Genomic DNA, 55,778 nt, shown 5'->3' with positions numbered 1-55,778 from the left:
GGCGCCGTCGGCGAAGCGTTCACGCATGGCCTGGCGAAACTCGTCGGTGAGCTTGATATCGCCGCCGGCCCAGTCGGGCTCGTTGATATGCAGATAGGCCAGACCGCGCTTGTTGAGCTGTTCGGCCATGTAGAAGGCCATCGCCTTGGGCTCGTCGTCGGTGAGCCCGAAGATTTCGATGAACGGCGATAGGCGAATGCCCACGCGATCCGCGCCCATCACTTCGACGACGGCATCGACGACTTCGAGCGGCAGACGGGCCCGGTTTTCGATCGAGCCACCGTAAGCGTCGGTACGCTTGTTGGAGCCGGTGGCCATGAACTGCTGGAGCAGATAGGCGTTGGCGGCATGCACTTCGACCATGTCGAAGCCGGCCCGCTTGGCCCGGATGGCGGCCTGGCGATATTCCTCGACCACTTCGGGGATTTCCTTGGTTTCCAGCGCGCGCGGCGTGGAGGAATTCTGCAGGCCTTCGCTGCCGTCCTCGAACTGGACGTAGGACTGGGCGCCTTCGCCGCGAATGGCGCTCGGCGCGACCGGCTTGCGCCCGTCCGGATGCACCATTTCATGGCCCACGCGCCCGACATGCCACAGCTGCAGGCACATGCGACCGCCAGCGTCATGCACGGCGTCCACCACGCCTTTCCAGCCGGCTTCCTGTTCGTCGGTGAAGATGCTCGGCGTGAATACATAGCCGCGCGCGGACTCCGAGATGTTGGTCGCCTCGGAGATGATCATGCCCGCACCGGCGCGCTGGGAATAATAGGTGCGCTGCATTTCGCCCGGCACCTGATCGCGACAGCGCGCACGTGTCAGCGGCGCCATGATCACGCGGTTGGGCAACTGGAGGGCGCCGAAATCGATCGGCGAGAGAAGTTTGTCGACAGCCATTGGATTTCCTTGATCGAAAGATCGTGTGATAGCCAAGGAGTTGGTGGTCGCGAATGGCAAATCAAGTCGGTCGTGCACAACGCTTTCTTGCGCCGAACGCAAAGCCGGGCACAAAAAAGGCCCTGCCGCAGCGCGACAGGGCCTGAACTCGCCTGGCTGCGCTTATTCGGCCTTGACCGTCAGCGTGCCCTTCATGCCGGCCTGGAAGTGGCCCGGGAAGGTGCAGATATAGGTGTAGTCGCCCGGCTCTTCCGGCGCGGTGAACGTCACCGTATCGGATTCGCCGCCGCCGACGAGGCCGGTATGGGCGACGATCTGGTCGCTCATTTCTTCCGGCACATAATCGTTGGCCTTGGCGCTCATCGCGGCTTCGTCGACCTTGGCCGCATCGGCATCCGCCTTGAGCAGAATCCAGTTATGCGCCATCGCCGCAGCCGGCAGCTTGCTGTTGTTGACCAGCTTGACCGTGACTTCTTCACCCGGCTTGACGGTGATCGATTCCTGGCTGAACCGCAGGCTGTTGGTGCCTTCGATCTCGACCGTCTTGGCCTGGGCAGCAACCGCCAGGGTAGACAGCGCAGCGAACAGCGTGAACAGGATCGTCTTCTTCAACATGTCGTTTATCTCCATTGATTTTGTTTATGCACAATGCAAGCAATACCGGCGATACGCAAGCTGTGACGGGTTCGCCACGGCATCAGCAAAGGCCACCCTATCGCCGCCCCAATCGCAACAAAGTCTAGTGAAGGCGGCTGAATCGGGGCTGACGCATCGCCATTGACCGCGGCTAGAACACGATCACTTGGCGGATGGCCTCGCCGGCCGCCAGCCGTTCGAAGCCGGTATTGATTTCGTCGAGCGTGAGCCGGTGCGTAAGCAGCCGATCCACCGGCAGACGCCCGGCCTGGTAGAGCGCGATGTATTCGGGGATATCGAGCTTGGGCACATGGCCACCCAGATACGAGCCCATGAGGGTGCGCTCCTGGGCCACGAGCTGCGTCGGGGACACCGGCAGGCGCACGTCCGGATGCGGCAGGCCGGCGGTGACCGTCTTGCCGCCCTTGCCGGTGGCCGCGAAGGCGAACTCCAGGGCTGGCTGTACGCCAGCGAATTCCGCGGCCACGTCCACGCCGCCGTTCGTCCATTCCTTGATCTTGTCGAGGGCGTCCTCGTCCTTGGTATTGACGGTGGCGGTGGCGCCCAGCTCGCGCGCACGCTCGAGCTTGTCATCGTCGATATCGGCGGCGATCACCTGCGACGCGCCGCCGGCAATCGCACCCAGTACGGCCGACAGGCCCACGCCGCCGAGGCCGACTACGAGTACGGTCTGGCCCAGACGTAGATTGGCGGTATGCACCATCGCGCCCACGCCGGTGAGCACGGCACAGCCGAAGATGGCGGCGATCTCGAAATCCAGGTTCTTGTCGATCTTGACCAGGGATTCGGTGCGTACCACCGCGTATTCGGCAAAGCCGGACACACCCAGATGGTGATACACGTCGTTGCCCTGCTCCTTGATACGAATGCCGTCATCGAGCAGGGTGCCGGCATTGTTGGCCTGTGCACCCGGCGTGCACAGCGCGGCGCGGCCGTCGGCACAGTAGTCGCAGTGGCCGCAGCTGGGCACGAAGGAACACACGATATGATCGCCGACCTCGAAGCCCTTGACGTTCGGGCCTACTTCGATGATTTCGCCGGCCGCTTCATGGCCCAGCACCATGGGCGTGGGCCGGGGACGGTTGCCGTCGATGGTGGACAGATCGGAATGACACAGCCCGGCCGCATGAACCTTGATGAGCACTTCGCCCGCCTGCGGCGCATCGAGCTCGAAGGTCTCGATCTTGAGCGGCTGGGAATCACTGTAGGGGCGTTGCGCGGACATTTCGCGCAATACGGCAGCTCGGGTCTGCATAAGAACTCCTGGTCCTGGGAATAAGACGGCGCCGGCGGCAGCCTGTGCCCAAATCTATCATTTGAAATGACGTTTCGGGGGTATGGATTTTACCGACGGGCTTCGAGTGCGGGCCGCAGTCGTGCAAGACTATGCGCATCACGACATCACCCGACGATCGCTGCGCTTTGCGTGTGCAGCGTTTCGCAAAGGCTTTGACATGACCCCCAGCACCGAAACCTACCCCATTGATATTGCCGGCCTGCACCGCGAACTGCCCCTGTTCGAAGTGGCCGCGGGTACCCGTATCGCGGTGCTCAACGTACTCGGCGATACCGAGCTTGTAGAAACCGCCAGCCGGGCGCTGGCGGCAAAGCTCGAAGCCGTGGACTACAGCGTGCTGGTCACCGCCGAGGCGAAGTCGATCCCGCTGGTGCATGCGCTGTCGGTCGCCACGGGCAAGCCCTATATCGTGCTGCGCAAGAATTACAAACCCTATATGGGCGACGCGCTCAAGGCCGAGACGCTGTCGATCACCACCGGACAGCCGCAGACGCTGTTCCTCGACGCCAAGGATCGCGCGCTGGTCGACAGTGCCAATATCGTGCTGCTCGACGACGTGATCAGCTCGGGCTCCACCCTCCAGGCCATGCGCGCGATCATGGATCGCGCGGGCGCGCACGTGGCCGCCGAAACCGCGATCCTCACCGAAGGCGAGCGCGAAAACTGGCACCACATCATTTCGCTGGGCCATTTGCCGGTTTTCACCGACGAGACAGCCCGCTAGGCTGCGAACACGGCGGTCGCGATGCCAAAACCGTAGAGCACGATCAACGCCGCACTTTCGAAACCGATATTCCCCACCCCGTTCTTCTCGCGCCGGATCAACCCCAGCAGCAGAACGCCCGTCATCAGAATCGACAGGCCCATCCAGAGCAGGGTCTGCTCGGGAATCGCGTGGTAGATCGAGCCATCCCGATAGGCCAGATCGGCGGCGCCGGCAAACAGGCAGTCGAAGGCATTGCCGCCGATGATGCCGCCCACGGCGAGCTGCAGCGCGCCGCGGCGTACGGCCGCGACCGAGGTCACCAGCTCCGGCAACGAGGTGCAGATGGCGGTGAGTATCACCCCCACCGCGGTCGCTCCGAGCCCGGTTTGGGCGCCGATACGGCTGGCCACGATCTCCAGCACGAAACCACTCACACCGAGCAGCGCCGCGAGTGCCAGAAAGCTCAGCCAGAGCGAGGCCAGCGGGCGCGCCAGCGCTTCGTCGTCGGGTTCGTCTTCGCGGGTTTCGCCGGTTTCGCGCGGGGCCCACATGCGCAGCTGCTGGGCGTCGTTGACCACGCGCAGACCAAAGCCATAGCCGGCAAACAACACCAGCGTAGCCGGGTGAATGCCGGCCACGGTATAGGCCGGCGTATAGGGCGCGACCAGCAGCAGGGCCAGCAGGCAGATCAGCAGCGCGCTCTGGGCCAGATTGGCGGTCGAGGCCGCCGCATGTTCGAGATTGGCGCGCTGGTAGACGGCATCGGCGATGGCCAGGAACACCGTCTGTACCGCGATACCGCCCAGCGCATTGCTCATCGCCAGCTCGGGCTCGCCCTTGAGCGCCGCGGTGACCGATACGACGATGCCGGATAACGACGTGGCCGCCCCCAGCAGGACCGCGCCGGCGATCGCTTCGCCCAGGCCCGTGCGATCGGCCAGATCATCGGCAATATGGGTCAGGCGGGTGCCGACCACGGCGATCACCGCCGCGATCAGCGCAAAAACCCCCAGGCTGGCTTCGAGGCCCAGCGTCGACAGCCAGCTCACTTGCTCACGCTTCGCCGTTTGAAGGGTTTGTCACTGTCCTTGCCGTTACGCATCACGCTGATGCGTTGGTTGGCACGGCCGATCAGCCGGCGTTGCCAGCGCCGCTCGGCGGCGGTGACCGACGACTCGCTGGCATCCCAGGATTCCTGCAGCAAGAACTTGCTCGCCGCGACCGCATCGGGCGAATAGGCGCTCATCTCCAGCGCGATGTCGCGCGCGGCCTCGGCGGGGTTGTCGTCGAGATGGGTGACCAGGCCGAGTTCGTGCGCTTCGCGCGCGCTGATGATCTTGGCGCTCATGACCAGTTGCTTGGCTACGTCGATACGCACCAGCTCGCGAAGCAGGGCCACGCCGCCCATATCCGGTACCAGGCCCCATTTGGTCTCCATGACCGACAGGCGCGCGTCGGGCGCGGCCACGCGCACATCCGCCCCCAGCGCCAGCTGTATGCCCGCACCAAAGCAGTTGCCGTGAATGGCGGCCACCACCGGCACGCCGATATCGCGCCAGGCCAGGCTCCAGCGCTGAAAGCGATTGGCATAGGGCAGCCACAGCTGAGCCATCAGGGGCGCGACCGCCAACGGCCCGTTCATCACCGAGCCGAAATCCAGCCCGGCACAGAAAGACGGCCCGTTGCCCTGGATGACGATCGCGCGCAGGTCGCGATCCTTGGCCAGCGTGCTCGCGGTGTCGTTGACCGCATCCAGCATGGCCATGTTCATGCCGTTGTGCTTGCGCGGGCGATTCAGACAGACCCGTGCCAGCCTGCCCTCGTGTTCGACGACAACGGTTTCGTCCGATTCGCTCATGCGCATTCTCCGGCGTAAAAGCACACACTCTGCAGGGTTTTACCGCAATCGACCAGCGCGCGCCGGCCCCACGACGTGCCTGTTTCGTCAACCGGACAAGGAAAACGGCAAGCGCAACAAAAAGGCGGCCCCTGAAGAGGCCGCCCTGGGCGCCGTTCAAGCGGGGCCGTTCAAGCCAGGCCGTTCAGCCTTTCAGATGCTTTTCGAAAAAGGCCATGCTGCGCTCCCAGGCCTTTTTGCTCGCTTCGGGATCGTAGTAATCCCAGTCTTCGTTGCCGAAAGCATGCGGCGCATCGTAGCGATAGGCCTCATACGCAACGTTCGCCGCCTTGAGCTTCTGTTCGAACGCGTCGGCCTGGTCGATCGGGAAGAACGTGTCCTGCTCGGCGAAATGACACTGCAGCGGGATGGCGATCGAGCTTGGGTCCCCGGCCTCTTCCGGCGGAATGCCATACCAGGACACGGCCGCGTCGGTTTCGTCGTTGTGCATGGCCGAAAGCACGGCCAGAACGCCGCCCATGCAAAAACCAATCACGCCGACCTTGTCGCTATCGGCCTTGAGATACTGCAACGCCCCGCGAATATCCTGGGTGGCCGCATCGCCGAAGTCGAGCTCGTTCATCTTGTGCTCGGCTTCCTTTTCATCCAGCGCCTTGTCGCCGTGATACAGGTCCGGCACCAGCACGCGATAGCCGGCTTCGGTCCACTGCTGGCCCACACGCTTGATCTGGTCGTTGAGGCCCCACCATTCCTGGATGACGACGATGCCGGGCGCGTTCGCGGTGGCCGGTTCGGCATAAAAGCCGCTGGCCGTACCGCCGTCGGGGCGCTTGTATTCGATCTGTTGAGACATGAGTACGTTACTCGATGAGGATACGTACCCGCATGCTACCGCGCCCGACCGCCGTTTTTAAACGCGGCCATGCCGGGCACGGGCCGCGGAGCGCGCGATCATCGCGCTGCCTGTTGACGAACGCCGGTGAGCGCCGCGAACTGGCTATTGTTGAGCATGGCATCCAGCGGCAGCCAGGCCTGGCTGTCCGGGCGGCGGGCACGCAGCGCGGGGTCGGCCAGCGACACTTTCTCGCCGGTTTTTTCTTCGATCATGCGTTCGATGGTCGCGGCATCCATCTCGCCGTTTTTGAGCTTGACCAGTTCCGCCTCGTCCAGATCCAGCGTGGTGTTGCTGGCACTGCCCGGCAGGTAGATGGCACCCGTCGCGAAATCCACCGCAAAGGCAATCACGCCCGGCACGATGAAAAACAGCAGGCCGATACCATCGAGCACCGCCACGGCCGGATCGATACGGCCATCGACCTGGCCCTTGCGTTCGGGGTAGAGGATCACGCCGCAAGCGGTCGTGCCAACGAGCGTGACTGCCATCGCGGCGGCGATACCGAGACGGCGGGCATTTCTAAGATCGGCCATAGCATGTTCTCCTCAGTGGACCGGGTGGGCTCGACCTCCAAGGTCGTCCACGATTTCGCAATTACTAACCCAGTATAAAAATACACAATTTTTTGGGCTGATAACGCGTTTATGCGAATGCCCGCACGCCCCGCGGCCGTGAAGCCATTGGAGCAAACGACGGCCAGGCGCCGGCGTTTCAGTCGATGGCATTGAAAACAGCTGACACGGGCAGCCGTCTTGTTGCTGGATCAATAATAAATAACCCTACCCCTACTCAGGATTGCCGCCCGCGGCCGATGCAGTAGAAACCGGCCCGCGAGTCGACCTACCCAAGATCATGGCAGTATTCCCCCAGGCGGCAACACCGTGCACCGACGCGTTCACCCGCCCGCCGCGGGCCCGTCAAACAGATAGCGGTTTCACCCTGGTCGAGCTGATGATCGTGGTCGCGATCATCGGCGTTCTGGCCGCGATCGCGATTCCCGTCTATATCGATTACGTTGCCCGCGCACGGGTCAGTGAAGGACTGGCATTGGCAGCGCCGGTGAAAACGGCCGTCGGCGAGTACTACAGCGTCAACGGCGAGCTACCCACGGTGGCCAACAACAACTGGACCGACGTGCTCGCCGCGCTGAACCTGCCCAACAGCTCCGATACCGGCGCGGCGTCGGGCAACAACGTCAAACGCATCTGGTGGCATAACAGCGCCGACGATCCGTCGATCCGGATCCGCTACAGCGGCTTGCCGATCGAAGACGACCTGCTCTATCTGGAAGCGGATTTCAACAACGGCTCGATCAGCTGGAACTGTGTGGCGCCCGCTAGCGGCGGCGTGCCCGATCGTTATCTGCCGGCAAGCTGTCGCTGAGCCGAGCACGCGGCATGCTTCATTCGCCCTGCTTGAAGCGCCGTAGCTCGCGACGCTGTTTCTTGTCCGGCCTGAGCGACGGTCGCGGCATGGTCATGCGCGCGGCGCGGCGTTCGCCGGCCTGGGCCTCACGATGCTCGCGACTGGCCGGCGTTTCCTCATACAGCTGCACGGCCTGGGCGGCCGGGCCGCGCTGCTCGGACAGCGCGCGCACATCCACCTCGAACGCCGTCTCGCCCTTGGTGATTTCCAGGCGATCGTCGATCTTGACCCCGGTGCTGGCCTTGGCCCGATTGCCGTTGACATGCACCTTGCCGCCCTTGACCGCCTTGGCGGCCATGGAACGGGTCTTGAAGAACCGGGCCGCCCAGAGCCATTTATCGACCCGGACGGGGTTATTGTGCGCGGATTGCGTCATCCGCAGACTGTGACATCAAATTCACGGCTGGCAAACCATCGCGTGTTCGACCGATTTCGTCTGATCTACCGGCTTCGCGCCACGACCGAGGGCGTCGAGGTCGTAGCCGGCCGTGTGCCACCACGCTTTCTTGCCGCGGTCCGCGATGTGGTGCGCCTGCACGGCATCGACCGGGGAGAAATCGAATGCAAGGGTGCCGGGCGCAAGGCACGCCTGCGCTTTTCCAGCGATTTTCCGAGCAAGGGGCGCCAGGCCATACGCAACGTATGGTCGCCGCCGACCACGCCTGGCCCCGGCGGCGGTCGTCGCGCAAGCGGCTAGAACCGTCTCGCGCTTTAGACCAAGGTCTGACACGCCGATACCGAATGCCGTATGTTTACGCCCGGTGTCTTTTCGGCAGGAACAATCGCATGATCACGGTTCACCATCTCGAGGACTCGCGCTCGCAGCGCGTGCTCTGGCTACTCGAAGAGCTGGAACTGCCCTACGAGGTTCGACACTACAAGCGCGATCCCAGGACCATGCTGGCACCGGCCGAACTCAGGAAAGTGCACCCACTAGGCAAATCGCCGCTGATCACCGACGACGACCGCACCGTGGCCGAAACCGGCCTGATTATCGATTACATCGTCGAAACCCACGGCAACGGCCGGCTGGCCCCGCCGCGCGGCAGCGATCAACGCATGAATTATGACTACTGGCTGCATTACGCCGAAGGATCGGCCATGCCGCCACTATTGTTACATCTGGTGTTCGATACCGTCGAAAAGCGGGCGCCGTTTCTCATAAGGCCCATCGCCAAGGCGATTTCGACGAACGTAAAGAAACAGTTCATCTGGCCACAGCTCAACCTGCATATGGACTATATCGAGCACAAGCTACGCCAGAAGGAATGGTTCGTGGACCACCATTTCACGGCCGCCGACATCATGATGAGCTTTCCCCTCGAGGCCGCCTGCGCACGCGTGGATCTCCAGGCCCGCTGTCCGAATATCACCGCCTTCCTCAAACGCATTCACGAGCGCCCGGCCTATCAGCGAGCGCTCGAAGCCGGCGGGCCCTACGCCTACGCCTGATGCGACAAGGCCCGCGCGTCGGCGGGCCTTGTCGATCTCCTTGGGCGTTGCCGTATCAGCTACCGCCGTCGGTCGTAGCCGTACTGGCGTCGACCGTAACCTGGTCGCGAATACGATCGACCGTCGCGCTGCCGATGCCGCTGACACGGGTCAGATCGTCCACGGATTCGAAGTCGCCGTGGGCTTCACGTTCTTCGATGATCGCAGCCGATTTGGCTTCCCCGATGTAAGGCAGTTCGCTCAGCGCCTCGGCATCGGCGGTATTGACGTTGACGGCCGCCATCGCGAGGGCGCTCATCGTAAGGGCCGACATGGCAACCAGCATCAGTAACAGATTCTTCATTTTAAAAACCCCAATTTTTAAATGAAATTTAAACCTAGCGGGGCTTTATCGAATATTCAAATTGAATTTTTATGACACGCGAAAGAGCGTTTCATCAGTCGAACGATCAATTATTTATCGCTATTTTCAATTAAATATAGAAACAGCGTTCCAACTACATGACTTGCCACCGACTCCGCTGGCGATCCATGCCGCCCGGCACCGGCAGGCGCAAAAGCCCCATCAATGACCTGCCCGCGTCGCGGCATACCAGCGAGCTGCGCCGCAGCCAAGTGGTCGGCGTTGCGACGTTCGTTTCGAACGTGAATTCGCTACGCCTTGGTCACACTATTCATGCGCGTTGCGCCGCTCTGGCGCATCAATCATCGAATGGCGCGACTGGCATGGACGGCTCAGAAACATGCACCACCGCGTGCATGCCTTAGCCCGCGTCTTGCCGGATCGGGAACAGGCGCGTTATGCCCGCTGTGGCGCGAGCAAACTCGGCGAGGCCCGGCGATTGCGGTGAGCCGCATCGGCCCATCAGGGTCGATCCCTGCGGCATGCCCAGCGTGGCGATTAGCGTTCGCCGGCCTCGCACAGGGCCTGGATATGTACCGCCGAGCTGGCCGCGAGTGCGTCGAGTGCATAACCGCCTTCCAGCGTGGACACCACCCGTCCGTCACACAGGCGATCGGCGGCTTCGGCAATACGTTCGGTCACCCATTGGTAATCCTCGGCCTCGAGCATGAGGTCGGCGAGCGGGTCCGAGCGATGGGCATCGAAGCCGGCCGAAACGAAGATCATCTCCGGCGCGAATGCATCCAGGGCCGGCAGCCAGTCACGCTCGACCGCCTGGCGGAACACGCTGCCCGGGGTGCCGGCCTTGAGCGGCGTCTTGACCAGCGTGTCGTGGCCGTTGTCATCCGAGGTGAAGGGAAAAAGCGGGCTCTGATAACTGGAACAGAACAGCGCGCGGGGTTCGTTGCCGAGCACGTCTTCGGTGCCGTTGCCGTGGTGCACGTCGAAGTCGAGAATCGCCACGCGCCGCAGCCCGTGGGCATGCAATGCGTGCGCCGCGCCCACCGCGACGTTGTCGAAGAAACAAAAGCCCATCGCCCGGTCGCGCTCGGCATGGTGGCCGGGCGGGCGCACGGCACAGAAGGCGTTGGCGGCCTCGCCTGCCAGCACGGCATCCGTGGCGGCAACCACCGCACCGGCTGAATGCAGCGCGGCGGTGAGGCTATGGCCATTCATGTAGGTGTCGTCATCCAGACGTACGCGGCCTCGCGTGGGCGCGAAAGTCACGAGTTCGTCGACGTAGGCGGGACTGTGCACCCGTTTGATGGCGTCCAGGGGTGCCTGCGGCGCATCCCGACGGGCCACACGGCGGTCTGCCCCGACCACGCTCATACCTTTTTCGATAGCGACCAGTCGTGCCGGCGCCTCGGGGTGGCCACGCCCCATATCGTGCAGCGGGCAACTCGAATGGCTGAAATAGGCAGTGGTCATAGAGGGATCGTCCGAATACCGACAGGTAGTACGGCGCCAGACTTCGGCGCCGAGATATTCTGCGCATCGAACAACACCGCACGGCGCAATGCAAGTCAGCCGAAAGTCGGTACGGGCCTGGGCAAAATCCGCCGGCCCTGCTCCGGCCATAAAAAAACGCCGCACAAGGCGGCGTTTTTCGGCTGACGCTTACCGGGCTCGCGCGTTCGCGGCCGGCGTTGGCGTCACGGTCTAACGCATGGCCACGATACGATCGACCACGTTGCTCTCAGCCGCTACGTCAGGGCCATACAGCGTGCTGTAGTTGCTCTGCATCCACTGGCCGAAGGCGTCCGGGTTTTCTTCGTGCAGCAGGGCCGCGAGCGCATCGAGATTCTCGCCTTCACCCGTGGCTGCTTCACGGCGCAGGGCCACCGACTGCGTATCGGCGAAATCCTGGGCCTGGGCGAAATCGTCGTCGATATTCTTGCCCACGATATAGGCCGTGGTACCCGCGGTGCTGGCGGTGGTGATCAAATCATCGCGATCACGGGCGGAACTGCTGGTGGCAAGGCCGAGGCCTATCGCGGCCACGCCGCAAAGGGCAAGACCACGCGTCCAGCTGCTGGTTTTTTTATTCATTCGTTACTCCCACTAGGCTTTTGGCGATTACGCAGGCGAGGCTAGGCACCTGCGCATGAACTATTACTGAATCGGCCAGCATCGACTCACTTGTACAGCGCGTTGCCGCCGTCGCGAAATTCTTCGGCCTTTTCCGCCAGGCCGGCATCGATCGCATCCTGCGGGGTTTCGATACCGCGCTCGGCCGCGAATTCGCGTACTTCCTGCGAGATACGCATGGAACAGAACTTAGGCCCGCACATGGAACAGAAATGCGCCACCTTGGCGCTGTCCTTGGGCAGGGTTTCGTCGTGGAACTGACGCGCCTTCATCGGGTCGAGCCCGAGATTGAACTGATCCTCCCAGCGGAATTCGAAGCGTGCCTTGGACAGCGCGTTGTCGCGAATCTGCGCCCCCGGATGCCCCTTGGCCAGATCCGCGGCGTGGGCGGCGATCTTGTAGGTGATGATGCCTTCACGGACATCGTCCTTGTCGGGCAGCCCCAGATGCTCCTTGGGCGTGACGTAACAAAGCATCGCGGTGCCATACCAGCCGATCTGGGCCGCACCAATCGCCGAGGTAATGTGATCGTAGCCGGGGCCGATATCGGTGGTCAGCGGGCCGAGCGTATAGAACGGCGCTTCGTGGCAGTCGGCCAGCTCGGCGTCCATGTTCTCCTTGATGCGCTGCATGGGCACATGGCCGGGGCCTTCGATCATCACCTGCACGTCGTGCTTCCAGGCGATCTGGGTCAGCTCGCCGAGCGTACGCAGTTCGGCCATCTGGGCTTCGTCGTTGGCGTCGGCAATCGCGCCCGGGCGCAGGCCGTCGCCCAACGAGAAGGCAACGTCATAGGCCTTCATGATTTCGCAGATCTCTTCGAAATGCGTATAGAGAAACGACTCGGTGTGATGGGCCAGACACCATTTGGCCATGATCGAGCCACCGCGGGAGACGATGCCGGTCACCCGATTGGCGGTCATCGGCACGAACGGCAAGCGCACGCCGGCATGGATGGTGAAGTAATCGACGCCCTGCTCGGCCTGTTCGATGAGCGTGTCGCGATACATCTCCCAGGTCAGTTCTTCGGCCTTGCCGTCGACCTTTTCCAGCGCCTGGTAGATGGGCACCGTACCCACCGGCACCGGCGCGTTGCGGATGATCCATTCGCGAGTTTCGTGGATGTGCTTGCCGGTGGACAGATCCATGATCGTGTCGCCGCCCCAGCGCGCGGCCCAGACCATCTTCTCCACTTCCTCGGCAATCGAACTTGTCACCGCCGAGGTGCCCATATTGGCGTTGATCTTCACCCGAAAATTGCGGCCGATAATCATCGGCTCGGATTCCGGGTGGTTGATGTTGTTGGGAATGATGGCCCGCCCGGCGGCGATCTCGTCGCGCACGAATTCGGGCGTGACATGTTCCGGCAGATTGGCGCCAAAGCCCTCACCCGGATGACGACGCAGCAGGCGCGAGTCCTTGATCGCGTCGATCTTCGCGTTTTCGCGAATCGCCACGAACTCCATTTCCGGGGTGACGATCCCCTGACGCGCATAGTGCATCTGCGAGACGTTGGCGCCGGCTTTGGCCTTGCGCGGCACCCGCACATCGGGAAAACGCAGATGCCCGGTCGAGCTATCCTCGGCGCGGGCGCGGCCGAACTGCGACGACAGGCCCTCGAGTAGCTCGGTATCCCCCCGCTCTTCGATCCAGGCTGCACGCAGGGCGGGCAGACCGCGGGTGAGATCGATCTGGGCGTCCGGGTCGGTATAAGGCCCGGAACAGTCGTAGATGGTAATCGGCGGGTTCTTTTCCACGCCGAACGTCGCCGGCGTGTTCGACTGGCTGACCTCGCGCATGGGCACACGAATATCCGGCCGCGAGCCGGTTTCGTGAATCTTGCGGGAATTGGGAAACGGCTCGCGCATTTCGTCGGCCAGACGCGCGGACACCGCCAGATCTTTGGGAACAGCGCTCATATCGGTTTGCCGTCGGGGGAGTAGTCTTTCAATCTACCAACCTGCAATGTGCAATAAAAGCCGCGCACAAACGTGTGGGCGCCGCCGTCGAGGTGATTAGCCGGCGCGCGACAGGCTCGCACTGTCCACGATTGCCGCCCCGGCGGCCTGCATGGCCTCGATCGCGGCGTCGCAATCGCCGGGCTGCATATCCACGCCGCGTACGCCATCGCGCACCAGCGTCACGCCGAATCCTTCGGCCAGCGCATCCAGCACGGTGAATTTCACACACACATCGGTGGCCAGCCCAAGTACCACCACATGATCGATTTGCGCGTTGCGCAGATGCGCCGTCAGCCCGGTGGCCTGGCGGTGGTGGTTGTCGTAGAAGGCAGAGTAACTGTCGATCCGCGGGTCCGTGCCCTTGCGCACCACGTGATCGATACCGGCCACATCCAGCGCTGCTGCAAAGCCGGCCCCGGGCGTGCCCTGCACACAGTGCTCGGGCCACAAAATCTGCTCGTAGCCGTCCAGCTGCGTGACCTGAAACGGCTCGTAGCCGGCATGCTCGGCTGCGAACGACAGATGGTGCGGCGGATGCCAATCCTGGCTCGCCACCACGTGGTCGAAACGCGGCATCAGGGCATTGGCCACCGGTACCACCGTATCGCCTTCGGCGACCGCGAGCGCGCCGCCGGGCAGGAAATCGTTCTGGATATCGACGAGTAGCAGCGCCTGTTTCATATCGGATTCACTCCGCAATCTTGCCGGAACGCGAGGCCGGCGGATTGTCTCTGTGTGCCAGCCAGTCACGCAGCGCGTCGGTGGATTCTTCCAGATAACGATCGATCAATGCCGGGTAGTCGCTACGCTCGGCGAAGTAGGCAAACTGTTCTGCCGCGTGGGCACGTACATCGGCCAGAGCCGGCGCGCTGCCGGTACGCTGGCCGTTACGCACCACGCCGGTGAGCAGGTCGATATGTGGCGCCTGCGGGTCGAACTGGTGGCAGCTCTCGCCCGAGGTGCCGGCCCAGGCGGTTTTCGGCGCGGCCTCGTCGAACAGCAGATCGGCGAACGGCGCGCCCTCGTCGGTAAAGCGGCGTACCTGATGCACACCGGGACGGGTGAGCTTGCCGGGCGTGTCCGAGAGCTTCATCCGATACGACCAGGTGCCGCGATCGCTGCGAATCGCGGCCAGCTTGTAGACGCCATCGAGGGCAGCATCGGGCTGGGCGGTGGTCAGACGCGTGCCGACCCCCCAGAGCACGATCGGCGCGCCTTCGCGCTTGAGCTCGGCGACGACGTTCTCGTCCAGGCTCGAACTGGCCGCGATGCGTACGTTCTCGAAGCCGGCCGCATCGAGCATGCGCCGCGCGGTTTTCGACAGCTCGGCCAGATCGCCCGAATCCAGGCGGATTCCGGCCATTTCGTGGCCGCTTTCGCGCAGCTTCAGGCCGGCGCGAATCGCGTTTTTGATGCCGTCGATGGTGTTATAGGTATCCACCAGAAAGACGCAGTTTTCCGGCAGCGCGGCCGCATAGGCATCGAAGGCGTCGATTTCGTCGTCGAAGGCCATGACCCAGCCGTGGGCATGAGTGCCCGAGACCGGAATCCCGAAAAGCTGTCCGGCCAGCACGTTCGAAGTACCCGCACAGCCGCCGATATAGGCCGCCCGCGCCGCCGATACGCCCCCGTCGATGCCCTGGGCCTTGCGCAGCCCGAAATCGAGCACCGGATCGTCGCCGGCGGCATGCGCAATACGCGCGGCCTTGGTCGCGACCAGGGTCGGGAAATTCATCATGTTCAACAGCGCGCTTTCGAGCAGCTGCGCCTGCAGGATGGGCGCACGCACGCGCAGCATCGGCTGATGCGCGAATACCGCCGTGCCCTCGGGCACGGCGTCGATATCTCCGGTAAAACGCAGATTGCGCAGATAGTCCAGAAATGCCGGGTCGAACAGCGCGCCGCCAGCGTTGTCCTCAAGCGTTGCCAGATAGGCGATATCGGCCTCGGAAAACGACATCTGGGTCACGTATTCGACCGCCGTTTCCAGCCCGCAGGCGATCGCAAACCCGTTGTCGAACGGTGCTTCGCGAAAGAACAGATGAAACACGGCTTCACGTTCGCTCGAGCCGTTATGCCAGTGGGCATAGGCCATGGTGAGCTGATACAGGTCGGTCAGCAGCGCGGGCGCACGACCATAGAGTTGCCCCAGCAAGGACATAGGCGAAACATTCCGGGATGGTCCGATTAGAATGCGAACGTTTGCCGGGACTTTCAACTCGCCATCCGGCACACGAACTTGCACGGGCTACGCTCGAGCCGCAAGCTCGCTGCGATGGAGAAAAACAAACGCAGCCCGGCCGCGATCGATCGACCGCAATCGCCGCCTCGAAAGGCGCGTAAGCGGCGCCCCCCGACGCGGTGGCAACGCCTGACCCGAGCAGCGGCGCAATGGGGCATGGCCGGCTATATCTGGCTGCTGCGTCTGAGTTGTCGCATCGAGATCGTGGCCGGCGGGGAGTACCTGGAAAAAGTGCTCGCCGATGGGCGGCCGGTGGTGCCCTGTGCCTGGCATCAGCGCCTGGTCCCCAGCGGCCTGTTTCTGCGCTCGCTGGTGGATCGAGGCATGAATATCGGCTTTCTGATCAGTCCATCGCGAGAAGGCGAATTCATGTCGCGCGTCGCCCACAACCATCGCGTGACCCCGATCCGAGGCTCCTCCAGCCGAAGCGGCCGTGAAGCCATGCAGGCACTCACCGCTGCCGTGGCCGAGGGCATATCGCCCATGATGTACGGCGACGGCCCACGCGGTCCGGCCCGCGTGTTCAAGACCGGTGCCGTGATCCTGGCCAGTCGAACCGGCTCACCGCTGTTGCTCGTGGGCGCTGCCAGCAGCCGTTTCTGGCAGGTGAACTCCTGGGACAGTTTTCAGGTGCCCTTGCCGTTCTGTCGGTTTAAAATCGCCCTGGGCGAGCCGTGGCCCATTGGCCCGCTGCACGACAAGCACGAGGCCGAGGTCATTGCAGAACAACTCGGCCGGCGCCTCGATGCGCTGTGCGAAACCGCCCGGAATGCACCCCCGTAGGATCGGTTATCGATGAATCAAGACAGTGAGCGCCAGGCCGGCGTCGCCCGCCGGCTTGGCCTGGGTATCGGCGTATCCCTGCTCAGACCCTCCGCGCGTGCCCTGCTGGCGAGCTGGCGTATCCAGCATGTCAGCGGCGACGCGCGGCTTTCGCAGGCGATCGATAGCGGGCGGCCGCTGCTGGCGTGCTGCTGGCACCAGCGTTTGAGCGCGAGCGTGGGTTATCTGCTGCAGGCACGGGCACGCGGACTACGGCCCGGATTTCTGGTATCGCCCTCACGCGATGGTGAAATCACGGCGCGCGTGGTCGAGGGCATGGGCGCACATATCATCCGCGGCTCGGCCACGCGCACCGGCGCCCGCGCTATGCGCGATCTCTACGGCGTAATGAAAACCGGCGTGTCGCCGATCATCCATCCGGACGGCCCGCACGGGCCGGGCTTCGTTGCCAAGCCGGGCACGCTCATGCTCGCCCAGATGACGCAGGCCACCCTGTTGCCGCTATCGTTTTCGGCCGACCGCTACTGGCAGCTCGACTCATGGGATCGATTGATCATTCCCAAGCCCTTCGCGCGGGTGACGATCACCATCGGCGAGCCGTTCAGCATTGCCCGCGGCGACAACATCGAGGCCGCCGCCGAGTCCCTGGGCTCGCAATTGGACGCGCTGACCCGCGAGGCCGATCGTTTGGCCGGAACGACGCCGCGGCCGCCGAAGAAACTGGGCAAGCCGCGCAGCTCCACCGCAGGCGCCGAAACCACCCGCAACGACTAGGGCGTGAACGCGGACGAAATCGCCGCGCCGCGGCCCGCTTTCGTGCAAGACACTGCGCGGTGAGCGGGCTGTCGCTCTGCGACATGAGCGAGCCGCAATGCCGGATGGCGCGCCTTGAATAACGACGCGGGGGCCGCGTGCCGACGGCGTGCGTCCGAAAAATCCACGACGCAGCGTTGCGCGTCGTTCGTTTGGCGCACCCAACATCTGGCCTCTCGCCTTGCCCGGCGAATGTCTGCAGGGCAAGCCGACGATTGGCGCTCGCGTTAACCGGCCCTACGCCGTGGCGGTATCGGCCTGCAGGTAGGCTGCCAGGGCGTTGATGGTCGGATAATCGAACAGATCGGTCATCTCCAGCCGGTTCGGCCAGCGCGTTTCGATGCCTTCGTGAATCTGGGCGAGCTCCAGCGAGGACAGGCCGATTTCGAACAGATCGTCTTCGAAACCGATGTCCCGGCCGGGCACGACTTCGTCGCAAATCGCCTTGAGCTCGACGGCAAGATCGGTGCTCTCGGCCGCCGTGTCGCCGCCGTCTTCGCAATCAAGCAAGGCATCGAGTTGCTCCGCGATCTGGTCGAATTCGCCCTCGGCATACTGGCGTGCGAGCAGCGAACGCTGCAGTTTGCCGCTGGTGGTCTTGGGCATGCGCGCAATCGGCAGCACCTGCGATGCCACGAGGCCCGCGCGCTGGTTGAGCGCGCCCCGCAACCCCCGGGCGATGTCGGCGAAATCCTCCAGATGACCGCGAAACACCACGAACAGCACCAGCGCCTGCTCGGTGGTGCTCGGCGCCTGTACGCCAGCCGCCGCAAGCTTGTTGAGCTCTGCGCCGGGCAGATCCTGCAGCAACGCCTCGATATCCTGCGGATAGTGGTTCTGGCCGTTGACGAAGATGATTTCCTTCGCCCGGCCGGTGATCACGAGTTCGCCCTCGTGACGAAAGCCCAGATCGCCGGTATCCAGCCAGCCGTCGCCCATCAGCGCCTCGGCGTTCGCCTGCGGATTGTCGTGATAGCCGCCGGTGACGTTGGCACCGCGAATGAGTACCCGGCCGACCACGCCGTCGGCGACGGCCTGGCCCTGGGCATCGGCGAGCGCCAGCTCGGTCGATTTCACCGGCGTGCCCAGGCATACGAGTTCCAGCGCATGCGCACCGTCGTCGTAGCGCACCGTATCGCCCACGCCCAGTTCACCACGGGCCACGGATACGCTGCTCAGGCCGCGCCCCGGGTTCGGGAATGTGGCTGCGAGACTCGCTTCGGCCAGGCCGTAGACGGCGAACATGGTCGTCGCCTTCAGGCCGGTGGGCGCCAGCGTATCGAGAAATTCGCGCACCAGCGCCGGCGCGATCGGCTCGGCGCCGTTGTAGATCAGGCGCACGCTGGATAGATCCAGTTCGGGTCGGCCCTTGGCCGAAATCGCCCGCAGCGTGTGGCGATACCCGAAGTTGGGCGAGCACAGCAGCGTGGCCCGCGTTTCGGCCGCCTTTTCGAGCCATAGCAACGGCCGTCGCGCGAACAGATCCGGCGTCATCAAATAGTGGGCAAAGCCGTTGCAGACCAGGGTGAGATGAAAACCGATCAGCCCCATATCGTGGGTAAGCGGCATCCACGACAACGCCACCTCGTCGGCGCCGAACCGGGAACCGCTGCTGATCGCCTCGATATTGGCCAGCACGTTGGCATGGGTGAGCACGACGCCTTTCGGATCGCCGGTGGAACCCGAGGAAAACTGGATGAACGCCGTATGCTCGGGAGTCAGCGTAGCCCGCCGGGCCGGGACGTCCACGGCCGGTGGCTCATCGGAGAGTGCGCGCTCGCCCAGGCGCTCGCTCGCGGCCTGCTCGCCGCGCTGTTCGAGCAGCTCACGCAGGCGCTCGATATGTTTTGGCGCGGCCACCAGCCGCGGTTCGTCGAGATGCCGCCAGACGCGCAGCAGCTTGTCCATCTGCGCCGCGGTCGCGCCGGCCGCGATCGGTACCGGCACGATGCCGCCATAGATCGCGCCCCAGAAGAACTGCAGGAAACGCAGGTTGTCTTCCACGAACAGAATCAGCGGCTCGCCGGTCGTCATGCCCAGCTGCTGCAGCACGGCCAGACGGTCCTCGGCTGACCGGGTCAGCATGCGGTAGTTGAGACCGCGCTCTTCGTCGGCGCCGTCGATGAAGACAATGCCGTGCGGCGAGTCGTTATGCGTATCCAGTGCGTCGGCGAGCGTATTGAAAACGGGCATGAGAAACCTCTAGGACAATTCCTGTCTGACGCGCCAGCGAATTGGCACGCCGTCGCCGGGCCGCAGATTGATCCGCGATTCCAGCATGGGTGGATGTTCGCCGGCATAAACCGGCGTAAAACGGCGCAGCATCGTGACCAGATGCGCCCGCATTTCGGTCATGGCCATATGTTCGCCCACGCAGTGGCGTGGGCCGGCGGCAAACGGCATATAGGCAAAGCGTTGTGAAGGCACGCCCTGTTGTAGAAAACGCGCCGGCGAAAAGCAATCCGGCATGCTCCAGTAGGTCGGATCGCGATGCAGAACATAGGGGCTGATCAGAATCTGATCGCCTGCCGCGATCTCGTAATCACCGAATGCGTCGGCTTCGACGGCGCGGCGCGACAGCAGCCAGCCCGGCGGATACAGCCGCAGCGTCTCATGGATCACGGCATCGATGAAGCGCAGCCGATCACTGGCGTGGTCGACCAGACCGGGGATGTCCTGCTCGTCCAGCGCGTCGACCTCTGCCTGAGCCCGCGCGCAGACCTCGGGGTGGCGCGCGATTTCGTACCAGGCCCAGGCCAGAGCGCTGGCCGTGGTTTCATGGCCGGCCACGATCAGCGTCATCACCTCATCGACCAACGCACGCCGGCTCATGGCCTCGCCATCCCGGTCGCGGGCAGCCAGCAGATGCCCCAGAAAATCGAAGGGCCGCTCGTCGCTGTCTTCGCGCGTATCGATAATCGATTCCACGACCCGGCCGAGCCGATGAAAGCGGGCGGCGAAACGCAGATCCCGGGTCGCCTCTTCGCTGAGCAGCGAAAAGGGGTTGCTCGCGCCCTCGACCAGCCGGGAGTAGTCGGCGCCGAAGATGGATTTGAGCACGATCACCAGCGTCAGTTCACTGATATGCGCAGCGACATCGACCGCTGTGTCGTCGCATGCCGCTGCACGCCATCGCTCGGCCAGGGCAAGGTTCTCGTGCCCGATCATGGCGTTGAAGTCGGCCAGCCGACGCGGCTTGAACGCAGGCTGGATGAGCCGACGCTGGCGCGTCCAGAACGCGCCCTCACTGACCATGATGCCTTCGCCGAGCAACAGCCGAACGCGATCCAGACCCAGGCCCTTGCCATAGCGTGCGGCGCGCCGAACCATGATGTGCTGCACGAAGGCCGGGTCATGCACGACCCAGCGGCGCGCGCCGCCCTGCGGCGCGGGGATGCGATACACCGGCCCGTATACGTGCTGCCAACGCACGAGCATGCGCCGCGTTGCATCATCCGGCGCGACATCGAACGGCGCGCACGGGCCGGCCTTATCGGCGGCAGAGACAATATCGGATAGGCTGCTGGACATCTGGGTACGACCCGGTCGATACGCGGCCCCTGTCTCCTGGGCAAACGGCTGCGCGGCTTGGACTCAAATCGGTTGTTTTTATGTTACGTGTATTTTACACCTTCCTGGGTACACGCGATCAAGTACTGCTGGCCGAACGGCGACCGTACGACCCGCCGGCCTACCGAGAACGCATCGATCGCATGGCAGACGACGGCGCACGCAGCCGCACGCGGGCCGGGCTTTGGTTACTGGATCAGCTGCTGACTGCGGCCGGCCATGCCGAGAACACGCTAGAACACATCGGTTTCAGCGCCAGTGGCCAGCCGCGCATTCACGGCGTCCCGTCATTCAGCATTTCCCACAGCGAGCGGCTCGTCGCCTGTGCGCTGAGCGACGAGGCAAGCATTGGTCTGGACGTGGAATACCGGCGCCTGCGCGACATGCAGCGCATGGCGCGACTGCTCGACACGGCTGAACGCACCCACGTCGAACATACGCCGCTGGCGTTCTTCGACTACTGGTGTGCCCGCGAGGCCACGGTCAAGGCCAGTGGCCGGGTCGGCCTCAAGCGCATTCGGGCATTGAAGCTGGCCGGTGAGACGGCCAGGCTCGACGAACGGGACTGGCACCTGCAGGCGCTGGATCTGGATGCCGGCTATGCGGCCTGTCTGGCCAGCGACCGCCCGATCGGACCGGTCGATCTACGTGAGCTCAGTCTTCCCGGCCGAGAAAATACAGGCCCGCATAAATCTTCGGATCAATGATCTTGCCCTGGGCCTCGCGTTCGACCAGCCAGGCCTCCACGTCGCCCAGCGGTATCGCATGCGGAATGATGTCTTCGCTGTCATCGCCGCCGCCGGCATCGACCCGCGTGACCCGACCGGCCCGATAGAAGCTCAGTGTTTCGCTGGACAACCCGGCGCTGGGCGGGCCTTCGGCAAGAAACGTCATGCCCTGCGCGCGATAGCCGGTTTCCTCTTCCAGCTCGCGTATCGCGGCCAGCTCCATGGCTTCGTCTTCGGCACCCGCGATGTCGCCGACCAGACCGGCTGGCAGCTCGATTACATCGGCCTGAAGCGGCAGCCGCGGCTGCTCGACGAGCAGCAGTTCATCGTCATCGGTCACGGCCACGATCACGACCACGCCACGGGCGTTGACGCGTTCCACATATTCCCAGTGGTCGCGCCGTTTAAGACGCAGGAATTCGCCTTCGTAAAGGGTGCGATCGGCAGACATATCGGTGTTGGGGCTCGTGAACAACACCGCCAGTTTAACCGCAGCCGCCGCCGCGTTGGTGCTGCTACAGCGTGCCGTGGGTGGTCAGGCCACGCGCAACGGGTGGACGTTGCTGGGCTTGATCGTGTCCTTGATATCGTTCCAGTAGACGATTTCCATACGCCCGTCGAAGTGCTCGACCAGCGCGCTGGCCGATTCCACCCAGTCGCCGGAGTTGTAATAGCTCACGCCTTCGATGGTCTTCATCTCGGCATGGTGAATATGCCCACAGACCACGCCGTCGAAGCCGCGACGCCGACACTCGTGGGCCACCGCCTTTTCGAACTCGCTGATGAAGTTCACTGCCGATTTGACCTGGTGCTTGGCATAGGCCGACAGAGAGAAATAGGGATAGCCCAGCCGTGCCCGCGCATTGTTGAAGTAGCGATTGACGCGCAGCAGCGTCACATAGGCCACGTCGCCGATACGGGCCACCCAGCGGTGGTAGCGGGTCACCACGTCGAACAGATCGCCATGGATGATGAACAGCTTGCGGTCGTCGGCGGTCACGTGGACGGCATCGTTGACGATCTGGATATTGCCCATCTTCAGTTCGTAGTCGACGAACTTGCGCAGGAAATCGTCGTGGTTGCCGGTCACATAGTAGACCTGCGTACCGCGTCGCGACTTGGTCAGGATACGGCGGATGACGTTGGTATGCTCCTGCGGCCAGAAGAACGTCGAGCGCAGCCGCCAGCCGTCGATGATATCGCCGACCAGATACAGCTTCTCGCACTCGCAGTGCTTGAGAAACGACGACAGCGCCTCGGCCTGGCTGCCGGCCGTGCCCAGATGTGCGTCCGAAATGAATACGCTGCGATAACGTAGCGGCGGGCGTTGCGTGTTGTCTTTTGGCATGGCCTGTTCCGGTAACGGATTCGGTTGCAGCCTAGAACGCACAAATCACGGTTCGGTGACGCTTTAATGGCGTTTTCATGACAGGCCGGTACGAACTCTTTCAGAAACGCTTTTGCTAAGCTTCGCCGCAGGCGCCCCTCGGGCCGCACCGCGGCAGCATTTCTTTCTCGACGACAAGACAACAGATGACAGCGAAACGACACCGGGTTCTTATCGTGGGTAACGGCGGGCGCGAACATGCGCTGGCAACCAAGATCGCGGCCTCGCCGCGGGTCGACCAGCTGTATGTGGCACCCGGCAATGCCGGCACGGCCCGTATGCCCGGCGTCGAGAATATTGCGCTTGCCGCCACCGATATCGATGCGCTGCGCGATTTCGCCCTAGACAACGCCATATCCCTGACCGTAGTCGGCCCCGAAGCGCCGCTGGCCGCGGGCATCGTGGACTGCTTCGAGCAGGCTGGCCTGGCTTGTTTCGGCCCGGGCCGCGACGCGGCGCGCCTGGAAGCCAGCAAGGCGTTCTCGAAGGATTTCCTGGCCCGCCACGCGATTCCGACCGCCGACTATGCGGTCTTCAGCGAATACGATCAGGCGGCCGCCTATATTCGCGACGTGGGCGCGCCCATCGTGGTCAAGGCCGACGGCTTGGCCGCCGGCAAGGGCGTTTTCCTCGCCGATAGCGAACAGACAGCCCTCGCCGCGGCGCGCGACATGCTCGAAGACAACGCCTTTGGCGACTCCGGCGCCCGTATCGTGGTCGAACGCTTCCTCACCGGCGAAGAAGCCAGCTTCATTGCCCTGGTCGACGGCAAGAACATCCTGCCGCTGGCCAGCTCCCAGGATCACAAGGCCGCCTACGATGGCGATACCGGCCCCAATACCGGCGGCATGGGCGCCTATTCTCCGGCCCCGGTCATGACCGACGCCATTTTCGAGCGCGTGATGGCCGACGTCATCGAACCGACCGTGGCCGGCATGGCGGCCGACGGCAACGCCTTTACCGGCTTTCTCTATGCCGGCCTGATGATCGACGAGGCCGGCGACGCCCGCGTGCTCGAATTCAACGTTCGTCTGGGCGACCCCGAAACCCAGCCCATCCTCATGCGCCTGCAAAGCGATCTGGTGGACCTTATCGAAGCGGCACTGGATGCCCGGCTCGACCAGGTCGAGGCCGAATGGGATACGCGCGCCGCGCTGGGCGTGGTGATGGCGGCCGGCGGCTACCCCGGCAGCTATGACAAGGGTGACGAAATCACCGGCCTGGAGGCCGCCGAGGCGGCCGGCGCACAGGTATTTCATGCCGGCACCCGACTGGCCGATAACGATAGGGTGGTGACCGACGGCGGACGCGTACTATGTGTCTGCGCCCTCGGCGATGACGTTGCCCAGGCCCAGTCACGCGCCTATGCTGGGGTCGAAAAAATAAGCTGGCGCAAGGCGATGTGTCGTCGTGATATCGGTCATCGGGCGATATCGCGCGATGACTCGTCGGCGCCACAATGAACGATAATCAACAAGACCTGCCTTTTCGCGATCAGACTGTTCCAAGGAATCCAGTGATGAAATCGACTCGTTTCGTGAGCCGTATGTGCCTCTTGTGTGTTCTGCTGGTTATGGCAGCAGCCAGCCAGGCAGCCACCGAAAAGACGGTCTATGGCTGGGTGGAGAAGGCGCAGCTCGTGCCCTGGGGCGTGACCCTCAAGGCCAAGCTCGATACCGGCGCGCTCACTTCGTCGCTACACGCCACGAATATCGAAAAGTTCGAAAAGGACGACGACACCTGGGTGCGATTCACGACGCGCGTGGAAGATCAGCGCACCAAGGAAATGGTGGAAAAGAAGTTCGAGCGCCCGCTCTATCGCGAACTCGAGGTCACCGGCGCCGGCGGTAGCGACGAGCGCCCGGTCGTGCTGCTCGATGTCTGCATGAACAACACGATCTACGAAGAACAGTTTTCTCTGCGCGATCGCGGCGACATGATCTACCCGCTGCTGCTGGGCCGGCGCACCATCCGCCATCTCGGGCTGATCGACGTCAGCAAGAGCTTTCTCAACGAGCCCGAATGCGACCACGACTCCAAGGTCGTCGAACACAAGAAAGATTCCGATTCCGACGACTGAACGGCCCGACATTTAAGTGAAAGACCTTCATCTCAAGACGCTCGCGCTGTTTCTCAGCGTCGTTGCCATCGCGCTGTGCTTCTACAAGACGGAGCGTCTCGGCGTGCCGCTGACGCCGCAGTCCAGCGCCCAGGTGTGGACCGCCGAAGCCACGGTTCGATTCGATGGCCAGGATCGATCCGCCAAGATCAATCTGGCGGTGCCCAAGGCGCCACCGGGTTTCTCGGTACTCGACGAGAACTTCATCTCGGCCGGCTACGGCCTGGCCACCAACGACCTCGGCGCCAATCGGGTGGTTCAATGGGCCGCACGTAACCTCAGCGGCCAGCAGACACTCTACTACCGCGTCGTGCTCACCGAAGACAGCGACGCGCATCGCGATCGAACCGAGCCTACGCCGACCTATCCCGACATTCCCGAGTATTCGGACCCGGAACGGGCAGCGGTGTTCACCCTGCTCGACAGCGTGCGCTCGCGCTCGGCGGATACGGCCTCCTTCGCCCACGAGCTGCTGCGCCGCTTCAACGATCCCACCCCGGAAGCCGAGGTGAAGGTTCTACGCGATGAGTCCTCGGATGCGACCGCCCAGGTCAAGCAGATCCAGCATATCCTTGCCGGTGCCCGCATCCCCTCGCGTATTGCCCATGTGCTGCCGCTGGCCGGCAGTCTGCGCCACGGCAGCCTGACGCCCTGGCTCGAGGTCTACAACGGCGAACGCTGGCTGGCCTTCAACCCGCGCACCGGCGCCGCCGGTTTTCCGGCCGATGCGCTGGTGTGGTATTCCGGTGACATGCCGCTGGTGGATATCGAAGGCGCCGACAACGCCAGCGTACAATTCTCCGCCCTGCGCACGTCCCGCGATGTGATGGGCCTGGCACAGCAGCGTGCCCGGCTGATCAACTCCGACGTGCTCGAATACTCGCTGCTGTCACTGCCGATCGCGACCCAGAACACCTACAAGATTCTGCTCACCGTGCCGCTGGGCGCGCTGGTGGTGGTACTGCTGCGCAACTTCATCGGCCTGCGCACCTTCGGTACGTTCATGCCGGTACTGATCGCGCTGGCCTTTCGCGAGACCGAACTGCTCTGGGGCTGCATCCTGTTCACGGTGCTCGTCGCCCTGGGCCTGATCGTGCGCTTCTATCTCGAGCGGCTGAAACTGCTGCTCGTGCCCAGACTGGCCTCGATGCTCACGATCGTGATTCTGCTCATGGCCGGCGTGTCGGTCATCAGCCACAAGCTCGGCATGGAGCACGGGCTCTCGATCGCGTTGTTCCCGATGGTGATCCTGGCGATGACCATCGAACGCATGTCGATCGTCTGGGACGAAAACGGGCCGAAGGATGCCCTGCTGTCCGGCTTCGGCAGCCTGGCGGTCGCAGCCGTCGGTTTCGTGGTGATGACCCACCCGCTGGCAGAATATCTGGCCTTCGTCTTCCCCGAGCTGCTGCTGCTGGTACTGGCGTTCACCCTGCTGGCCGGGCGCTATACCGGCTATCGTGTCTCCGAGCTGTGGCGCTTCCGCGCCTCGGCCCGGGCGATCACGAACAAGCAATGAGCGGCCTGGGACGCGGTTGGCGCAGCCGGCTGCGGCTGCTGCGGCGCAACCCGCCGCTGCGCATGCCGTCGACGCTCAGGGAGCTGGGCATCCTCGGCATGAACGAGCGCAACGGCGACTACATCAGCATCTACAACAAGCGCAAGTACTATCCGCTGGTCGACGACAAGCTCAAGACCAAACAGCTGGCCCTGGAAGCCGGCATCGCCACGCCGCAGCTGTATGGCGTAATCGAGATCGAACATCAGGTGCGCGAGCTCGACACGATTCTGGGCGATCACCAGGACTTCGTGATCAAGCCGGCCCAGGGCTCGGGCGGCAGCGGCATCATGGTTATCGGCGGCCGACGCGGCAATCAGTTCCTGCGCTCTTCGGGCGTGAGCGTATCCCGCAGCGAGCTCGAGCACTTCATCTCGAACGTGCTGTCGGGCATGTACAGCCTGGGCGGCCTGCCCGACAAGGCGATCATCGAGTATCGCGTCAAACCGCATGCGGTCTTCGACGTCGTGAGCTTTCAAGGGGTGCCCGATATTCGCACGATCGTGTTCCGCGGCATCCCGATCGCCAGCATGGTGCGTCTACCCACGCGTCAGTCGGACGGCAAGGCCAATCTGCATCAGGGCGCGATCGGCGCCGGCATCGATCTGGCCAGCGGCTGCACGGTCGACGGGGTATGGTTCAACAGCGTGCTGGATTCGCACCCGGATTCGGGCAACGCCGTACGCGGTATCCAGGTACCCGACTGGCAGCTGCTGCTGGAACTGGCGGCGCGCTCCTACGACCTCACCCAGCTGGGGTATCTGGGCGTGGACGTGGTGCTGGATGCCGAGCACGGGCCGCTGGTACTCGAGTACAACGCCCGGCCGGGCCTGAATATCCAGCTGGCCAACCAGATGGGCCTGCGTCACCGGCTCGAGAAAGTGCGCGCGATCGAAAAGATACCCAGCTCGGCGGCAGCACGCGTCGCCCTGGGCCAGGAATTGTTCGGGGAAGGCTAGCCGCCCGGCGCCGTCGTTGATCGACGAGCGCCGGGCCACGTCTGCGGCGGTCCGGCTTCAGCCGGCCCGATTACGCGCGTGAATGAACGTCCAGTAGCCGAAGGCGTTCACCGGGCGGGTCTCGACCACGTCGAGATCGGCCATTTCCAGGAAATCGTCCAGAGGGAACGAGGGCCGGAAACCGACCAGCTTCGACAGCGGCGATACCATGCGCTCTAGCGAGGCCATCGCCCCCTTGCCCTGGCTGAAGTGGTTGACGATGAACAGGTCGCCGCCGGGCTTGCAGACGCGCTTCATCTCCTCGACCACCTTCTTCGGATCCGGGGCGACGGATACGACGTACATCGCCACGACCTTGTCGAAGCTGTTGTCGGCGTACTCGAGCGCCTGTGCATCCATCAACGCCAGCGAGATGCGATCGGCGTTGCCGTTGACGCGCGCCTTGGCGTACTCGAGCATTTCCGGCGACACGTCGATACCCACGACTTCGACATCGTCGGCGTAGTGGTCGAGCGACAGCCCGGTTCCCACGCCTACCTCGAGTACGCGATCACCGGCGTTGCAGTCCATCTTGCGCACCGCCACTTCGCGCCCCTGCTCGAACACCGGGCCGAAGAAACGATCGTATTGTCGCGACAGACGGCGATACGCGGTTACGACGGATTTTTCATCCATGAATAGGTTCCCGTAGATTAGTCGTGCGGCCAGTCAGGCGAGCGAAGAATACGCCTGTGTCGTCGCCGACACAAAAATCGCGCGCACAACGAAGCCTAGAGCGCGCCGCGCGACGTTGCGCGCACCTTTTGTCCGACGAGTTCGAACAGCCCACGCATATCACCACCGCGGTGACAAAGCCGCGGACGTGTTTCGTGCTCGAAGAAACGGATGGTGCGAAAAGAGCGTGCCGGGTCCATACGAAACCAGTGCCTGAGCCCGGCCGGTATGCGCACGTAGTCGCCCGGCTCGCAGGACAAGGCGAAGACCACGCCCGACGCCCGCATGAACAGGATGCCGGCGCCGTGTACGAGCAGCTGCGACTCGACGGCATCGTGCGCATGTTCGATCATGAGCTCGCGCTCGATGGTGTCGCGACGCGGATGCGAAATCGGCACGCTGGCAACATCGAGGGCAACGCGCGGCATGCTGGCCATGAGCCGATCGAGCGGCGCGATATAACTGCCGATCACCTCGTCCGGGCGCGATTCTTCATCGAAGAGCACGCTGGGCAATTCCACATGGTCGTAGTGGATGCCCACACCGGCCAGGCGCCCGGCGATACAGCTGCGCTCGGTATCGCACAACTTGAGCTGATAGGCATGGTCGATGTCGCGGTAGAGCTCGGTCATGATCGTTGTCGTTGCGCAGGGGGCATTGACCCCCGAAAAGAACACGCCGCACAGCGCAGCGGCTGGCAAGAATCCGCCGCGCTCCATAAAAAGCGCCGGCATGGTAACCGGCGCCGCGTGACAGCGAAATGTCGGGCCGACTACGAAGCCGGCGCGCGGGGGCTCACCCCTGGTCGCGCTTCCAGTTGATCAACCCGCCGGCGCGCAGGATGTCGATCTGACGATCGGACAACGCGTGCTTGCAGGTGATCGTTTTACCGTCTTCGGACTCCACTTCGACAGTATCGCCCGCCGCCAGTGCCTCATGTAGACCGCTGATCTTGAGTTTGGTGCCCTGCTTGAGCTTGTCCAGATCTTCGCCATCAGCAAAAGTCAGCGGCAGCACGCCGAAGTTGACCAGATTCTGCCAGTGAATACGCGCATAGTCCTTGGCGATAACCACACGGAGCCCGAGATAGCGCGGCGCGATCGCCGCATGCTCGCGTGAACTGCCCTGGCCGTAGTTCGACCCGCCGATAATGGCGTGATCGCCGGTGTCCTTGGCGCGGTCCGGGTAATCCTCGTCCACCACGTCGTAGACGAACTCGGCGATCGCCGGGATATTGGAACGAAACGGCAGCACCTCGGCGCCCGCACGCATGATCTCGTCAGTCGAGATATCGTCGCCGACCTTGAGCAGTACCGGCAGTTCGAACTCGTCCGGAATACCGTCGAAATCGGGCAGCGATTTGATGTTCGGCCCCTTGACGAGTTCGACCTTGCGCGCCTCCTCGATCGGCAACGGCTCTTCGAGCATCTTGTCGTTGACGACGGGATCGTCGGGATTTTTCACCTTCGGGTACTCGAAATCGAGCGTACGCGGATCGGTGATCTTGCCCATCAGCGCCGAGGCGGTGGCTGTTTCCGGCGAGCACAGGAACACCGAATCTTCCTTGGTGCCGGAGCGCCCGGGGAAGTTGCGCGGCGTGGTGCGCAGGCTGTTGCGGCCCGAGGCCGGGGCCTGACCCATGCCGATACAGCCGTTGCAGCCGGCCTGATGCAGGCGCGCGCCCGAGGCGATCAACGGCCCGAGCAGGTTGTCCCGGGCCAGCGTCTGCAGCATGGCCCGCGATGACGGGTTCACGTCGAAGGAGACATGCTTGCTCACCTCACGCCCACGCACCATCTCGGCGGTGATCGCGAAATCGCGGTAGCCGGGGTTGGCCGAGGAACCGATATAGGCCTGATACAGCTCGTCTCCGGCAACCTCTTCGACCGGCACGACGTTGCCCGGCGACGTCGGCTTGGCGATCAGCGGCACGAGCGTCGACAGGTCGATCTCGTCGTGCTCGTCGTATTCGCAGCCCTCGTCGGCGAGCAATTCCTCGTATTCGTCTTCGCGCCCCTGCGACTTGAGAAAGCGCTTGATCTCGGCGTCGGCGGGGAAGACCGTGGTGGTCGCGCCGAGCTCGGCGCCCATGTTGGCGATGACGTGGCGATCCATGGCCTCCAGGTTATCCAGCCCCGGGCCGTAGTATTCGATGATCTTGCCGACACCGCCGGATACGCCGTGGCGACGCAGCATTTCCAGAATGACGTCCTTGGCCGAAACCCAGTCCGGAAGCTCGCCGGTGAGCTTGATGCCGAAAACCTTCGGCATCTTGGTGTAGAGCGGTTCGCCGGCCATGGCCATGGCCACTTCCAGGCCGCCCGCACCGATCGCCAGCATGCCCATCGAGCCGCCGGCCGGCGTATGACTGTCGGAACCGAGCAGGGTCTTGCCGGGACGTCCGAAGCGCTCCATGTGCACGGCATGGGAAATGCCGTTGCCCGGCCGCGAGTAGTAGGCGCCGAAGCGCTCGCAGGCCGACTGCAGGAACAGGTGATCGTCCGGGTTCTTGTTGTCTTCCTGGATCAGGTTATGGTCGACATACTGAGCCGAGATTTCGGTCTTGACGCGGTCGAGCTCCATTGCCTCGAGCTCGAGCATGACCAGCGTACCGGTCGCATCCTGGGTAAGCGTCTGGTCGATTCGCAGCGCGATCTCTTCGCCTGGCGTCATCTCGCCGTCTATAAGATGCGACGCTATGAGTTTCTGGGCAACGTTCTGGGCCATGGATCCCTCCGGCGTGTTTGATGCCCTCACCATAGCTTGCGGCAACCGGTTCAGAAAGCCGCTACGGCATGTCCAAGCAAAAAATATGCCGTGAATGAGACTTATTATTATTTGCGGCTATTTTTAGTTCGCATGTGAGGGGCCAAATCGGCTACCGTTAGCACGGCGATGCAGCAGGCATCGACTCGCCACGAAGAAACGCCGACGTCGGCAACTTGTGTAAACTACATGGATTATATCTGCGGCCTGTACGCGATACGGATCCATACACGAGTGCTTCGCGTAGAATAGGAACACGCAATGAACGCTGCTACCGAACAAGCCGTCGTGATCTGGCCGCTGCTGCTATTCGCCGCCGGCGCGCTGGGGCTCATCGTGTTCATGCTCGGCGTTTCTGCCGTGCTGGGCGGGCGCCATAATTCGCGGTTGGGCAACCAGCCGTATGAATCGGGCATCAAGCCCACGGGCAGCGCCAGAATGCGCTTCTCGGCCAAGTTCTATCTGGTGGCGATCATTTTCGTGCTTTTTGATCTCGAAGTGGTCTTCATCTTCTCCTGGGCCATCGCGGCACCCGCGCTGGGCTGGCCCGGTTACTTTGCATTTCTGTTCTTTCTCGGGGTGCTGACCCTGGGCCTGATCTACGAGTGGCGCATCGGCGCGCTCGATTGGGCACCCAAGGCGCCGCGCCAGTACCGCCTGGAGGCGATCGAAAGCAATCGTCGCCGTAACCAGGCCGACGCGCCGCGATGAGAATCTCGCGCGTTGTACGCCCGCTTGGATTGAACACCCGACAGGACGATCATTAATGGGATGGTCACTGACTAGCACCGACAAGAATCCGAAACCCGGCTCGGCCGGTTCGGACGACGGCAGCGCGAACACGATCGAGGATGCGCTGGCGCGCAATGTCGTCACCGCCAAGCTCGACGACATGATCGCCTGGGGGCGCAAGCACTCGATGTGGCCGTTCAACTTCGGCCTGTCCTGCTGCTATGTGGAAATGGCCACGGCCCTGACCGCCCCCCACGACATGGCGCGCTTCGGCTCGGAAGTCATTCGTGCCACGCCGCGCCAGTCGGACGTGATGATCATCGCCGGCACCTGCTTTCTGAAGATGGCGCCGGTGATTCAGCGCCTCTACGACCAGATGATGGAGCCGCGCTGGGTGATTTCCATGGGTTCCTGCGCGAACTCGGGCGGCATGTACGACATCTATTCAGTGGTCCAGGGCGTGGACAAGTTCCTGCCGGTCGACGTCTACGTGTCGGGCTGCCCGCCCCGCCCGGAAGCCTTTCTGGAAGGGCTGCTGCTGCTCCAGGAAAACATCGGCGCGGAAAAACGTCCGCTGTCGTGGATGATCGGCCCGCAGGGCGTAACCCAGCGGCCGAAACTGTCGATGCGCGACCGCAAGCGCAGCGAGCGCCTGTCGGTCACCACCCTGCGTACGCCGGATTCGGTCTGATGCTCGATCGCGTGGATATCAAACAGCAGCTGTTCGAGCGTTTCGACGAGCGTACGTTCACCGAGCAGATCACCGCCGACGGCATGCCCACCTTCTGGGTCGGCCGCGACCGTATCTGCGATGTACTCAAGTTCCTGCGCCAGGACAGTACGCCGGCCTACCGCATGCTGTTCGACCTGACCGCGATCGACGAGCGCGTCCGCGAGCATCGGCTCAACCAGCCGGCCGCGGATTTCACCGTGGTCTATCACCTGCTTAGCCTGTCGCCGGTCGCCGAGATACGCCTCAAGGTCGCGCTGTTCGATGACGACCTGAACACCCCCACCGCCACCGGCGTATGGCCCAACGCCAACTGGTACGAGCGCGAAGTCTGGGACATGTTCGGGATCACCTTCGACGGGCATCCGAACCTGCGCCGCATTCTCATGCCGCCGACCTGGAAAGGGCATCCGCTGCGCAAGGATCACGCCGCGCGCGCGACCGAGTTCGAGCCGCTGCATCTGGACCCCAAGCGCCAGGACGAAGAAGAGAACGCCCTGCAGTTCAAACCCGAAGACTGGGGCATGAAGCGCGAATCCGGCGATACCGAGTTCATGTTCCTCAACATGGGCCCGAACCATCCCTCGGTACACGGCGTATTCCGGATCGTGCTGCAGCTCGACGGCGAGGAAATCGTCGGCGCGGTGCCGGATATCGGCTACCACCATCGTGGCGCCGAGAAGATGGCCGAGCGCCAGTCCTGGCATACCTATATCCCCTATACCGACCGGGTGGACTATCTCGGCGGGGTGATGAACGAGCTGCCCTACGTCATGAACCTCGAGCACGTGCTCGGCATCCAGGTGCCGGAACGGGTCAAGGTCGTACGCGTGATGCTCTGCGAGTTCTTCCGTATCACCAGCCATCTGATGTTTTTCGGCACCTATGTGCAGGACATCGGCGCGATGAGCCCGATCTTCTGGATGTTCTCCGATCGCCAGAAGGCCTATGACGTGATCGAGGCGATCACCGGCTTTCGCATGCACCCGGCGTTCTTCCGTATCGGTGGCCTGACCATGGACCTGCCGAACGGCTGGGATCGCAAGGTCAAGGAATTCCTCGACTGGTTCCCTTCGCGGCTGGCCGAGTACAAGAAGGCGATGGCGCGCAACAGCGTGCTGGTCAAACGCTCCAAGCATATCGGCGCCTATTCTCAGGACGAGGCGATCGACTGGGGCATTACCGGCCCGGGGCTGCGTTCGACCGGCGTGGATTTCGATCTGCGCAAGGCCCGTCCCTATTCCGGCTACGAAAACTTCGACTTCGAGATCCCGACCGGCACCAACGGCGACTGCCAGGACCGGCTCGACGTACGTATCGAAGAGATGTTCCAGAGCTGTCGCATCATCGAACAGTGCATGAAGAACATGCCCGCTGGTGACTACAAGGCCGATCATCCCTTGACCACGCCGCCGGTCAAGGAACGCACGATGCAGGATATCGAAACCCTGATCGCGCACTTTCTGACCGTCAGCTGGGGCCCGGTGGTGCCGGCGATGGAATCGGCCTGCATGGTCGAAGGCACCAAGGGCCTGAACGGCTATTACAGTATTTCCGACAAGCATGCGATGAGCTATCGCACGCGTATTCGCACGCCCAGCTTCGCCCATCTGCAGCAGATCCCGCTGATCTCGCAGGGCGGCCTGGTGGCCGATCTGGTGGCCATCATCGGTGCGATCGATTTTGTTATGGCAGACGTGGACCGATGAAGCTCAGTCAAACCGAAATTGAGGCCATCCAGCACGAGATGACGCTGTACGAGGATCCGGGCGCGGCGACTATCGAAGCGCTCAAGATCGTGCAGGAACATCGCGGTTGGGTATCGGACGAGTCGCTGGAAGCGGCCGCCGCCGTGGTCGGTGTCACGCCGACCCAGATGGAAGCGGTGGCAACGTTCTACAACCTGATCTTTCGCCAGCCGGTGGGTCGGCACGTGATCATGATCTGCGACTCGATTTCCTGCTATCTGACCGGCTACGAGGAAATCCTGGCCTATCTGAAGAAGACGCTGGGCATCGAGTTCGGCCAGACCACGCCGGACAATCGCTTCACGCTGCTGCCGATCTGCTGCCTGGGCAACTGCGATAACGGCCCGGCCATGCGTATCAACACCGACTATCACGGCCGGCTCACGCCCGATAAGGTCGACGCCATTCTGGCGGAATACCCCTAGGCGCGGCGCAAGGACGAACAGTCATGGAAAAGGTTCTTACCAAAAACATCCGCGACAATCGCGAGCCGATGACCATCGGCGAGTACGAGCAGGCCGGCGGCTGGGAGGCCTACAAGAAGGCGCTTCATGAAATGAAGCCCACCGAGGTGGCCGGCCTGGTCAAGGAAGCCGGCCTGCGCGGACGCGGCGGCGCGGGCTTTCCGACCGGCGTGAAATGGTCGTTCATGCCGCGCTTCGAAGAGAATCCCGAGAAGCGTCCGGCCCATGTATATCTCGTGGTCAACGCCGACGAGATGGAGCCCGGCACCTTCAAGGATCGCCTGCTCATGGAAGGCGACCCGCATCAGCTGATCGAAGCGATGGCCATCGCCAGCTATGCGATCGGCGCGGATATCGCCTACGTGTTCATCCGCGGCGAATACACCGAATGCCAGCGCAAGCTCCAGCGCGCGATCGACGAGGCCATGGAAGCCGGCTATCTGGGCCAGGACATCCTGGGCACCGGCTTCAATCTCAAGATGTATCTGCACATGAGCGCGGGCCGTTATATCTGCGGCGAGGAATCGGCGCTGCTCTCCGCGCTCGAAGGCCGTCGCGCCGTGCCGCGCCACAAGCCGCCCTTCCCGGCGGCTTCCGGCCTGTTCGGCCAGCCAACGACGGTCAACAACGTCGAAACCATCTGCAACGTCCCGCATATCGTGAAAAACGGCGCCGAGTGGTACAAATCGCTCGGCCTGCACAAGGACGGCGGCACCAAGATCTTCGGCGCCTCGGGCCATGTCGCCCGCCCCGGACTGGTCGAACTGCCGCTGGGCACGAAGCTGTCCGATCTGCTCGATCATTTCGGCGGCGTGCGCGGCGGGCGCAAGCTCAAGGCCCTGCTGCCGGGCGGCGGCTCCACGCCGCTGTTGACCGACGAACATCTGAATACGCCGATGGACTATGAAGGCGTGGGCGCAGTCGGCAGCCGCCTGGGCACGGGCACGATGGTGGTCATCGACGACCAGACCCCGATCGTGGGCGTTCTCAAGAACCTCGAGCATTTCTATGCGCAGGAATCCTGTGGCTGGTGCACGCCCTGCCGTGACGGCCTGCCCTGGGTGGAGCGTATTCTCACCAATCTGGAAGCCGGGCACGGCAAGCCGGGCGATATCGAGCTGCTGGACCTGCACGTCAAGCTGCTCGGCCCGGGCAAGACTTTCTGTGCCCATGCCCCCGGCGCGATGGGCCCGCTCGAATCCGGTCTCAAGTATTTCCGCGACGAACTGGCGGCCCTGATTCCGCCCGAGGCGGATACGCTGGATCTCACCCAGCCGGCCAACGCCGCCTCGAACAACTAGCGCACGGTTTAGCGATGGCAACGATCAAGATCGACGGCAAGCAGTTCGAGGTGGACCCCACCGACAATCTGCTCAAGGTCGCGCTTTCAAAGGGCTTCGACCTGCCCTATTTCTGCTGGCACCCGGAGCTGCATTCCGTGGGCGCCTGTCGCCAGTGCGCGGTCAAGCAGTACAAGAACGAAGACGACACCCAGGGTCAGATCGTCATGGCCTGCATGACGCCGGCCTCGGATGGCGGCTGCTTCTCGATCGAAGACAAGGAAGCCAGCGATTTTCGTGCCCAGGTCATCGAATGGTTGATGATCAACCACCCGCACGACTGTCCGGTGTGCGAAGAAGGCGGCGAATGCCATCTGCAGGACATGACCCTGATGACCGGGCATACGCGCCGGCGCTATCGCGGCCCCAAGCGCACCCATCGCAATCAGGAGCTAGGCCCGTTCATCAATCACGAGATGAACCGTTGTATCGCCTGCTATCGCTGCGTGCGCTACTACCGCGACTATGCCGACGGCGACGACCTGCGCGTGCTCGGCTCGCATTCCAACGTCTATTTCGGCCGCGAGGCCGACGGCGCCTTCAACAGCGAGTTCTCGGGCAACCTGGTCGAGGTCTGCCCCACCGGCGTGTTCACCGACAAGACGCTGGGCGCGCACTACAACCGTAAATGGGACATGCAGAATGCCCCGGGCATCTGTACCCATTGCTCGCTGGGCTGCAACACCAGCCCCGGTTCGCGCCAGGGCATATTGAAGCGTATCCAGAACCGCTATCACGGCGAAATCAACCACTATTTCCTCTGCGATCGCGGCCGCTTCGGCGCCGGCTTCGTCAACCGCGAGGACCGGCCGCGCCAGCCGCTGGTGCGCGCGGACAACGGCGTGCTCGAGCCCCAGGACATGGACGTGATGCTCGCCTCGCTCAAGAGCGTGCTCGCCGAGGCCAAGGGCCTGGTCGGTATCGGCTCGCCGCGCGCCTCGCTGGAAGACAACTTCGCGCTGCGCCATCTGGTCGGCGCCGACAACTTCCATAACGGCATGAGCGGGCCGGAAAGCCATGCCAGCCTCGCCGCACTCGCGCTGTTGCAGGAACACGCCGGCCGTCTGCCGACGCTGCGCGATGTGGAATCCTGCGATGCGGTATTCGTGCTCGGCGAGGACGTGACCCAGTTCGCGCCGCGCCTGGCACTGTCGTTGCGCCAGGCCGTACGCAACGAACATCACGTCCTCGCCGAAGCCGCCAACATTCCGAAGTGGCATGCGCGTGCGGTACGCGACGAGGGCCAGCATTTCTACAGCCCGCTGTTCATGGCGGTGCCGGCGGCCACGCGTCTGGACGACGTGGCGACCGAACTGTTTCATCTGCGCCCCGCGCGTATCGCTGAGCTTGGCTTCGCGGTGGCCGCCATTCTCGACGACGCTGCGCCCATGCCGGCCAATATCGACGAACAGACGCGCACGCACGCCGAAACCATCGCCAACGCCCTCAAGACGGCGAAAAAACCGCTGGTGGTCGCCGGTACGAGCCTCGGCAGCGAAGCCGTGCTGACCGCAGCCGGCAACGTCATGCGCGCGCTCGAGTCGGTACACGACGACGCCGGGCTGTTCGTTACGCTTAACGAGGCGAATAGCCTCGGCATGGCGATGATGAGCGATCGCGACGTCGATCACGCCTTCGAGGCCATCACCAGCCGCCGTGCCGATACGCTCATCGTCATGCAGAACGATCTCTACGAGCGGGCCCAGCATGGCAAGGTCGATGCCGCGATCAAGGCCGCCAAGAACCTGATCGTGCTCGATCACAGCATGACCGCGACCATCGCCAAGGCCGACTACGTGCTCCCCGCCGGCAGCTTTGCCGAGGCGGACGGCACCCTGGTCAACAACGAAGGCCGCGCCCAGCGCTTCTTCCAGGTCTTCATTCCGGAAGCGCCGTTGCAGGAAGGCTGGCGCTGGTGTGCCGATCTCAATCGTGCGATCGGCAAGCCGGTGGACTGGTACGGCATGGACGATCTCATCGACGCCATCGAAGCCGCCTGCCCGCAGTTCGCGGGTATCAAGACGGCCGCGCCCAGCACCAGTTTCCGCAAGGCCGGCATGCGTTTTCCGCGCAGCCCGCATCGCTATTCGGGGCGTACCGCGCTCTATGCCAACGTGGACGTACGCGAGCGTCGTCCGGAAGTGGATGTGGACTCGGCGCTGGCCTATTCGATGGAGGGCTACCACGGCAGCGATCAGCCGCCGGCGCTGATGGCCTATGCCTGGGCGCCGGGCTGGGATTCCAACCAGGCCGCCATTACCCGTTTTCAGGATGAAGTCGGTGGCCATCTCAAGGGCGGCGATCCCGGCACGCGGCTGCTCAAGGTCGATGCCAACGTACCCGACTATGCGCCGGCCGAGCCCAAGCTGGTCGAAGGCTGGCAGGCGATCCCGCGCTATCACATCTTCGGCAGCGAATCGCAGTCCGCCAAGGCCCCGGCGATTCAGCAACGCATGCCGCGTGCCTGGTTCACCCTCAACGAAGCCGGTGCCAAGGCGCTGGGCCTGGCCGCGGCGGATACGCTGCGCCTGACCATCGACGGCGAGATCCATGCCCTGCCGGTCACCATCGACCCCAGCCTGCCCGACAAGACCATCGGCGTACCGGTGGGCGCCCATGGCCTGATGGGCGTGCGTCTGCCTGCAGCGGTGTCGCCCTGATGTTCGGCTTCAGCACAGACACACTGCTCGATTTCGCGTTCACCGCCTTCGAGACCATTGCCATCCTGCTGGCGGTGGTGATTTCCGCTGCCCTGCTGATCTGGGTGGAACGTCGCCTGCTGGGCGTCTGGCAGGATCGCTACGGGCCGAACCGCGTTGGCCCGTTCGGCATCCTTCAGGTGGCCGCGGACATGATCAAGATCTTCTTCAAGGAAGACTGGATCCCGCCGTTCGCCGACAAGGCCGTGTTCGTCATCGCGCCGGCCATCATCATGTTCACCACGCTCATGGCGTTCGCAGTGGTGCCGTTCACCGAGACCATCGGCGTGGTCGACCTGAACATCGGCATTCTGTTCGTGCTGGCGATGAGCTCGCTGGGCGTGTATTCGGTGATTCTGGCGGGTTGGTCCTCGGACAATAAATACGCCCTGCTCGGCGGCATGCGTACCGCCGCCCAGATGATTTCCTACGAGGTCTTCATGGGCCTGAGCCTGCTGGGCGTGGTGCTGCTGGCCGGCAGCTTCGATCTGCGTACCATCGTCGAATCCCAGGCCGGTATGTGGAACGTGATCCCGCAGTTCCCGGCGTTCGTGATTTTCTTCATTGCCGGCATCGCCGAAATCCATCGTGCGCCCTTCGACCTGCCCGAAGCGGAACAGGAGCTCACCGCCGGCTATCACACCGAATATTCCGGCATGAAGTTCGGCATGTTCTTCGTGGGCGAATATCTGGGCATCGTGCTGATCTCCTGCCTGACCACGGTGCTGTTCTTCGGCGGCTGGCTGGGCCCGATCCTGCCCGGCTTCGTCTGGTTCGCGCTCAAGGCCGGTTTCTTCATCTGCTTTTTCGTGCTGCTGCGCGCGGCCACCGTGCGCCCTCGCTACGACCAGCTGATGGCCTTCGGCTGGAAGATTCTGTTGCCGATTGCGCTGGTCAACGTCGCGATCACGGGCGCTGTCGTGGTGGCCATGGCATGAGCACGTCGTACTCTCTACTCGATTTCACCGGTTACGCGAGTCACCTATGCTGAGTGTTCTGCGCACCATCTGGATGACCCTGATGCACACCTTTCGCAAGCGCGAGACGGTGCTGTATCCGGAAGAAAAGCCTTATCTGCCGCCGCGCTATCGCGGGCGTATCGTGCTCACGCGCGATCCGGACGGCGCCGAGCGCTGCGTGGCCTGCAATCTGTGCAGCGTGGCCTGCCCGGTCGACTGCATCAGCGTGGTCAAGGCCGAGGACGAAAGCGGGCGCTGGTATCCGGAAACCTTCCGCATCAACTTCTCGCGCTGCATCTACTGCGGCTACTGCGAGGAGGCCTGCCCGACCTACGCGATCCAGCTCACCCCTGACTTCGAAATGGGCGAGTTCGATCGTCAGAACATGGTCTACGAAAAATCCGATCTGACCATTTCCGGCGTCGGCAAGCGGCCCGGCTACAACTTCTATCGCGTCGCCGGCATGGCCGTGGGCGGCAAGGACAAGGGCGAGGCCGAGAACGAGGCCGCGCCCATCGACGTCAAGACGCTGCTTCCCTGAGGCCGGGCCGACTATGGAAATCGCTTTCTATCTCGCTGCCATCGTCGCCGTCGCCGCCACCGCGCGGGTGATCAGCTGTGCCAACGCGGTGCATGCGCTGCTCTACCTGATCGTGTCGCTGCTGTCGGTGGCGATCGTGTTCTATACCCTCGGCGCACCTTTCGCGGCCGCACTCGAGGTGATCGTCTACGCGGGCGCGATCATGGTGTTGTTCGTGTTCGTGATCATGATGCTCAACCTCAATCAGGAAACCGTGGCCCGGGAGCGCAGCTGGTTGGCGCCCCGGGTATGGATCGGGCCCGGCGTGCTGGGCGTCGTCCTGCTCGGCGTTCTGGCCGTGGCGCTTGCCAGCGGTGGCTCCATGGGCAACGTCGACAGCACGCCGCTGATGGCCGAACGCATCGGCATGACCATGTTCGGGCCCTATGTACTGATCGTGGAACTGGCCGCCTTCGTGCTGCTGGCCGCCCTGGTGGTCGCTGCCCATCTGGGCCGCGACGATCGTGACGTGGCCGAAGAAAAACGCGTCGCCGCCGCGCGCGGGCGTCGCCACCCGGGAGGCGAACAATGAACGGCATCCCCATGGAACACGGCCTGATTCTGGCCGCCCTGCTGTTCACCCTCGGCCTGGTCGGGCTGGTGGTACGGCGCAATACGCTGTTCATCCTCATGTGCCTTGAGATCATGCTCAATTCCGCAGGCCTGGCCTTCATCGTGGCCGGCGCGGCCCATGGCGCGCCCGATGGCCAGGTGATGTTCATCCTCGTGATCACCCTCGCTGCCGCCGAGGCCAGCATCGGGCTCGGCCTGCTGCTGCAGCTGCATCGCCGTTTCAAGACCATCGACATCGACGCCGCCAGCGAGATGCACGGATGAATTTGCTAGCCCTGACCATCGTCTTTCCGCTCGCCGGCAGCCTCGCGCTGTCGTTCTTCCCGCGCATGGCCGATCGCGCCGCGGCGACCATCGGTGCCGGGTCGGTGGGCCTGTCCGCGCTGGTATCGGCGTGGCTGATCTATACCTTCGTCACCGGCGACGGCGCGCCCTATACGCAAACCCTGTGGACCTGGGTTTCGGTGGGCGACTTCACGCCGGCGTTCGCGCTTTATTTCGACGGGCTGGCCGCGACCATGCTTGGCGTGATTACCGGCGTGGGTTTTCTCATCCACCTGTTCGCCGGCTGGTACATGAAGCACGACCTCGACGGCGGGCCGGGCATGGGGCGTTTTTTCGCCTACATGAACCTGTTCATCGTCGCCATGCTGCTGCTCGTGCTCGGCGACAACCTGTTCCTGCTGTTCCTCGGCTGGGAAGGCGTGGGCCTGTGCAGCTATCTGCTGATCGGCTACTACTACAAGGATGAGGCCAACGCCTGGGCGGCCTTCAAGGCCTTTCTGATCACGCGTATCGGCGACGTGTTCCTGGCCATCGGCCTTTTCCTGCTGTTCACCACCTTCGGCACACTCGATATACAGACCCTTCTGGAACAGGCACCCCAGGCCTGGGCCGAGGGCGACCCGATGGCCAGCCTCGCCGCGCTGCTGCTGCTGGGCGGCGCCGTGGGCAAGTCCGCCCAGCTGCCGCTACAGACCTGGCTGCCCGACGCCATGGCCGGCCCGACGCCGGTTTCGGCGCTGATCCACGCGGCCACCATGGTCACCGCAGGCGTGTATCTGATCGCACGCATGCATGTGATATTCGAGCTTGCCCCGGCCGTGCTGGCCCTGGTGGGCGTCGTCGGCGCGGTCACGCTGCTGCTGGCCGGCTTCGCAGCGCTGTGCCAGACCGATATCAAGCGCGTGCTCGCCTATTCCACCATGAGTCAGATCGGCTACATGTTCCTGGCACTCGGCGTGGGCGCGTGGGATGCGGCCATCTTCCATCTGATGATCCATGCCTTCTTCAAGGCCCTGCTGTTCCTGGCCTCGGGCTCGGTGATCATCGCCTGCCACCACGAGCAGAACATCTTCAAGATGGGCGGGCTGCGCAAGAGCCTGCCGCTGGATTACGCGGTATTCATCATCGGCGGCGCGGCGCTGGCCGCCCTGCCCCTGGTCACGGCCGGCTTCTATTCCAAGGACGAAATCCTGTGGCTGTCGTTTGCCAACGGCCACCACGTGCTCTGGTTCGCCGGCCTGGTCGGCGCGTTTTTGACCGCGCTCTACACCTTCCGCATGATTTTCATCGCCTTCCATGGCGAAGCCCAGATCAAGGCCCATGCGGGCCGCGGCATTGCCCATCATCTGCCGCTGATCGTGCTGGCCGTGCTGTCCACCTTCCTGGGCGCCTGGATCCACCCGCCGCTGGCCGACGTGCTGCCGGTCCATGAAGGCGGCGATCACGGCACCACGAAACTGATCGTGGAAGTGCTGTCCGCTGCCGTGGCCATCGTCGGCCTCGGCGTGGCCGCTGCGCTGTACCTGGGTAGCCGACAGACCGCCGAGAAACTGGCATCCAATCCGCTTGGCCGTGGCCTGTGGCAGCTCTGGCACAACGCCTGGGGCTTCGACACGCTCTACGACCGCGTCTTCGTGCGCCCCTATCTGCTGCTGACCCGCCTGCATCGTCGCGACTGGATCAACTCGACCGTCAACGTCGCGCCGCAGATCGCGCTCATGCTCAACAGCGCGCTGGTCACCACCCAGAGCGGGCGCCTGCGCTGGTATGCGCTGTCGTTGTTTGCCGGTGCCGCGGTGCTGCTCGTCGCGCTGCTGTTCGGGTAATGCGCATGAATACATACGATAACGGCGTGACGACGGCGCGCTCATTCACAGGTCCCAAGGAACGTTCTCAATGATCCTGTGCTGGCTTCTATTCGTCCCCTTCATCGGCGGCCTGCTTTGCTGGCAGCTGGAAAGCCGCCATGCCCCCGCGCAGGCGCCGCGCTGGATCGCGCTGCTGACCATGCTGCTCGTGGTCGGCCTGGCGCTCTGGCTGTGGCTGACGGGCGACTATTCGCTGGCCGGCGGGGCGGTGGGCGACGCGCCGAACTGGGCCCACCAGATCCGCCTGCCCTGGATCGATCGCTTCGGGATTTCCTTTCACCTGGCGCTCGACGGCCTGTCGCTGATCATGATCATGCTGACCGGCTTTCTCGGCGTGCTCGCCGTGGTGTGTTCCTGGCGTGAAATCACCAACCGGATCGGCTTCTTCCATCTGAACCTGCTCTGGATTATCGGCGGCGTGGTCGGCGTATTTCTGGCCGTGGATCTTTTCCTGTTCTTCTTTTTCTGGGAAATGATGCTGGTGCCGATGTATTTCCTGATCGCGCTGTGGGGACATAGCGGCTCGAAAGGCAATACCCGCATCGGCGCTGCGATCAAGTTCTTCATCTATACCCAGGCCAGCGGCCTGCTCATGCTGGTGTCGATTCTGGGTCTGGTCTTCGCCCACTACAGCCAGACCGGCACCTTCACCTTCGACTACATGGTGCTGCGTGAAACCCCGCTGACCGGCACCATCGCCTACGTGCTGATGCTGGGCTTCTTTATCGCCTTTGCGGTCAAGCTGCCGGTGGTCCCGCTGCACGGCTGGCTACCGGACGCGCATGCCCAGGCGCCGACCGCCGGCTCGGTCGATCTGGCCGGCATCCTGCTCAAGACCGCGGCCTACGGCATGCTGCGTTTCGCGATTCCGTTGTTCCCCGAGGCCTCGGCCCAGTTCGCGCCTGTTGCCATGGCGCTGGGTTTGATCGGCATCTACTACGGCGCCCTGCTGGCCTTCTCGCAGACCGACGTCAAGCGCCTGATCGCCTGCTCCAGTATTTCGCATATGGGCTTCGTGCTGATCGGCATCTATTCCGGCACGCTGCTCGCACTGCAGGGCGTGATCGTGCAGATGGTGGCCCATGCCTTCTCGGCGGCGGGTCTGTTCATCATCTCCGGCCAGATCTACGAGCGCATCCATACCCGTGACATGCGCCAGATGGGCGGCCTGTTCGGGCGTATGGGCGCGCTGCCGGGCTTTGCGCTGGTGTTCGTGATGGCCTCGCTGGGCATGCCCGGCACCGGCAACTTCATCGGCGAGTTCCTGATCCTGTTCGGCGCCTTCGATACGGTGCCCTGGGTCGTGGTCGCGGCCAGTGGCGGCCTCGTGCTGGCAGCCATCTATTCCCTGGTGCTCATGCACCGCGTTTATTGGGGCACGCCCAAGTCGGAGGCCTCGCTCGGCGGGCTCGACCCGCGCGAATACAGCATGATGCTGCTACTGCTCGTGCTCACGCTCTGGCTTGGCCTGTTCCCGAATACCGTGCTCGATATCTCGCATACGGCGATGACCGAAGTCACCGACTGGTTCGCCGTTGCTCCGTTGCCGTCCCGTTAAGCGAAAGGCGTCATGACCGACTTTTCCACTCAGATGCTCGCCCTCGCGCCGTTGCTCATCCTGTGCGCGACCGTTGTCGGCGTGATGCTGTCGATCGCGGTACACCGCCACCACTTCACGGCGGCCACAATGACCGTGGTCGGCCTGAACGCGGCCCTGCTGTCGCTGCTGGGCGTGCTCCAGATCACGCCGATCCAGGTCACGCCGCTGTTCATCATCGATGATTATTCGCTGCTGTTCGGCGCCATCGTGCTGGTGGCATCGCTGGCCTGTACCACGCTGGCCCATGCCTATCTGGATACCCTGCCGGACCGGCGCGAAGAGTTTTATATCCTGCTGCTGTGCTCGGCCGGCGGCGCGCTCGCGCTGATCGCCAGCCGGCACTTCGCGTCGCTGTTCATCGGCCTCGAGCTGCTGTCGGTGCCGCTGTACGGCATGGTCGCCTATGCTTATCGCGACCGTATTTCGCTGGAAGCCGGCCTGAAGTACATGGTGCTCTCGGGCGCGGCTTCGGCCTTCCTGCTGTTCGGTATGGCGCTGCTGTACGCGGCATCGGGCAGCCTCGAATATGCCGGCCTGGTGGATACCCTGGCCGGCAACAGCGGCTCGCCCTGGCTGCTGGCCGGCGTGGGCATGATGGTCGTCGCACTGGCCTTCAAGCTGTCGCTGGTGCCGTTCCATGTCTGGACGCCGGACGTCTACGAAGGCGCACCGGGGCCGGTCTCGGCCTTTCTGGCCACGGTGAGCAAGGTCGCGGTCTTCGCGCTGCTGCTGCGATTCTTCACGCTCGCACCGCCGGCCGCCAACGGCTGGCTGCTCACGCTGATGGGCGTAATCGCCATGGCGTCCATGCTGGTCGGCAACCTGCTCGCGCTGCGCCAGCGCAACGTCAAGCGGCTGCTGGGTTATTCCTCGATTGCGCATCTGGGCTATCTGATGACCGCGATCGTGGCCGGCGGCACCTTCAGCATCGAAACCGTGGGCATCTATCTGGCCACCTATGTCGCCACCACGCTCGGCGCATTCGGCGTGGTCACGCTCGTATCCAGCCCCTACTCCGGCACCGACGCGGGGGCGCTGCACCACTATCGCGGGCTGTTCTGGCGCCGGCCGTACCTGGCGACTGTGTTCACCGTCATGATGCTGTCGCTGGCCGGCATCCCGATGACCGCAGGCTTTCTCGGCAAGTTCTACGTGATTGCCATCGCCGTGCAATCCGGCCTGTGGTGGCTGGTCGGCGGCATCGTGCTCGGCAGCGCCATCGGCCTGTACTACTACCTGCGCATGATGGTCATCCTGTTCCTGGACGAGCCCGGCGAAAGCCGTCGCGACGCGGTTTCCGGCTGGGGGCAGCAGTCCGGCGGCATCATGGTGCTGTTGCTGGCGGCCGCGGTGATCTTCTTCGGCATCTATCCGCAGCCGCTGATCTCGCTGGTCAGCGCTACGGGCATGGCCGGCGGCTGATGCAGACGGGCCGGTATCGCGCCGCTGTTTCGAGCGTATGGCTCGCGGGCCTGATACTGATCATCGCCGGCTGCGCAACCCACGCCCCCGCGCCGCAGGAGGATGCCCGCGCCGACCGAGCTGCCCGCCAGTGGCTCGCGCTCGTCGATCGCGGCACTTATGAGCGCAGCTGGCAGCAGGCATCGGCAATGTTTCGAAACGGCATCGATCAAGGCGCGTGGATCGAGGCGGTTGGAAACGCGCGGGCCGACACCGCTGCGCCAAGCAAGCGCGAACTCGTATCCATCGCCTACACGCGAAAACTCCCCGGCGTGCCCGACAATGACTATGTCGTACTCGTCTATGCCAGCCGTTTCGATGACCGCCCTCCGATTCAGGAAACCGTCACCCTGGTACGAGAAGACGGCGAGCTGAAAACCGCAGGTTATTTTCTGCGCTAGCGCTTGGCCGGCTCAACGCAGCCGCGCGGCGGGCCAGACATAGCGCCGTTCAGCCAAGCGCGTGCCGTCGAGGGTGAGCGTCTTGTGCTGGCCATCGGCGACGAAACCCTGCGCCTGATAAAACCGCTGTGCCGCGTGATTGCCCTGCAACACCCAGAGAGTGACCGCGGCGCCGTTCCGGGCGGCTACGCCCCGGCGAACGGCCTGCCAGAGCCGGCGACCGATGCCCCGCCGGCACGAACGCGGCGCGACATAGATGGCATACAGCTCCATCGTCGCAGCATCCGTATCGTCATCCCGGCTGGGGCCATAGCTGGCCAGCCCCACGAGTGTCTGCTCGTGTCGGGCCACCAACACCTCGATCGCGGGATCGGCGAGCGCCCGGGTCCACTGCGCTTTCCTGGCATCCACGCTGAGCTCGTCCAGATAGGCCTGCGGCAACAGACCACGATAGGCGTCGCGCCATGCCGCGACGTGCAGCGCCGGGATCAGATCGACATCGTCGTCGCAGGCCGGCCCGACGTTCATGCCTAGGCCTTCACGATCACGCCCGGATTGAGCCGGTTGTGCGGGTCCAGCGCTGTCTTGATCGCGGCGAGCATGTCGCGCTCCACCTCGGATTTGTAGCGATCCAGGGCGGCGACCTTGAGCCGGCCGATGCCGTGTTCGGCCGCGATCGAGCCGCCCATCTCGGCGACGATATCGTGCACCACGGTATGGGCGGCCTCGGCCTGGGCCAGAAAGGCCGGGCCGTCGGCGTCCACGGGCTGGGACAGATTGAAATGCAGGTTGCCGTCGCCCACATGCCCGAACGGGCAGGGGCGCACACCGGGCAGCGCTTCGCGAACGGCTGCCAGCGCGCGCTCCAGAAACGCGGGCAGCTTCGATACCGGCAGCGAAATATCGTGCTTGATCGAGGCCCCTTCGGCGACCTGGGCCGGCGGCAGCGACTCGCGTAAATGCCATAGCCGACGACTGGTTTCGACGTCGTGGGCGATGACGACATCCGTCAATTCGTGCGCGTGGCGGGCCTGCTCGACGACATGGGCCATGGCGTCAAGCAGCCAGTGGCCGTCGGCGGAGCTGGCCAGCTCGACCAGCAGGTACCAGTCATGATCGATATCGAAAGGCTCTTCACAGCCCTCGATATGGCTGCAGGCCAGCGCCACCGCCTGGCGCGACATCAGCTCGCAGCCGGTCAGGTTATGCCCCGAGGCCGCGGTCAGCCGCCGCTGCAGTCGTACCGCCTGGGCCGGGGACTCCAGCGCGAACAGCGCACTGACCTGCTGTACCACCGGCTCGTAGAGCTTCATCACCGCAGCGGTGATGATGCCCAGCGCGCCTTCGCTGCCGATGAACAGGTCGTCCAGATCGAAACCGCTGTTGTCCTTGCGCAGCCCGGTGAGATTGTTCCAGATACGCCCGTCCGCGAGCACCACTTCCAGGCCCAGCGCCAGATCGCGGGTGTTGCCATAGCGCACGACGTTCAGCCCGCCTGCATTTGTAGCCAGATTGCCGCCGATCCGACAGCGATCGCGCGAGGCAAGCGTCAACGGGAAAAACAGGCCGGCATCGGCCGCGGCCTGTTGCACGTCGGCGAGAATACAACCCGCCTCGACGGTGATCGTGGCGTTGTCGGCATCGACTTCGCGTACGCGATCCATGCGCTCGAGATTGACGATGACATGACGCTGGGCGTCGTCTGCGGCGGCCCCGCCCACGAGCCCGGTATTGCCGGACTGGGCGATTACCGCACAGTTTGCGTCGGCACAGGCGGTGACCACCGCTGCGACCTGCGCCGTATCGGCCGGTCGTACCACCGCGAGCGCGGTCGGGCGAAACGCGCCCCGCCATTCCACCAGAAAGGGTGCAGCCGCATCGGCCTGCAGCACGTCCGCGGCGCCAACGATTTCGGTCAGTTTCGCAAGCAGCGCATCACGCATTCAGCGATCTCCGAGCAGATCTTCCAGGGCCGGCTGCAGCTGGCGAAACTCGAAGGTGAAACCGGCCTTCTCCAACGCGCTGGGAATCGCGCGCTGGCCGGTGAGCAGCAAATGGGCCATCTCGCCGACCATCAGCTTGAGCACCGGGCCGGGCACCCAGGCGAACTTGGGCCGGTGCAACACGCGCGCGAGCGTGGTCGTGAATTCGCGATTGGTGGCCGGCTCCGGCGCGGTGAGGTTGAACGCCCCGCTACAATCCGGGTTGTCGATGAGAAAACGAATCGCGGCCACCTCGTCGCGGATGTGTATCCAGGGCATGTACTGCTTGCCGGTGCCGAAATGCCCGCCCAGCCCGAACCTGAACGGCGTGACCATCTGTGCCAGTGCGCCGTCATCGGCCCCGAGCACGATGCCGGTACGAACACGACACACGCGGATGTTGGCGGCCTCGGCACGGCGGGCGGCCTGTTCCCAGGCCACGCAAAGCTCGGACTGGAATTCGTCGCCGGGCGATTCGTTTTCGTCGAGCACGTCGTCCCCGCGCGCGCCGTAATAACCGACCGCAGAACCGCTCACCAGCACCTGCGGCGGCGTGTCCCATTCACCAATCGTTTCGGTAAGCTGACGCGTGATCCGCAGGCGGCTTTCGCGCATTTCACGCTTGCGCGCCTCGGTCCAGCGGCCGTCCGCCAGATTCTCGCCGGCGAGGTTGATCACCGCGTCGGCCGGCGCCGCGGCCTTGATATCGGCCACCGGCACGACCCCTGCCGGCAACACCTTCGCCGCGGCTGCGGTATCGCGGGTGACGACCTGCACGGCCCAGCCATCGGCCAATAGCGATTCACACAGATGCCGGCCGATAAAGCCGGTGCCACCGGTCAACAACGCCTTGTTCATCACAAGCTCCGCGAGTAAAAGACAAAGGAAAATGCCAACTTGCAGACTAAAGCGCCGGCGAGGGCAGCGCCAGTCCAGATAAAACCCTATTCCACAATACGCCGATCGCGCGCTCGGCGCCGAATGGTTTTTACCTGCCTATTGCAAAAAGCCGACAGATCGCGTTAGCTGTGCGGGTCGTGGCGGCGGTAGCTCAGTTGGTAGAGCGCGACCCTCCCACGGTCGAGGTCGCGAGTTCGAATCTCGTCCGCCGCTCCACTTCTTCCCGCCTGTGGCTGCATGCATGCGCTATCGCTGATAGAGCAGCGATTCCGCCTGGAGTGCGGAAACGATCCGCCGGGCGAGCGCGTCTGCCTGTTTAGAAACCGATCGCCGTGCGCTTTCTGCGGTATCGAAGGCGAACTGCGCGGTGACCTGCTGGCCCGCGTTGTCGATCACGCGCACGTTATAGGCGATCCGCCCATGACCGATCACGCGGCGCGACGTGGTTTGCATATCGGCCAGTTCGATCACGATCGTGGCCTGGGCGCCGCTGGCGCGACTGGCCGCATGACGGCTCGCGGCATCCTGCTGACGGGTAGGCGGCGCAGCGGCGAGCATGGACGTACAGGCATGCCCGGCCGCAAACAGTCGGTCGCAGAGCGCCTGTTCGAAGGCGGCTTCGATGGCCACATCGGCAAAGGCACCATAGGCCAGAAAACCGTCGTAGCGCATGTCCTGCTGCGCGGGATCAACGAACCGATACGACGGCGCACTGGCACAGCCGGCCAGCGCCGCGGCCGCGCTTAGAACGACGCAGGCCAGCGCAACAAAACGGCGTAGATCAACCAAGACGGCGTCCAGATAAACGAATGGTGCGTCAGAGATTATCCGGCGCGATCGGCACGAACAACTACGCGCGACAAGGCTTCAAGGCGAAACGTAGGCACGGGCCGTGATCGAGCCTCGCCGCATGCGTCGCAGCGGCAACGCCCCGGCGCGCCCTGTGCTAAGCAACGGACGCGCGCGGCCGAGTCTCGGCACCTCGTCTACACGGTGTCCGATTTGTAGGAATACCCGGGACAAGCGACGATCGACGGGGATTCAGGCAGAATGCCAGAACGAACGTCCGTTCATTGCGCTGCCTTGCAGCATCGCGTGGACACTACAGTGCCAATAAAGAGGAGACCCCTGATGCGAGCATTGCTCTGCAAACAATTCGGCCCGCCGGAAACGCTGGTCGTCGAGGAACAGCCCACGCCTAAAGTCGGCCCCAAGCAGGTTCTTATCGACGTACAGGCCGCGGCGGTGAATTTCCCCGACAGCCTGATCATCGAAGACAAGTACCAGCTCAAGCCGGAGCTGCCCTTCTCGCCGGGCGGCGAGCTCGCGGGCGTGGTCAATACCGTGGGCGATGAGGTCAAGCATCTCAAGGCCGGCGACAACGTGATCGCCTTTACCGGCTATGGCGCCATGGCCGAACAGATCGCTACCGACGCCAACCGGGTGATCCCGATGCCCGACGGCGTGGACCACGTCACCGCCAGCGCGTTCGTGATGACCTATGGCACCACCTATCATGCGCTGGCCGACCGGGCCGCGCTGAAGTCCGGCGAAACCCTGCTCGTACTCGGTGCCGCCGGCGGCGTGGGCCTGGCCGCGATCGAGCTGGGCAAGGCCTTGGGCGCGCATGTGATTGCCGCTGCCTCCAGCGAAGAAAAACTGGCGGTCTGTCGCGAACACGGCGCGGATGAAACCATCAACTACGTCGAGGAAGACCTCAAGGACGCCATAAAGACACGTACCGACGGGCGTGGCGTGGACGTGGTCTATGATCCGGTCGGCGGCGACATGACCGAAAAAGCCCTGCGCGGCACGGCCTGGCGCGGGCGTTTGCTGGTGATCGGCTTTGCCGCCGGCGAGATCCCCAAACCGCCGCTCAATCTCGCCCTGCTCAAGGGCTGTTCGATCGTGGGCGTGTTCTGGGGCTCGTTCACCCAGCGTGAACCCGAAGAGAACCAGAAGCAGCTCAAGCAGATCTTTGCCTGGCTGGCCGAAGGCAAGCTGCGCCCGCATGTGTCGGGAACCTACCCGCTCGAACGCGGCGGCGAGGCAATCAGCGTACTGGCCTCGCGCAAGGCGGCCGGCAAGCTGGTCATCAAACCGCAGGAATAGTTCGCTCGGCCGGCCCGGCCGAACCGCGCCGGGCCGGCACTGCCCTATTTCGTTCACGCGGCAACGCGGCCATGTTGTCATGCAAACGACATCGCCGCGTCATCCCAGCGTTATCTGTACGACCCACACTGCGCTCCATTGCAAGCCGGCTGTCATATCGATGACAGCCCCGCAACGAGGAGCCGCATGCGTATCGCATTGCTCACCGACGCGTGGAAGCCGCAGGTCAACGGGGTGGTCACCGCCCTGACGGCCCTGGTTCGAGAACTGGAAGCCGCCGGACATGACGTGCTCGTCATTCATCCGGGCCTGTTCGTGACCGTGCCCTGCCCCACCTATACCGAAATCCGGCTCGCGGCCGCGCCGCTGCCCGGCGTTGCACGCCGCCTGCAGCGCTTCGTGCCGGACGCAGTGCATATCGCCACCGAAGGCAGCGTCGGTCTGGCCGGCTGGCTGTACTGTCGCCTGCGCGGCTGGCGTTTCACCACCTCTTTTCATACCCGCTTTCCGGAATACATCAACGCGCGCTGGCCGCTGGTGCCGGTGGGCCTGGGCTATCGGGTGCTCAATCTGTTTCATAGCCATAGCGTGCGCACCATGGTGAGCACACGCCCGTTGGCCGACTATCTGAGCGATCGCGGTTTCTCGCGGCTGGCCCTGTGGGGACGCGGCGTCGACACCCGCCTGTTTCGCCCCGTGCAACCGGCCACACTCGATCTGCCCGGTCCGGTGTTCATGTATTTCGGCCGGGTGGCACCGGAAAAGAACGTGGAAGCATTCCTCCAGCTCGACCTGCCCGGCAGCAAGCTGGTGGTCGGCGACGGCCCGGCCCGCGCCGACCTGGAACGCCGCTACCCCGAGGCCTGTTTCGTGGGTATGCGCCTGGGCGAAGACCTGGTGCGCCATATCTGTGCAGCCGACTGCATGGTCTTTCCCAGCAAGACCGACACGCTCGGGCTGGTGCTCATGGAAGCCATGGCCTGTGGCGTCCCGGTCGCCGCCTATCCGGTCACCGGGCCGCTCCAGGTGGTACAACCCGGCGTCACCGGCGTGCTCGACGACGATCTGCAGGCCGCCGCGCTGGCGGCGCTCGAACTCAACGGTGAGGCCGGCATCGCCTATGCGCGAGCCAACAGCTGGGCAGCCTCGGCGGCCGAATTCGCCGCACAGCTTGCCCCGGCGCGTCGACCCCACCTGCGTTTTACCCCCCCGACCCTGGAGAACGCGCAATGAAAGTCCTCATACTCGGCGGCGACGGCTTCTGTGGCTGGCCCACGGCATTGCACCTGTCCGGTCAGGGCCACGATGTGACCCTCATCGACAACCTTTCCCGACGGCATATCGACAACGAGCTGGGGGTGAGTTCGCTGACCCCCATATCGCCTATAGATATCCGACTGGCGGCCTGGAAGGAGCTGACCGGGCGCACCATCGCCGCGCTGCATATGGATGTTGCGCGCGAATACGATCGCCTGGAAGCGACCATCGACCGGCTCGCCCCGGATGCCATCGTGCATTTCGCCGAACAGCGCTCGGCGCCCTATTCCATGAAGCATGCACGGGCCAAGCGCTACACCGTCGAAAACAACCTCGCCGCGACCCAGAACGTGCTTTGCGCCCTGGTGGAAACCGGTATCGACGCCCATCTGGTGCATCTGGGCACCATGGGCGTCTACGGCTATGGCGGCGGGCTGCGTATTCCCGAGGGCTATCTCACTGTCGAGGTCGACGACAGCACCGGTGCGCGTACCCAGCGCGAGATCCTGTTCCCGCCGGACCCGGGCAGCATCTACCACATGACCAAGACCCAGGATCAGCTGCTGTTCTATTTCTACAACAAGAACGACGGCCTGCGTATTACCGATCTGCATCAGGGCGTGGTCTGGGGCACCCAGACGCGCGAGACGCGGCTGGACGAACGCCTGATCAATCGATTCGACTACGACGGCGATTACGGCACCGTGCTCAACCGCTTTCTCATGCAGGCCGCGGTTGGCCACGACCTGACCGTGCACGGCAGTGGTGGCCAGACCCGCGCCTTCATCCATATCCAGGACACGGTGCGCTGTATCGAAATGGCGATCGGCAACGCCCCGGCCGCCGGCGAACGGGTACGCATCTACAACCAGATGACCGAAACCTGGCGCGTAGGCGAACTGGCCAAACTGGTGGCCCGCATGACCGGCGCCAACATCGTCAACCTGCCCAACCCGCGCCGCGAAGCCTCGGAAAACGATCTGTGCGTGGATAACGCCTGTCTGCTGGACCTGGGCCTCGACCCGACCACCCTGCGCGACAGCCTGCTCAGCGAAATAATCGATATCGCGCAGCACTATGCCCACCGCTGCGACGAAAGCCGTATTCTCTCGACCTCACAGTGGGTACGTCCGCGAACGGCGCAATCGCAGGCGGTCGCCTCCTGAGCAAAAAACAGGTCGCGTTCAATTGAGTGGCGCCCCCACTGACCTATAATCCGGGCTCGTCTCGAACCCGGTACGCTGCTGTGCAAACCGACGGTCGCTGGACCCTCGCCGCGCTGACCACGGCGCTGCTGCTGCTCTACTTCACGCCGTGGCTGGCGCTGGGCCACGGCGTCGAATCTTCCGGCCTCGGGCTATGGATCGAATTGCCCGCGCTACTGCGGCCAATCGACCGCTTCGGCATCGGCGAATACGCAGCGCCCGTGCTGGGCTGGTCGATCCCGCTGATTGGCGCGGTCGGCGTCGTCCAAAGCGCCCGCGGCAGGGTCAGTCTCTGCGCATTGGCGCTCGCCGCGAGCGTGTTCAGCCTGATCGCCTTCGGCCTATGGCTGTCACGCTGGCCGCAAACGCCCAGCCTGGCCACCCTGCCGCTGACCCATGCCGGACTCGCGGTGGTCGCAGGCGCCGTGCTCGTGCTCGGCTTGAACGTTCTCGGCGCGCTACTACGGCCGCGCCTGGAAGAAAGACTGGGCATCATCGAGCGGCGTCGCCGCGACGGCACCGTCGCAATCGACGTCGACCGGCAGCGCTGGCGGCCACTATGGCGTTTACTCTATTCCGTGGCCAACGTCGCCATCGTCTACGTGGCCGCCGTGCTCTGGACGCGTTACCACCTGTTCGAGCTCGCCGATCGCTTCGCCCTGCCGGTAACCGCCGCTATCACCGTCGTGATCGCGCTGGCCGGACTTTGGGTGGTTCGATCCGCGCTGGGGCGCGCACCCTATGCCCGAATCGTGATCGACTACGACTCGTTGCGCGTGATTACCGGCGGCGAACGCGGTCGCTACGCCCGTGGCCATATCGGCGGGCTCTACGTGCCGCAGCAGGCGGAAGACGGGGTCCGCGACTACTACAACGATGCGCCGAACGCACAGACGCTAACCCTGCCGGTCACCACGAGCGGCTCGCCCACGCCGCAGGCCGGCGGGCTGTTACGTACCCCGCGTGCCAGCGTCATGATGCGCATGCGTGATCGTACGGTCGCACTCGCCCATCATCTGCGCCCGGCCCAGGCCAAGGAACTGGTGCGTCGGCTTACGATTCGCCTGCTGGACTGAGCCGGCCGCGGCGGTGGCCGGCCAAGCGAATCACCGATGGCTCGCGGGCGCCGCCAGGCGCTCGGCGAGGTCGGCCCGGAGGATGCGCGACGAAGTCGGCTCCTGCGGCGTCCATGTCAGGAGGAGGCCCCCCGCGAGGTGCGTCAGGTGCGTCAGGAAGGCGAACCAGAGGAGCGTCATCGCCACCATTTCGAGGCTCTCCTCCACGATCCGCGAGAGGTGGAGGACCACCGCGGGCCCTGGCAGGCGGAACGAGGCCTCCGCCACCGCCTCGACGCGGGCCATCGACCCCACGCGCCCGATCAGGTCGAGGGGGTGCCCATCCGGGAGGCCGTCGACGAAGTCGATGGCGACGGCCGTGCCCAAGAGGGCGAACGCGCCGCCGACGAGCCGCCAGAGATCGCTTCCCCGGAACTCGCGCCACAGGAAGACGGCCATGAACAGACCTGCGCCCGCGAACACCGGCCCGAGCACGAGTTGCCAGTAGTAGCTCGGGAACGCGGCCCCAACCCCGCGCTCGCTCGCCTCCGA

The 55,778-nt window shown here is 63.9% G+C and carries 55 protein-coding genes and 1 tRNA gene (1 of these 56 running past the window's edge); 30 read left to right on the top strand and 26 right to left on the bottom strand.

The genetic code is table 11. The features are described 5' to 3' along the window. The 3 genes from ABNU97_RS02305 to ABNU97_RS02295 form a co-directional block, all read right to left on the bottom strand. Positions 1–891, bottom strand: the 5' portion of a protein-coding gene (locus ABNU97_RS02305) for an alkene reductase (protein WP_348765135.1). It extends 219 nt beyond the left edge of the window; the window shows 891 of its 1,110 coding nt (coding positions 1–891); it begins with the start codon at positions 889–891; its stop codon lies off the left edge, out of view. A 162-nt stretch (positions 892–1,053) separates the two neighbouring features. Then, on the bottom strand, positions 1,054–1,506 hold the full coding sequence (locus ABNU97_RS02300; protein ID WP_348765134.1) for a plastocyanin/azurin family copper-binding protein: 453 nt from the start codon (positions 1,504–1,506) through the stop codon (positions 1,054–1,056). 172 nt (positions 1,507–1,678) lie between these two features. After that, positions 1,679–2,803, bottom strand: a complete 1,125-nt coding sequence (locus tag ABNU97_RS02295) for a zinc-dependent alcohol dehydrogenase family protein (RefSeq protein ID WP_348765133.1) — start codon at positions 2,801–2,803, stop codon at positions 1,679–1,681. 199 nt (positions 2,804–3,002) lie between these two features. On the opposite strand from ABNU97_RS02295, the gene ABNU97_RS02290 reads away from it, so the two are divergent. Next, positions 3,003–3,569, top strand: coding sequence for an adenine phosphoribosyltransferase (locus tag ABNU97_RS02290; RefSeq protein ID WP_348765132.1), 567 nt, complete (start codon positions 3,003–3,005; stop codon positions 3,567–3,569). Here the strand turns inward: ABNU97_RS02290 and ABNU97_RS02285 are convergent. From ABNU97_RS02285 to ABNU97_RS02270, 4 genes are all read right to left on the bottom strand, one after another. Then, the gene (locus ABNU97_RS02285; protein WP_348765131.1) at positions 3,566–4,600 is read right to left on the bottom strand and encodes a sodium:calcium antiporter; all 1,035 of its coding nucleotides are present in this window, start codon (positions 4,598–4,600) and stop codon (positions 3,566–3,568) included. The two genes, ABNU97_RS02290 and ABNU97_RS02285, sit on opposite strands and share 4 nt — an antisense overlap. Next, positions 4,597–5,409: a crotonase/enoyl-CoA hydratase family protein gene (locus ABNU97_RS02280; protein ID WP_348765130.1), complete on the bottom strand. Its 813-nt coding sequence runs from the start codon at positions 5,407–5,409 to the stop codon at positions 4,597–4,599. Before ABNU97_RS02280 ends, ABNU97_RS02285 begins: the two co-directional genes overlap by 4 nt. A 184-nt stretch (positions 5,410–5,593) precedes the next feature. Continuing rightward, positions 5,594–6,262 (bottom strand): dienelactone hydrolase family protein, encoded by a 669-nt coding sequence (locus ABNU97_RS02275; protein ID WP_348765129.1) that lies wholly within the window; start codon positions 6,260–6,262, stop codon positions 5,594–5,596. Positions 6,263–6,360: 98 nt separating this feature from the next. Continuing rightward, positions 6,361–6,837, bottom strand: coding sequence for a hypothetical protein (locus ABNU97_RS02270; protein WP_348765128.1), 477 nt, complete (start codon positions 6,835–6,837; stop codon positions 6,361–6,363). 319 nt (positions 6,838–7,156) lie between these two features. Here ABNU97_RS02270 and ABNU97_RS02265 point away from each other — a divergent pair, with 319 nt between their 5' ends. Then, positions 7,157–7,687, top strand: coding sequence for a pilin (locus ABNU97_RS02265; protein ID WP_348765127.1), 531 nt, complete (start codon positions 7,157–7,159; stop codon positions 7,685–7,687). A 19-nt stretch (positions 7,688–7,706) separates the two neighbouring features. Here the strand turns inward: ABNU97_RS02265 and ABNU97_RS02260 are convergent, their stop codons facing one another. Further along, complete coding sequence (locus tag ABNU97_RS02260; RefSeq protein ID WP_348765126.1) at positions 7,707–8,105, bottom strand: S4 domain-containing protein; 399 nt, start codon at positions 8,103–8,105, stop codon at positions 7,707–7,709. Positions 8,106–8,147: 42 nt separating this feature from the next. Here ABNU97_RS02260 and ABNU97_RS02255 point away from each other — a divergent pair, with 42 nt between their 5' ends. Beyond that, entirely contained in the window at positions 8,148–8,426 is a 279-nt protein-coding gene (locus ABNU97_RS02255) for a DUF3634 family protein (protein WP_348765125.1), read from the top strand. A gap of 89 nt (positions 8,427–8,515) precedes the next feature. Continuing rightward, entirely contained in the window at positions 8,516–9,181 is a 666-nt protein-coding gene (locus tag ABNU97_RS02250) for a glutathione S-transferase (RefSeq protein ID WP_348765124.1), read from the top strand. Positions 9,182–9,236: 55 nt separating this feature from the next. Here the strand turns inward: ABNU97_RS02250 and ABNU97_RS02245 are convergent, their stop codons facing one another. The 6 genes from ABNU97_RS02245 to ABNU97_RS02220 all read right to left on the bottom strand — a co-directional run bounded on the left by ABNU97_RS02245 (position 9,237) and on the right by ABNU97_RS02220 (position 15,797). Then, positions 9,237–9,524: a ComEA family DNA-binding protein gene (locus tag ABNU97_RS02245; RefSeq protein WP_348765123.1), complete on the bottom strand. Its 288-nt coding sequence runs from the start codon at positions 9,522–9,524 to the stop codon at positions 9,237–9,239. A gap of 558 nt (positions 9,525–10,082) precedes the next feature. Further along, the gene (locus tag ABNU97_RS02240; protein WP_348765122.1) at positions 10,083–11,015 is read right to left on the bottom strand and encodes a histone deacetylase family protein; all 933 of its coding nucleotides are present in this window, start codon (positions 11,013–11,015) and stop codon (positions 10,083–10,085) included. 231 nt (positions 11,016–11,246) lie between these two features. Then, complete coding sequence (locus ABNU97_RS02235) at positions 11,247–11,636, bottom strand: DUF3015 family protein (protein WP_348765121.1); 390 nt, start codon at positions 11,634–11,636, stop codon at positions 11,247–11,249. An 86-nt stretch (positions 11,637–11,722) separates the two neighbouring features. After that, entirely contained in the window at positions 11,723–13,594 is a 1,872-nt protein-coding gene (gene thiC / locus ABNU97_RS02230; protein ID WP_348765120.1) for a phosphomethylpyrimidine synthase ThiC, read from the bottom strand. 96 nt (positions 13,595–13,690) lie between these two features. Continuing rightward, positions 13,691–14,317 carry a bifunctional nicotinamidase/pyrazinamidase gene (gene pncA, locus ABNU97_RS02225; RefSeq protein ID WP_348765119.1) on the bottom strand — a complete coding sequence of 209 codons (627 nt, stop codon included), beginning with the start codon at positions 14,315–14,317 and terminating at the stop codon, positions 13,691–13,693. 7 nt (positions 14,318–14,324) lie between these two features. Next, the gene (locus tag ABNU97_RS02220) at positions 14,325–15,797 is read right to left on the bottom strand and encodes a nicotinate phosphoribosyltransferase (RefSeq protein ID WP_348765118.1); all 1,473 of its coding nucleotides are present in this window, start codon (positions 15,795–15,797) and stop codon (positions 14,325–14,327) included. A gap of 237 nt (positions 15,798–16,034) precedes the next feature. Between ABNU97_RS02220 and ABNU97_RS02215 the strand changes: the two genes are divergently transcribed. Both ABNU97_RS02215 and ABNU97_RS02210 read left to right on the top strand, forming a co-directional pair. Beyond that, on the top strand, positions 16,035–16,661 hold the full coding sequence (locus ABNU97_RS02215; protein WP_348765117.1) for a lysophospholipid acyltransferase family protein: 627 nt from the start codon (positions 16,035–16,037) through the stop codon (positions 16,659–16,661). 12 nt (positions 16,662–16,673) lie between these two features. Then, positions 16,674–17,435, top strand: coding sequence for a lysophospholipid acyltransferase family protein (locus ABNU97_RS02210; protein WP_348765116.1), 762 nt, complete (start codon positions 16,674–16,676; stop codon positions 17,433–17,435). A gap of 276 nt (positions 17,436–17,711) precedes the next feature. Here ABNU97_RS02210 and ABNU97_RS02205 read toward each other — a convergent pair whose 3' ends face one another. Then, positions 17,712–19,667, bottom strand: a complete 1,956-nt coding sequence (locus tag ABNU97_RS02205) for a non-ribosomal peptide synthetase (protein ID WP_348765115.1) — start codon at positions 19,665–19,667, stop codon at positions 17,712–17,714. A gap of 9 nt (positions 19,668–19,676) precedes the next feature. Then, positions 19,677–21,005 (bottom strand): cytochrome P450, encoded by a 1,329-nt coding sequence (locus ABNU97_RS02200; RefSeq protein WP_348765114.1) that lies wholly within the window; start codon positions 21,003–21,005, stop codon positions 19,677–19,679. An 80-nt stretch (positions 21,006–21,085) separates the two neighbouring features. Here ABNU97_RS02200 and ABNU97_RS02195 point away from each other — a divergent pair, with 80 nt between their 5' ends. Further along, positions 21,086–21,751 carry a 4'-phosphopantetheinyl transferase superfamily protein gene (locus ABNU97_RS02195; RefSeq protein ID WP_348765113.1) on the top strand — a complete coding sequence of 222 codons (666 nt, stop codon included), beginning with the start codon at positions 21,086–21,088 and terminating at the stop codon, positions 21,749–21,751. On the opposite strand, the gene ABNU97_RS02190 is transcribed toward ABNU97_RS02195, so the two are convergent. Together ABNU97_RS02190 and ABNU97_RS02185 are read right to left on the bottom strand one after the other, a co-directional pair. Next, complete coding sequence (locus tag ABNU97_RS02190) at positions 21,699–22,223, bottom strand: NUDIX hydrolase (RefSeq protein ID WP_348765112.1); 525 nt, start codon at positions 22,221–22,223, stop codon at positions 21,699–21,701. The genes ABNU97_RS02195 and ABNU97_RS02190 overlap by 53 nt on opposite strands. 84 nt (positions 22,224–22,307) lie before the next feature. Continuing rightward, complete coding sequence (locus ABNU97_RS02185) at positions 22,308–23,120, bottom strand: UDP-2,3-diacylglucosamine diphosphatase (RefSeq protein WP_348765111.1); 813 nt, start codon at positions 23,118–23,120, stop codon at positions 22,308–22,310. Positions 23,121–23,305: 185 nt separating this feature from the next. Between ABNU97_RS02185 and purD the strand changes: the two genes are divergently transcribed. The 4 genes from purD (at position 23,306) to ABNU97_RS02165 (ending at position 27,795) form a co-directional block, all read left to right on the top strand. Then, complete coding sequence (purD, locus tag ABNU97_RS02180; protein WP_348765110.1) at positions 23,306–24,622, top strand: phosphoribosylamine--glycine ligase; 1,317 nt, start codon at positions 23,306–23,308, stop codon at positions 24,620–24,622. Positions 24,623–24,705: 83 nt separating this feature from the next. Further along, positions 24,706–25,239 (top strand): ATP-dependent zinc protease, encoded by a 534-nt coding sequence (locus ABNU97_RS02175; RefSeq protein WP_348765142.1) that lies wholly within the window; start codon positions 24,706–24,708, stop codon positions 25,237–25,239. 16 nt (positions 25,240–25,255) lie between these two features. Further along, entirely contained in the window at positions 25,256–26,797 is a 1,542-nt protein-coding gene (locus ABNU97_RS02170; protein ID WP_348765109.1) for an inactive transglutaminase family protein, read from the top strand. Next, positions 26,794–27,795, top strand: a complete 1,002-nt coding sequence (locus ABNU97_RS02165; protein WP_348765108.1) for an alpha-L-glutamate ligase-like protein — start codon at positions 26,794–26,796, stop codon at positions 27,793–27,795. The genes ABNU97_RS02170 and ABNU97_RS02165 overlap by 4 nt, the downstream gene beginning before the upstream one ends. A gap of 57 nt (positions 27,796–27,852) precedes the next feature. Here ABNU97_RS02165 and ABNU97_RS02160 read toward each other — a convergent pair whose 3' ends face one another. The 3 genes from ABNU97_RS02160 to ABNU97_RS02150 all read right to left on the bottom strand — a co-directional run bounded on the left by ABNU97_RS02160 (position 27,853) and on the right by ABNU97_RS02150 (position 31,236). After that, a complete protein-coding gene (locus ABNU97_RS02160) occupies positions 27,853–28,470 on the bottom strand; it encodes a class I SAM-dependent methyltransferase (protein WP_348765107.1) in 618 nt (205 codons plus the stop codon). Positions 28,471–28,565: 95 nt separating this feature from the next. Beyond that, complete coding sequence (locus ABNU97_RS02155; protein WP_348765106.1) at positions 28,566–29,141, bottom strand: hypothetical protein; 576 nt, start codon at positions 29,139–29,141, stop codon at positions 28,566–28,568. Between the two features lie 163 nt (positions 29,142–29,304). Beyond that, complete coding sequence (locus ABNU97_RS02150) at positions 29,305–31,236, bottom strand: aconitate hydratase (protein WP_348765105.1); 1,932 nt, start codon at positions 31,234–31,236, stop codon at positions 29,305–29,307. A 300-nt stretch (positions 31,237–31,536) separates the two neighbouring features. On the opposite strand from ABNU97_RS02150, the gene ndhC reads away from it, so the two are divergent. From ndhC to ABNU97_RS02080, 14 genes are all read left to right on the top strand, one after another. Beyond that, entirely contained in the window at positions 31,537–31,986 is a 450-nt protein-coding gene (gene ndhC / locus ABNU97_RS02145; RefSeq protein WP_348765104.1) for an NADH-quinone oxidoreductase subunit A, read from the top strand. 55 nt (positions 31,987–32,041) lie between these two features. Continuing rightward, positions 32,042–32,698, top strand: a complete 657-nt coding sequence (locus ABNU97_RS02140) for an NADH-quinone oxidoreductase subunit B family protein (protein WP_348765103.1) — start codon at positions 32,042–32,044, stop codon at positions 32,696–32,698. After that, positions 32,698–34,446, top strand: a complete 1,749-nt coding sequence (nuoC, locus tag ABNU97_RS02135; RefSeq protein ID WP_348765102.1) for an NADH-quinone oxidoreductase subunit C/D — start codon at positions 32,698–32,700, stop codon at positions 34,444–34,446. The genes ABNU97_RS02140 and nuoC overlap by 1 nt, the downstream gene beginning before the upstream one ends. Beyond that, a complete protein-coding gene (nuoE, locus tag ABNU97_RS02130; RefSeq protein WP_348765101.1) occupies positions 34,443–34,910 on the top strand; it encodes an NADH-quinone oxidoreductase subunit NuoE in 468 nt (155 codons plus the stop codon). The genes nuoC and nuoE overlap by 4 nt, the downstream gene beginning before the upstream one ends. 23 nt (positions 34,911–34,933) lie before the next feature. Continuing rightward, positions 34,934–36,250: an NADH-quinone oxidoreductase subunit NuoF gene (nuoF, locus tag ABNU97_RS02125; protein ID WP_348765100.1), complete on the top strand. Its 1,317-nt coding sequence runs from the start codon at positions 34,934–34,936 to the stop codon at positions 36,248–36,250. 14 nt (positions 36,251–36,264) lie between these two features. After that, on the top strand, positions 36,265–38,949 hold the full coding sequence (gene nuoG, locus ABNU97_RS02120) for an NADH-quinone oxidoreductase subunit NuoG (protein WP_348765099.1): 2,685 nt from the start codon (positions 36,265–36,267) through the stop codon (positions 38,947–38,949). Next, a complete protein-coding gene (nuoH, locus tag ABNU97_RS02115) occupies positions 38,949–39,926 on the top strand; it encodes an NADH-quinone oxidoreductase subunit NuoH (protein ID WP_348765098.1) in 978 nt (325 codons plus the stop codon). Before nuoG ends, nuoH begins: the two co-directional genes overlap by 1 nt. Before the next feature lie 46 nt (positions 39,927–39,972). Then, complete coding sequence (nuoI, locus tag ABNU97_RS02110; protein ID WP_348765097.1) at positions 39,973–40,488, top strand: NADH-quinone oxidoreductase subunit NuoI; 516 nt, start codon at positions 39,973–39,975, stop codon at positions 40,486–40,488. 13 nt (positions 40,489–40,501) lie between these two features. Further along, positions 40,502–41,059, top strand: coding sequence for an NADH-quinone oxidoreductase subunit J (gene nuoJ, locus ABNU97_RS02105; protein ID WP_348765096.1), 558 nt, complete (start codon positions 40,502–40,504; stop codon positions 41,057–41,059). After that, a complete protein-coding gene (nuoK, locus tag ABNU97_RS02100; protein ID WP_348765095.1) occupies positions 41,056–41,364 on the top strand; it encodes an NADH-quinone oxidoreductase subunit NuoK in 309 nt (102 codons plus the stop codon). The genes nuoJ and nuoK overlap by 4 nt, the downstream gene beginning before the upstream one ends. Continuing rightward, a complete protein-coding gene (nuoL, locus tag ABNU97_RS02095) occupies positions 41,361–43,211 on the top strand; it encodes an NADH-quinone oxidoreductase subunit L (protein WP_348765094.1) in 1,851 nt (616 codons plus the stop codon). Before nuoK ends, nuoL begins: the two co-directional genes overlap by 4 nt. A 70-nt stretch (positions 43,212–43,281) precedes the next feature. Beyond that, positions 43,282–44,811 (top strand): NADH-quinone oxidoreductase subunit M, encoded by a 1,530-nt coding sequence (nuoM, locus tag ABNU97_RS02090; RefSeq protein WP_348765093.1) that lies wholly within the window; start codon positions 43,282–43,284, stop codon positions 44,809–44,811. A gap of 12 nt (positions 44,812–44,823) precedes the next feature. After that, the gene (gene nuoN, locus ABNU97_RS02085) at positions 44,824–46,275 is read left to right on the top strand and encodes an NADH-quinone oxidoreductase subunit NuoN (protein WP_348765092.1); all 1,452 of its coding nucleotides are present in this window, start codon (positions 44,824–44,826) and stop codon (positions 46,273–46,275) included. After that, on the top strand, positions 46,275–46,715 hold the full coding sequence (locus ABNU97_RS02080) for a DUF4019 domain-containing protein (protein WP_348765091.1): 441 nt from the start codon (positions 46,275–46,277) through the stop codon (positions 46,713–46,715). Before nuoN ends, ABNU97_RS02080 begins: the two co-directional genes overlap by 1 nt. 12 nt (positions 46,716–46,727) lie before the next feature. On the opposite strand, the gene ABNU97_RS02075 is transcribed toward ABNU97_RS02080, so the two are convergent. The 3 genes from ABNU97_RS02075 to ABNU97_RS02065 are packed head-to-tail and all read right to left on the bottom strand — an operon-like array spanning position 46,728 to position 49,555. Beyond that, positions 46,728–47,243, bottom strand: a complete 516-nt coding sequence (locus ABNU97_RS02075; protein WP_348765090.1) for a GNAT family N-acetyltransferase — start codon at positions 47,241–47,243, stop codon at positions 46,728–46,730. A 2-nt stretch (positions 47,244–47,245) separates the two neighbouring features. Beyond that, positions 47,246–48,658, bottom strand: coding sequence for an FAD-binding oxidoreductase (locus tag ABNU97_RS02070; RefSeq protein ID WP_348765089.1), 1,413 nt, complete (start codon positions 48,656–48,658; stop codon positions 47,246–47,248). Further along, positions 48,659–49,555, bottom strand: a complete 897-nt coding sequence (locus ABNU97_RS02065; RefSeq protein ID WP_348765088.1) for a TIGR01777 family oxidoreductase — start codon at positions 49,553–49,555, stop codon at positions 48,659–48,661. A gap of 182 nt (positions 49,556–49,737) precedes the next feature. Between ABNU97_RS02065 and ABNU97_RS02060 the strand changes: the two genes are divergently transcribed. Further along, positions 49,738–49,813: transfer RNA gene (locus tag ABNU97_RS02060), tRNA-Gly, on the top strand. Positions 49,814–49,843: 30 nt separating this feature from the next. Here the strand turns inward: ABNU97_RS02060 and ABNU97_RS02055 are convergent. Further along, entirely contained in the window at positions 49,844–50,386 is a 543-nt protein-coding gene (locus tag ABNU97_RS02055; protein ID WP_348765087.1) for a hypothetical protein, read from the bottom strand. A 342-nt stretch (positions 50,387–50,728) separates the two neighbouring features. Here ABNU97_RS02055 and ABNU97_RS02050 point away from each other — a divergent pair, with 342 nt between their 5' ends. The 4 genes from ABNU97_RS02050 (at position 50,729) to ABNU97_RS02035 (ending at position 55,247) form a co-directional block, all read left to right on the top strand. Next, complete coding sequence (locus ABNU97_RS02050; RefSeq protein ID WP_348765086.1) at positions 50,729–51,709, top strand: NADPH:quinone oxidoreductase family protein; 981 nt, start codon at positions 50,729–50,731, stop codon at positions 51,707–51,709. A gap of 186 nt (positions 51,710–51,895) precedes the next feature. Further along, positions 51,896–52,942, top strand: a complete 1,047-nt coding sequence (locus ABNU97_RS02045) for a glycosyltransferase family 1 protein (protein ID WP_348765085.1) — start codon at positions 51,896–51,898, stop codon at positions 52,940–52,942. Beyond that, entirely contained in the window at positions 52,939–54,132 is a 1,194-nt protein-coding gene (locus ABNU97_RS02040) for an NAD-dependent epimerase/dehydratase family protein (protein ID WP_348765084.1), read from the top strand. The genes ABNU97_RS02045 and ABNU97_RS02040 overlap by 4 nt, the downstream gene beginning before the upstream one ends. An 80-nt stretch (positions 54,133–54,212) precedes the next feature. After that, positions 54,213–55,247: a hypothetical protein gene (locus tag ABNU97_RS02035; protein ID WP_348765083.1), complete on the top strand. Its 1,035-nt coding sequence runs from the start codon at positions 54,213–54,215 to the stop codon at positions 55,245–55,247. 30 nt (positions 55,248–55,277) lie between these two features. Here ABNU97_RS02035 and ABNU97_RS02030 read toward each other — a convergent pair. Further along, a partial coding sequence (locus ABNU97_RS02030; RefSeq protein ID WP_348765082.1) for a hypothetical protein occupies positions 55,278–55,778 on the bottom strand: 501 nt, incomplete at its 5' end.

This window comes from uncultured Salinisphaera sp. (assembly GCF_964012375.1).
Classification (GTDB): domain Bacteria; phylum Pseudomonadota; class Gammaproteobacteria; order Nevskiales; family Salinisphaeraceae; genus Salinisphaera.
This window is presented reverse-complemented; position numbering and strand designations above follow the sequence as displayed.

Excerpts from the sequence above, each read along its gene's own strand:
- ABNU97_RS02300 (WP_348765134.1), bottom strand. The coding sequence starts at position 1,506 with ATGTTGAAGAAGACGATCCTGTTCACGCTGTTCGCTGCGCTGTCTACC.
- ABNU97_RS02295 (WP_348765133.1), bottom strand. The coding sequence starts at position 2,803 with ATGCAGACCCGAGCTGCCGTATTGCGCGAAATGTCCGCGCAACGCCCC.
- ABNU97_RS02290 (WP_348765132.1), top strand. The coding sequence starts at position 3,003 with ATGACCCCCAGCACCGAAACCTACCCCATTGATATTGCCGGCCTGCAC.
- ABNU97_RS02280 (WP_348765130.1), bottom strand. The coding sequence starts at position 5,409 with ATGAGCGAATCGGACGAAACCGTTGTCGTCGAACACGAGGGCAGGCTG.
- ABNU97_RS02275 (WP_348765129.1), bottom strand. The coding sequence starts at position 6,262 with ATGTCTCAACAGATCGAATACAAGCGCCCCGACGGCGGTACGGCCAGC.
- ABNU97_RS02270 (WP_348765128.1), bottom strand. The coding sequence starts at position 6,837 with ATGGCCGATCTTAGAAATGCCCGCCGTCTCGGTATCGCCGCCGCGATG.
- ABNU97_RS02265 (WP_348765127.1), top strand. The coding sequence starts at position 7,157 with ATGGCAGTATTCCCCCAGGCGGCAACACCGTGCACCGACGCGTTCACC.
- ABNU97_RS02260 (WP_348765126.1), bottom strand. The coding sequence starts at position 8,105 with ATGACGCAATCCGCGCACAATAACCCCGTCCGGGTCGATAAATGGCTC.
- ABNU97_RS02250 (WP_348765124.1), top strand. The coding sequence starts at position 8,516 with ATGATCACGGTTCACCATCTCGAGGACTCGCGCTCGCAGCGCGTGCTC.
- ABNU97_RS02245 (WP_348765123.1), bottom strand. The coding sequence starts at position 9,524 with ATGAAGAATCTGTTACTGATGCTGGTTGCCATGTCGGCCCTTACGATG.
- ABNU97_RS02240 (WP_348765122.1), bottom strand. The coding sequence starts at position 11,015 with ATGACCACTGCCTATTTCAGCCATTCGAGTTGCCCGCTGCACGATATG.
- ABNU97_RS02235 (WP_348765121.1), bottom strand. The coding sequence starts at position 11,636 with ATGAATAAAAAAACCAGCAGCTGGACGCGTGGTCTTGCCCTTTGCGGC.
- thiC (WP_348765120.1), bottom strand. The coding sequence starts at position 13,594 with ATGAGCGCTGTTCCCAAAGATCTGGCGGTGTCCGCGCGTCTGGCCGAC.
- pncA (WP_348765119.1), bottom strand. The coding sequence starts at position 14,317 with ATGAAACAGGCGCTGCTACTCGTCGATATCCAGAACGATTTCCTGCCC.
- ABNU97_RS02220 (WP_348765118.1), bottom strand. The coding sequence starts at position 15,797 with ATGTCCTTGCTGGGGCAACTCTATGGTCGTGCGCCCGCGCTGCTGACC.
- ABNU97_RS02215 (WP_348765117.1), top strand. The coding sequence starts at position 16,035 with ATGGCCGGCTATATCTGGCTGCTGCGTCTGAGTTGTCGCATCGAGATC.
- ABNU97_RS02210 (WP_348765116.1), top strand. The coding sequence starts at position 16,674 with ATGAATCAAGACAGTGAGCGCCAGGCCGGCGTCGCCCGCCGGCTTGGC.
- ABNU97_RS02205 (WP_348765115.1), bottom strand. The coding sequence starts at position 19,667 with ATGCCCGTTTTCAATACGCTCGCCGACGCACTGGATACGCATAACGAC.
- ABNU97_RS02200 (WP_348765114.1), bottom strand. The coding sequence starts at position 21,005 with ATGTCCAGCAGCCTATCCGATATTGTCTCTGCCGCCGATAAGGCCGGC.
- ABNU97_RS02195 (WP_348765113.1), top strand. The coding sequence starts at position 21,086 with ATGTTACGTGTATTTTACACCTTCCTGGGTACACGCGATCAAGTACTG.
- ABNU97_RS02190 (WP_348765112.1), bottom strand. The coding sequence starts at position 22,223 with ATGTCTGCCGATCGCACCCTTTACGAAGGCGAATTCCTGCGTCTTAAA.
- ABNU97_RS02185 (WP_348765111.1), bottom strand. The coding sequence starts at position 23,120 with ATGCCAAAAGACAACACGCAACGCCCGCCGCTACGTTATCGCAGCGTA.
- purD (WP_348765110.1), top strand. The coding sequence starts at position 23,306 with ATGACAGCGAAACGACACCGGGTTCTTATCGTGGGTAACGGCGGGCGC.
- ABNU97_RS02175 (WP_348765142.1), top strand. The coding sequence starts at position 24,706 with ATGTGCCTCTTGTGTGTTCTGCTGGTTATGGCAGCAGCCAGCCAGGCA.
- ABNU97_RS02165 (WP_348765108.1), top strand. The coding sequence starts at position 26,794 with ATGAGCGGCCTGGGACGCGGTTGGCGCAGCCGGCTGCGGCTGCTGCGG.
- ABNU97_RS02160 (WP_348765107.1), bottom strand. The coding sequence starts at position 28,470 with ATGGATGAAAAATCCGTCGTAACCGCGTATCGCCGTCTGTCGCGACAA.
- ABNU97_RS02155 (WP_348765106.1), bottom strand. The coding sequence starts at position 29,141 with ATGACCGAGCTCTACCGCGACATCGACCATGCCTATCAGCTCAAGTTG.
- ABNU97_RS02150 (WP_348765105.1), bottom strand. The coding sequence starts at position 31,236 with ATGGCCCAGAACGTTGCCCAGAAACTCATAGCGTCGCATCTTATAGAC.
- ndhC (WP_348765104.1), top strand. The coding sequence starts at position 31,537 with ATGAACGCTGCTACCGAACAAGCCGTCGTGATCTGGCCGCTGCTGCTA.
- ABNU97_RS02140 (WP_348765103.1), top strand. The coding sequence starts at position 32,042 with ATGGGATGGTCACTGACTAGCACCGACAAGAATCCGAAACCCGGCTCG.
- nuoC (WP_348765102.1), top strand. The coding sequence starts at position 32,698 with ATGCTCGATCGCGTGGATATCAAACAGCAGCTGTTCGAGCGTTTCGAC.
- nuoE (WP_348765101.1), top strand. The coding sequence starts at position 34,443 with ATGAAGCTCAGTCAAACCGAAATTGAGGCCATCCAGCACGAGATGACG.
- nuoF (WP_348765100.1), top strand. The coding sequence starts at position 34,934 with ATGGAAAAGGTTCTTACCAAAAACATCCGCGACAATCGCGAGCCGATG.
- nuoG (WP_348765099.1), top strand. The coding sequence starts at position 36,265 with ATGGCAACGATCAAGATCGACGGCAAGCAGTTCGAGGTGGACCCCACC.
- nuoH (WP_348765098.1), top strand. The coding sequence starts at position 38,949 with ATGTTCGGCTTCAGCACAGACACACTGCTCGATTTCGCGTTCACCGCC.
- nuoI (WP_348765097.1), top strand. The coding sequence starts at position 39,973 with ATGCTGAGTGTTCTGCGCACCATCTGGATGACCCTGATGCACACCTTT.
- nuoJ (WP_348765096.1), top strand. The coding sequence starts at position 40,502 with ATGGAAATCGCTTTCTATCTCGCTGCCATCGTCGCCGTCGCCGCCACC.
- nuoK (WP_348765095.1), top strand. The coding sequence starts at position 41,056 with ATGAACGGCATCCCCATGGAACACGGCCTGATTCTGGCCGCCCTGCTG.
- nuoL (WP_348765094.1), top strand. The coding sequence starts at position 41,361 with ATGAATTTGCTAGCCCTGACCATCGTCTTTCCGCTCGCCGGCAGCCTC.
- nuoM (WP_348765093.1), top strand. The coding sequence starts at position 43,282 with ATGATCCTGTGCTGGCTTCTATTCGTCCCCTTCATCGGCGGCCTGCTT.
- nuoN (WP_348765092.1), top strand. The coding sequence starts at position 44,824 with ATGACCGACTTTTCCACTCAGATGCTCGCCCTCGCGCCGTTGCTCATC.
- ABNU97_RS02080 (WP_348765091.1), top strand. The coding sequence starts at position 46,275 with ATGCAGACGGGCCGGTATCGCGCCGCTGTTTCGAGCGTATGGCTCGCG.
- ABNU97_RS02075 (WP_348765090.1), bottom strand. The coding sequence starts at position 47,243 with ATGAACGTCGGGCCGGCCTGCGACGACGATGTCGATCTGATCCCGGCG.
- ABNU97_RS02070 (WP_348765089.1), bottom strand. The coding sequence starts at position 48,658 with ATGCGTGATGCGCTGCTTGCGAAACTGACCGAAATCGTTGGCGCCGCG.
- ABNU97_RS02065 (WP_348765088.1), bottom strand. The coding sequence starts at position 49,555 with ATGAACAAGGCGTTGTTGACCGGTGGCACCGGCTTTATCGGCCGGCAT.
- ABNU97_RS02050 (WP_348765086.1), top strand. The coding sequence starts at position 50,729 with ATGCGAGCATTGCTCTGCAAACAATTCGGCCCGCCGGAAACGCTGGTC.
- ABNU97_RS02045 (WP_348765085.1), top strand. The coding sequence starts at position 51,896 with ATGCGTATCGCATTGCTCACCGACGCGTGGAAGCCGCAGGTCAACGGG.
- ABNU97_RS02040 (WP_348765084.1), top strand. The coding sequence starts at position 52,939 with ATGAAAGTCCTCATACTCGGCGGCGACGGCTTCTGTGGCTGGCCCACG.